Here is a 42,421-nt window from a genome sequence, read left to right on the forward strand (position 1 = left end):
AAGAGCCCTGCTAGGTAGGGGAGGGTCTTCTTGTAGTTGAAGGAGAAGAGTACTCGGGCGACCCACTGCACTACCGAGCCAAAGAAGAAGGCAATGGCTACGGAGAGGAAGATAGCGATGATGACCTGAAGTGCCTTGGAGGTATTGAGCATCTCCAGCATGTTGAGACTAGGGTCATGGAAGCTCTTGAGCATCGACATACAGAAGGCTGCCCCTAGGAGCTCGAAGACCATCGAGACCGTCGTAGAGGTGGGGAGACCTAAGGTGTTGAAGATGTTGATCAGGATGATGTCCGTGACGACAGCTGTGAGACAGATCGTCATCACCTCTTGGAAGGTGAAGTAGGCGGGATTGTAGATCCCATTGCGGGCAACATCCATCATCCCATTGCTCAGTGATGCACCGAGGAAGATCCCTACGGCTGCAACACCGAGGATGACCTTGAAGGGCGCTACCTTAGCACCGATAGCGGAGTTCAGGAAGTTGACAGCATCATTACTCACCCCAGAGACTAGGTCAAAGCAGGCCAAGATGAGTAAGAAGCCCAGAATACAGAGGAAGATAATGTCCATTACTGATAACTGATGGTGTAGTCGAGAACTGGAATGTGCAAGTGAAGGTTAAGAAATAGCTTCTTCATCGGGGAAGAGGCTCGTAGGTACTGAGGGCAGTGAAGCTACTTCGCCCTCGCCGATAAGGGCGAGGAAGTCAGCTTCGGAGAGGATCTGGATACCCAAGTCGGTAGCCTTAGCAAGCTTGCTGGGTCCCATGTTTTCTCCGGCTAAGACATAGCTTGTCTTGCTGGATATCGAGGACCCCACCTTCCCACCGAGGGATTCGATGAGAGTCTTGTACTCTTCTCTAGAGTGCTGGTCGAAAACCCCACTAATGACAAATGTCTTCCCTGCGATGGCAGCGTGCTCATTTACGGGGCGAGGCTCTTCTTCTGGCAAGCGCTTTAGCGGAAGACCGAGGGCTTGTAGATCAGAGAGTAGTTGACGATTGGCTTCTGTAGCGAAGTAGTCTAGGATACTCTGAGCGATCACTTCTCCTATGTCTGGGATGCTCGTCAGTTCTTCTAGGCTAGCTCGCCCAAGCAAATCAATGTCAGCATAGCGCTGAACAAGCGTCTTAGCTACAGTCTCTCCCACAAAGCGGATGCCGAGCCCGAAGAGCAGGGCTCGGAAGGGACGCTCTTTTGAGGCTTGGATGCTTTCGTAGAGCTTGGTGGCACTACGCTCCTTGAAGCCTGGGAGAGTCAGAAGATCTTCTACTTGGAGCCGGTAGAGGTCTGCGATATTATGAACGAGCCCTCGGGAGAAGAGGAGCTCAATAGTCTCGGATCCCAAGCGAATATCAGCAGCTTTGCGTCCACAGAAGTGCTCAAGACGAGCCGTTTGCTGAGGGGGACAGCTCGCTGCATTGGTGCAGTAATAGGCGGCTTCGCCCTCACTTCGATGAAGTGCTGATCCGCAAGCGGGACAGTGGGTAGGGAAGGTGACGGGCATCGTCTCCTGAGGTCGCTCTTCTTTAGCTACACCTACGATCTTGGGGATAATCTCCCCTCCCTTCTCGACGAAGACTTGGTCGAGGAGATGAAGGTCGAGGGACTCAATGAAGTCTGCATTATGCAGGGATGCTCGGCGCACAGTTGTCCCAGAGAGTGCCACTGCATCAAGGTTAGCCACAGGGGTAACAGCTCCCGTTCTTCCGACTTGGAAGTCTACGGAGCGTAGTGTCGTCTTGGCTTGCTCTGCTTGGAATTTGTAGGCGATGGCCCAGCGTGGAGTCTTAGCTGTATAGCCCAGCTCTTCTTGCTCCCTGATTGAGTCCACCTTGAGGACAACACCATCTGTCGCTACCGGAGCTTCATGGCGAGCCGTATCCCAGTACTCCAAGAAGGCAAAGACCTCCTCTAGAGAATGACAGCGCTTGATGGCATCGGATACCTTTAGACCCCAGCTTTTGCATAGCTGGAGCCGATCATAGTGACTGTCAGGCATCTGAGTTTGCCCTGGTACATAGTAGAGGAAGGCATCTAGATGACGCTCCGCTACGATCGAAGGATCAAGCTGCTTAAGTGTCCCACTTGCGGCATTTCTAGGGTTAGCAAAGAGGGGTAGTGCAGCCCGATGACGCTCAGCATTGAGGCGATCAAATTCCTCGAAGGGGAGGAGAATTTCTCCCCGTACTTCTAGCTCCTCGGGATAGTCATCCCCACGCAGCCGAAGCGGGATGGAGCGTATTGTACGGACATTAGCCGTGACATCATCGCCCATCTGCCCATCGCCACGGGTAACAGCTCTGGTGAGTCGTCCTTGCTCGTAGAGGAGCGAAATAGATAGCCCGTCATACTTCAGCTCGGCGACGATCGTGAAGCCTTCATGCCCAAGATCCTTGGCTACTCTCTGGTAGAACTCCCTTACCTCATCGTAGCTATAGGTATTAGCTAGTGAGAGCATCGGGTAGCGGTGTGCCACTTGTGCAAAGCCTTCCGTACGATCCTTTCCTACACGTTGTGTTGGGGAATCCGAAGTGATCAGATCTGGATGTTCTTGTTCTAGTTGCTCTAGCTTTTTGAGCAACTGGTCGAAGTCATAGTCTGAGATCGTGGGGGAGGAGAGGATATAGTAGGCATAGTTATGTGCCTCGATCTCTTCCCGTAGCTGTTGTATCTGCTCGGCTATTCGTTCCATTTCTGATAGTAGTATAGATCCTCATATCTGGAGTCCCACCAATGCCAGCGAGGCAGGGTGGCTGTATGGCAGAAGCCAAGAGAAGAGAGCATCTGCTGCGAATGGCTATTGTAGGCTAGTACCTCTGCATAGACTTGGTCACAACGAAGCTTCTCAAATGCATAGCGTATAGCAAGACTAATCGCTTCGGAGCCAAACCCATGTCTTCGATGAAGGCTGTCTACATAGACACCTACGGCGATGCGACGATGGATCGGGGAGTAGTTATAGAGCTCCAGATGACCAACAGACTCCTTGCTGCCCAGTTTCTCAATGATGAGGCTCATGTTACCTGTCTCGAGTATATGATGTGTAGAGGCAGAGATATAGCTCTGGATGAAGTCCTTGGAGAGCGGGTTGATCGTACCATTGGATAGCCAACCTTCGGGATCATTCTCCCAGCGATGTAGGAGCGGAAGATCCTCTTGCCCCAGAGCTCTGAGGCAAACTTGCTGACCGGTAAAGCCAATGATAGGAGTCTGCATGGGATTAGAAGTTCAAGGACTGATCAAAGTCCGTGCGGGTGAGGATAGATCGACCGAGCGTGACCTCATCGGCATACTCGATCTCATCACCGATGGCAACACCTCGTGCGATGACGGAGAGACGTACATCTAGCCCAGAGAGGCTACGATAGATGAAGAAGTTGGTGGTATCTCCTTCCATTGTAGCCCCCAGAGCTAAGATAACCTCTTGCACAGCTCCAGACTTCACTCGCTCTACGAGCTCCGTGATCTTGAGATCTTCTGGACCGATGCCATCAATAGGAGAGATGACCCCCCCTAGTACATGATAGACTCCTCGATATTGTCCTGTATTCTCAATAGCGAGTACATCTCCCACATGCTGTACGACACAGACGATGGAGGCATCACGCTTCGGGTTGGAACATATAGGGCATAGCTCTGTGTCACTGATATTGTGGCACTGCTTACAGTAGACGATGCCATCACGCATCTCTACCAGAGCATGGGCAAAGGTATGTGTGTCTATCTGAGGCCGAGCGAGCAGATGCAGGGCTAAGCGCAGAGCAGTCTTGCGCCCTACCCCCGGTAGGGTAGAGAGCTGCTCCACGGCACGCTCTACAAGCTTGGACGGATAGGAGGTCATAGGGTAGATCTAGCTCTCAGAGGAAGATACAAAGCCCGTAGATGACGCTCATCAAGATTGAGGAGAGAGCTATCATCTATGGGCTTTGTCTTAAGCTTATTCTTCTAGGGCCTCGAGTTCGTTGCCTTCCTTGTCTACGAACTTGTAGTCGAGGAAGCCGAGGCTCTGATTAGGTGTCACACGGATCCCACGTGCTATCTGTAGCTTCCAGCGGCGAGCAATAGATAGCAAGAGACCCTTAGTGAGGTAGGCTGCCACGTAGGGGTGTACGTGGACATTGATGTAGGAAATACCTAGTCGCTGGACTAGGTCGCGTAGCTTTTCTTCTAGCTGATCCGTAAAGAGGATGGAAGACTTCATCTTCCCCGTGCCTAGACATGTGGGACAAGTCTCATCTGTATTGATCTGAGTCGCAGGACGTACACGCTGGCGGGTGATCTGCATCACTCCGAACTTACTTAGCGGTAAGATATTGTGTCGCGTACGATCGCCTTCCATTAGCTTGACCATATGCTCATAGAGGAGCTGACGATTCTTCTGGTCATGCATGTCGATGAAGTCCACGACGATGATCCCCCCCATATCTCTGAGGCGTAGCTGACGAGCTAGCTCTTCTGCTGCTATGAGGTTGACATCAATGGCGGTGCCTTCTTGTTCGGTGCTCTTACGTGATCTATTCCCGCTGTTTACGTCGACGACGTACATGGCTTCGGTTTGCTCGATGATCAGGTAGGCACCACTCTTACAAGTGACAGTCCTCCCGAAGGAAGCCTTGATCTGCTTGGTGACGTTCTTCTCATCGAAGATGGGAATATTTCCTGTGTAGAGACGGACGACATCTTCTCTGCCGGGAGCTATCTGCTGGACATATTCCTTGATCTCCTCATAGTATGCCTTGTCATTGACATAGATACTCTGGAAGGAGGGGTTGAATGTGTCTCTTAGGATCCCAAGAGCTCGACTAGACTCTTCATATACGATACGAGGAGCCTTCGTGATCTTGGGGAGCTTCTGTACGCTCTCTTCCCAGCGACGAAGTAGTCTGCTGAGTTCTTGGTCGAGCTCCGAGGCTCGCTTCCCTTCGGCAGAAGTGCGGACGATGACGCTGAAGTTCTTGGGCTTCATGCTGAGGATGAGCTGCTTGAGGCGAGCTCGCTCCTCGTGCGATTCGATCTTGACGCTTACGGAGACTTTGTCGGAGAAGGGTACGAGGACGAGGTTTCGTCCTGCGATGGAGATCTCAGCGGAGAGGCGTGGACCTTTAGTTGAGATCGGCTCCTTGACGACTTGTACGAGGACGTTCTGTCCTGCTTTGAGGTAGTCTGCGATCTTCCCGTCCTTGGGTAGGTCTGGGAAGGTAGGGATTTTACTGAGGGCTGGGACAGCTTTAGTCTTCTCGATCTGCTCTAGGAAGCGCTGCTGAGCCTGGTAGATCATCCCCAGATCTAGGTAGTGAAGAAAAGCATCCTTCTTATATCCTACATCGACGAATGCAGCGTTGAGACCAGGCATGACCTTCTTGACTCGTCCGAGGTAAATATCTCCGACGGCGAAGGCCAAGTCTCGACGCTCACGCTGAAGCTCTACTAGTCGTTGGTCTTCGAGTAGAGCCATCGAGATCTCTTTGGCAGAGACATCGACGATGAGTTCACTGTTCACTTAGCGATTCGTTGATAATGGAGTAAATATGAAGGGCGCATAAAAAGCATGCAAGGGGCAAGGTGCCTGTCTTGTGAACCGCCCTTACCCCTTAGTGCATGTTGACATTACTTCTTCTTATGTCGATTCTTCTTGAGTCTTTTCTTACGCTTGTGCGTAGCCATCTTATGGCGCTTTCTTTTCTTTCCGCTTGGCATAGCTGCTTGTTGATTATATGATTACTTACTATAGTTCTTGTCCACTACTTGACCTTCGAAGCGAAGAGCTTAGAGGGCTTGAAGGCAGGGATGCGGCGCTTGGGGATGATGATCGTAGTCTTCTTAGAGATGTTACGAGCTGTCTTCTCCGCACGCTCCTTGATGATGAAGCTCCCGAAGCCACGCAGATAGACGTTTTCCCCTCGGACTAGAGAGTCCTTGACAGACTCCATGAACGCCTCTACCACAGCTAAAGTGGTCTCCTTATCGACCCCTGTGGTCTTGGCGATGTCGCTCACCACTTCTGCTTTCGTCATAGTTGATGAAATATTTTAATTGTATGAATATCATTCTTTTGCCCTGCAAATATACGGTAAATCTTTGAATATACAAGGAGAAAGAGCCCCCTACAGCACTGTGCTATAGGGGGCTCTAAGTTTATCTGGGAGCGTATCTATTTCTTATCAGTGATCGCCTTGAAGTATGAGTCAAGCAGACGCTGAGCCCCGACGAAGGAGGAGAGCTTGTCTGAGAGGATCTCTCCCTCGATGATTGGGCGGAGGGCCTGTACTTCAGGGTTTTGGTAGAAGGAGTTCTTCAGAGCTTCGTTGATGCTCTCATACATCCACCACTTTGTCTGACGCTGTCGCTTCTCCTCGAAGTAACCAGAGTCAAGGGCGAAGTGTCGGTACTCGTCGATCATATCCCAGATCTCCTTGATGCCAAGCCCATAGAAGCCCGAGTAAGTCAGCACTTTGGGTCGCCAGCCGGACTCTGTAGGGGGGAATAGGTGGAGGGCATTGCGGAAGTGAGAGGCTGCTAGATTAGCCTTGTCAATGTTGTCTCCATCCGCCTTGTTGATGACGATCGCATCGGCCATCTCCATGATCCCACGTTTGATACCCTGAAGTTCATCTCCAGTCCCTGCAAGCTGGATGAGTAGGAAGAAGTCGACCATCGAATGCACGGCTGTTTCGCTCTGTCCGACCCCTACGGTCTCGACAAAGATCGTATCAAAGCCTGCAGCTTCGCAGAGAATAATCGTCTCTCTGGTCTTGCGTGCTACTCCACCGAGAGAGCCTGCCGTAGGACTAGGACGAATGAAGGCACTCTTCTCTCTAGAGAGCTGCTCCATACGGGTTTTATCCCCGAGGATACTCCCACCAGAGCGTTCGCTACTAGGGTCGATGGCCAAGACGGCTAGTCGTCTTCCTTGCTTGACGAGGTGCATCCCGAAGGTGTCGATTGATGTGCTCTTACCCGCGCCTGGTACCCCCGTGATACCTACACGCATGGACTTCCCTGAGTAAGGGAGGCAGCGCTCGATGATCTGCTGGGCGATGGCTTGATGGTCGGGACGATTACTCTCTACGAGCGTGACTGCCTGGCTCAAGCAGGTGATATCGGAGCGGAGGATCCCTTCGACGAATTCGTCTACCGTATAGTTGCGACGTGCTATGCGTCTCAGGTTGGGATTGACCATGGGCTGAGCCCCCACTCCTTGATTGACCTTCAGTCCTAGATAAGCAGGATCGTTCTCTGGGTGGTGTAGGCGTTCTTCGTTGATGTCCATATCGCTTGCTTGTGTCTTGTTCGTGAGTTGTTAGGTGAGGGAGCAAACCTATGGTTTCCCCGCTACACACTCAAAGGTACATAATTTCACGTCTATCGGGGCACCCTAGTCAGATTCCTTAGCTTGGGTGGTGCATGCTAGTGCTTTGAGAACTTCATGATGTAGGGGCTCACCTTGTCGATGATCTTCTGGAAGATGACAGCGACCACTAGTGCGGAGATGATATATATAAGAAGTCCTGTGTATGCCCCTAGGTCATACTTGTCATTGAGATTCATGCAGACCTTTCGCACAAGGGGGTGACTGACGAAGAGAGCTGCTGATATTCCCCCGATCCAAGCAAAAGGTTTGCTGAGCCAAGCTGGGAACAGCTTTATAAGCGACAGTCCAAACACACAGACGAAAAGTGGGGTCCATAGCCAAGATTGGAACCACAGCCCCGTGAACCAGATAAGCAAGGCAGAGATCACGCAGATCACAGTATAGTTGCTCTTGGAGAGTTCTCGCCCATAACGAGCGTAGAGTATGCCTAGGCCAAAGGTGAAGATATGCCCAAGGCTATTGATCTTGAGATAGTATAGGGTCTGTCCCATAGGATCACATACTGTCTGGACGAGCCAGCTCAGTAACATGAAGCCTACACATATAGCCCAGGGCTTCCTAAACAGTAGAAGGCGATATAGGACATAGAGCTGTAATGTGAGACCAAAGTACCAGTATGGACCTAGGAACTGGGGACTAAATATGTCACTAGTGATATTGCTCACCATAGTGATTTGGCTTAGCGCATCCAAGATAAAGCCCCAAGAAAAATCAAACATGTAGATCCTCAAGTTGAGCAGGATAAATCCGATATACCCAACCAGAAGCATGGATAGAAGCTTCAGATAGTGATTCCAGATAAAGGGTAGAGCGGGGACCTTGCTAGAGCTCTGCCCATATTTCTTCTCAAGCCCATAGGCGCTGAGGAAAACGAAGAGTACAACCCCATAGTGCCCAAGAAAAGAAAAGAACTGCATCGGTAGGTAGCCATCTGGATGGCTTAGGTAGCGTAGGGCTGCATCTGCATGCTTCTGAGAGTAGTTGAACTCATTCTCTAGGACAGCACCTTTGAGCCAGTGGCAGTAATTATGGAGCGCAATAGCAGAGATAGCCACACCACGGAGGACTGCTCCGTTAAGGCTTGCACTACCAGCTTGGGATGTTGGGGACTCTATTCTTGTCGCCATGAGAATTACTTGAGGTGGGGGTAATAATTGAAGAGTTAGAGGCTATCCTTAGTATAGGAAGCCGAAGAGCCAGACAGGGACGGTCTTTTCGCGGGAGAGATCGCCCTGCTCAAGGATGTAATAGCGGTCGCTACGGTAGCGGCCAGTGAGCTCTTCCTCGATCTGTACGGGGTACTTCCCGTCGATCTCAAAGAGCGCAAGTGATGAGCGAGTGCTCAGGCGGGCATCATGCCCCTTGCTGAGCTGGTTGAAGACAAAGGTCCTCAGGAGCTCAGATCGATCGCAGGCCTCTTGACCAAGGAGATGGTAGAGGTTGGGATTACCTAAGTAGGCGATCGCAGGCTTACCCGATTCGGTGTCTTCGGCTCGGTAGATAGAGCGCAGGACACGAGCGTCGGAGAGATAGCGGATATAGTTCATCACAGTGCTTCGAGAGGTCTCTATCTCCGAAGAGAGCTGTGAGACATTGAGCATCTGTAGGGCTGGTCGCTGGGCAAGGATGAAGATGAGCTTACGGAGCTTATGCAGGAGGCGCTGCTCGAGCTGCTTGATGAAGAGGAGGTCTACCTCAAGTGTCATGTTGAGCGTCTTGAGGAGGTTCTCCGAATAGAGCCGAGGCTCTAGGTGGAAGGGGTAGTAGCCGTACTCTAGATAGCGATCCATCCATAGGACGGGATTGATCGAAGAGAAGATGTCGCCAAGGACTTCATCCGTATGCTCCATGATGTCCTCGAGTGAGAGGGCGGGCAGTATCAAGCCATTGTCCAGCTGCATGAACTCTCGGAGCGAGAAGCCAGCTAGGTGATAGATCGAGGCGAGGGAGGCAAGTTCGGGATCCTCCTCCTCTAGGTTCATCACGGCCGAGGCGGTGAAGACGATGCGAAGCTCAGGGTACTTGTGGTAGCACTCCTTGAACTCCGCCATCCAGTTCGGGTACTTGAAGACTTGATCCAAGAGGAGCGTACGTCCCCCTTGTCGCACAAACTCTCCTGCGAAGTCAGCTAGACGAGTGACCGTGAAGCTGAATTGGTTCAGGTTGATGTAGAGGCATTCGGGTGCATTCGGAGCGTAGTAGCGACGGGCATAGTCTAAGAGGAAAGTAGTCTTGCCGACCCCTCGAGATCCTCGGATCCCGATGATGCGATCGTTCCAGTCAATTTCCTCCATGAGTGCTCGCTGCAGACCTGGCTTCCCCTGCATGATGAGGGCACTATGAGTGCGGTGTAAATAGTCCACTAAGTCTTAACTACTTCTTCTTTGATCGAAATGATGAGGAGGATGTCTCAGTCGGTAACCACCTCCTATTATATAATGTATAGGTTGGGCAAGATTAGCCTAAGATACCTGTATAATTCTTCTTTGGGTACTTCTGTAAAGGGCTTAAAATCAGTCGCTCCCCCGTAGCCTAGAGCTAGCATCCTCAGTGCTGCTTTCGTGGCGGAGGGTGCTCCGCTCTACTCTGGAGATGCAATTAGCCCCAGCAAAAGTACTTAAACTTTTCGGAGCAGGGCTTGGTCACCTGCCTCGATGCGGGCGAGTCGCACACCTAGAGATCTAGGCGAATATGGGCTTTCCTTCAAGGCTTCTGACTGGCGGATAGGAGCACCTCAGGGACACCGTCTAGGTGACCTACGGTAGGTCGCATCGACGACCTACCGTGGATCGGTAAGGCGACCTACCGTAGGTTTTGAAGACGACCTACGGTAGGTCGTTTTTTTGCCTTGTGCTAGGCCTGTGAAAATGCCCTCTGTGGATGGCTATCTCTTCTGCCCCGCTATCGGGCTCTTCGTAGTGTAGCATAGGGATTCGTCTCCATCGGGGGGCTTACTTGGACAAAATGCTGCAAAATGCTGATAAGTGCTCATTATTACGTACTTTTGTATGCAATTCACAGGTAATGTATTAAACAGCTAAGATTACTCAGTACTATGACGATTGATCAGTTCAATTTCGCTGGTAAGAAGGCTTTCGTTCGTGTGGACTTCAATGTCCCCCTCGATGCAGACTTCCATATCACCGATGACACGCGTATCCGCGCAGCACTGCCTACCCTGAAGAAGATCCTTGCCGATGGGGGCTCGGTCATCATCGGTTCGCACCTAGGTCGCCCTAAGAAGGTCGAAGACAAGTTCTCCCTTCGCCATATCCTCGCACACGTATCCCAGCTGCTGGGTGTAGAGGTGAAGTTCGCTCCCGACTGCATCGGTGACGAAGCTCGTGAGCTCGCTCAGAGCCTCAAGCCAGGGGAAGCTCTCCTGCTGGAGAACCTCCGCTTCTACGCAGAAGAGGAAGGTAAGCCCCGTGGTCTAGCTGAGGATGCTTCCGAAGAAGAGAAGGCTGCAGCTAAGAAGGCAGTCAAGGAGAGCCAGAAGGAATTCACGAAGAAGCTTGCTGCTCTAGCTGATGTCTACGTCAATGATGCCTTCGGTACGGCTCACCGTGCGCACGCTTCTACGGCACTCATCGCTGCTTACTTCGATGCAGATCACAAGCTCTTTGGCTACCTCATGGGTAAGGAAGTCGATGCTGTGAACAAGGTCATGCAGGATATCCGTCGCCCCTTCACTGCTATCATGGGTGGGTCTAAGGTCTCCTCGAAGATCGATATCATCGAGAACCTCCTCGGTAAGGTAGACAACCTCATCCTCACCGGTGCTATGACTTATACCTTCGCTAAGGCTGCTGGTGGCAACATCGGTAACTCCCTCTGCGAAGATGATAAGCTCGACCTAGCTCGTGAGATCGTAGCTAAGGCTAAGGCCAATGGTGTGAACCTCGTGCTCTCTACCGACTCGAAGATCGCCGATGCCTTCAGCAACGATGCTAAGACCGACTTCGCTCAGAACGATAACATCCCTGCGGGCTGGATCGGTATGGACATTGGCCCCGACAGCATCCGTGCTTATCGTGAGGTGATCCTTGGCTCTAAGACGATCCTCTGGAATGGTCCTACGGGTGTCTTCGAGATGGACAACTTCGCCGATGGCTCTCGTGCTGTCGCCGAAGCTATTGCCGAAGCTACGGCTAATGGAGCCTTCTCCCTCGTCGGTGGTGGTGACAGCGTAGCTTGTGTGAACAAGTTCGGCTACGCAGACAAGGTCTCCTACGTCTCCACGGGTGGTGGTGCTCTCCTCGAAGCGATCGAGGGCAAGAAGCTCCCAGGTATCGCTGCTATCGAAGCTTAAGCGAAGGCATAGCTCCCGCTACATTCTTTCATCGGCGCTCCCCGCATTCGGCTCTCCAAGCTGGATGCGGGGAGCGCTCTTTTTGTCTAAAAGGCTCAGGATGACTATGCTTCGAAGGGGGGAGAAAAGGGCTTTTGGGGGAAGCTCCTCAGCTTCTTTGGGGAGGTGCTGTTGCCTCAGAGGAATGTACGAATATATAAGGCGATTTCGCAGCGTATATGCGAAAGTTTATCGGCGTATATGCGGAGGAAAATTTCCGTATATGCAGAAATATTTTTCCGTATATACGGAAATTTTTTTTCGCATATGCAGAAATTTATTTTCGCATATACGGAAATTTCCCTGCCTATATACCGCGCTCTTCCCAGGGGGTAGCACGGCCTGAGCGGAGGAGCAATCTATTCCCTTCTTGCGAGGGAAGGTGGTCGCTTTGTGGTGGGAGTGCGTAGATCGGACGGTGGCATCGCTCGGCGAAGCGGACGGTATGCATCGTGCCACTCTTTGCCCCGCATTCGATGACGAGAAGGGTCGCTCCGAGGGCAGCTTGCAGGCGGTCACGGGCGATCAAGCGCTGCTTGCTCACGGGAGTGCCCAGAGGATATTCGGATAGGAGAAGACCGCCTTGATCCACGAGCTCGGCTTGGAGCGCACGATGTGCCTCGGGATGCACCTTGTCAAGCCCCGTAGCAAGGACGGCGATCGTCCTGCCCCCAGCCTCTAGGGCTCCTCGGTGAGCCGCTGCATCACAGCCTAGGGCCAGACCACTGATGATCGTCTCGCCCTTTGTCGCTCGCTGGTAAGCTAGCTTATAGGCCGCCCTTTCTCCCTCGGGGCTGGGGCTACGTGTCCCCACGATGGTGATGCGTTCGGCAGTGTCAAGGAGCTCAAGCCTGCCCAGAGCATAGAGGAGGACGGGGCGAGAGCGTCCGAGTGTCTCGAGAGCCTTCGGGTAGGAGGGGGAGAAGAAGGGGAGGATGCTGATCCCCGCTTGACGACAAAGAGCGAGCTCTTCCTCTGCCTGAGGAAGGGCTCGCTCTATCTCGTCGCTGTAGCAGTCTAAGCCCGTCGGAAGCCCTAAGGGAAGCTCGAGCGGATGCTCCTCTCTAGGGGCAAAGAGCTCCAAGAGCTTGCGGGGAGCTATGCCTACGGACCGTAGAGCAAGGAGCTCTAAGAGCTTCCGCTCCTCGGCTGGGTCAAGGTAGGTAGCACCCATCTTCGTTCGTGGGGTTACTCTTCTTCGTTCTCCTCGCTTGCGTCGCTGAGCACGAAGATCGAGAAGTTCACCGACCCGTAGATGCGGTGCTCGCTGAAGTAGGGAAGCTCGGAGAAGTCATAGTTAGCAGGATGCTCTACGACGAGGACACCCTCCTCCTTCAGTAACCCAGAGGAGAGGATGAGCTCGGGAAGCTCTGCGATCTCCTTGAGCTTGTAGGGAGGATCGGCGAAGATGAAGTCAAAAAGCGGCTTCCCCCCCTTGGAGGAGGTAAGGTAGCGAAAGACATCTGCCTGCAGTACCTGTAGACTCTGCTCCTCCTTGAGCTCACGAGCTACGGAGCGGATGAAGAGTGCATGCTCCCTTCGCTGCTCTAGGGCGAGCACTCGCTGACAGCCACGAGAGAGGAGCTCCACGGCGATACTTCCCGTTCCGCTGAAGAGGTCCAGCGCCGAGCAGTCCTCTAGGTCAATGTAGTGCTGGAGGACATTGAAGAGGTTCTCCTTAGCAAAGTCCGTCGTCGGGCGAGCATTGAAGCTCTTCGGGACATCGAAGCGACGACGCTTGTACTTACCACCAATGATACGCATGGGCTCTAGACTGCTGTGGGGTTGGGAACTTCGGGAGCCTGAGGAAGGCTCCGATAGCTAAGCTGGGTGATCTGGGCGATGTAGGGCGAGAGGAGCTCTCCCGTTTCATGGGCTGCTGCCTTGAGGAGACGAGTCGATGCCTCCCTCCCTTCCTCGGGATAGCCGATGGTGACCCGATCAGCACTTCCCTCGAGGGCAAAGTGTCGCCAGAAGCTGAAGGCGTAGAAGACCGCTTCGCCTGCCAGGACCTTAGCCTCGTGACTTGATACGATAGCGAAGCTGTTGTAGCCTAGAAGTTCGCCCTCGGAGAGGAGGAAGAGATCGATCGCCCCCTCACGTAGGAGTAGGAGGAGCTCACGACCATGCTCCGATCGCCCCCTATCTCTACGCTCCTCTAGGGTGGGAGCAAAGTAGGGAAGAGGCTCGATGATCAGGAGTGTGCGGCGGAGGAACTGGAGGGCCTCCCTCGACCACGAGAGGACGAAGGTCTTCGTCTCATCGGGTAGGGCATAGCGTTGGTAGCTCTTGGCTGGAGCGCCCGATGAGTTACTCTGATGCTCCTCCGAGTGGGGGGAGATCCAGAGTTCGTCCTGACCGTCTAGGAGGAGTTCCGAAGGTGCAAGCGTTGCCTCCTCGGGCTCATAGTAGAGGGTGACACGGCGGAAGGGGTAGCTGAGGAATTCATGCTCATAGTAGAGCTCCTGCAGCATCGCATAGACCGACGAACTTCCAGCTGAGGCTTCTAGTAGACCTTGGCGAAGGATGTGGGGCGAAGGTCCCTCGCTGTAGATACAAAAAGCAAGTCCACCCGAAAGCGTTCGGATGGACAAGCTGTAGGATGCAGCCGTAGCTGCAGTGAGTGGGATAGATGGAGCCATTACTCCCAGTTACCGTTCGTCTTAGCTTCGGTGAGCGAACCCACACGAAGGCCAGGGTAAGCGTTGGTCTTAGCACGAGCAGCTTCGACCTTCTCACGGACACGACGTGGGTTGTTCAGAGGATTGAGGTAGCTTTCGTAGGAAGCAGAAGCCTGGAAGACGGGCATCTGGATCTTCGTCTCACCAACTTCCTGCTCGATCGAGCTAGCTACTACCTGAATAGAGGAGTCGGGGTTGTTGGGGATGATGAAGAGCTTAGCCAGGTCGGTCCCATCGTTGAGGAGGGTATCCTTAGCAGCGACCCAGATGGTGTCACGACGGATCAGACCACGACGAGCTGCATCTTCTTCGCTCAGTCCTTGATCACGCATGGCGCTGGTGTAGTCGCCCTCTGCACGGATGTAGAATACACGACCATTCTGTACGAAGTCGATCAGCTCCTCCTTGTTGGCGTACTTGTCGTAGACGCTCTTGTAGGCTTCTTCAAGGCTTGCGATCTTCTTGAGCTGCTTCTGGAGCTCTGCCTCAATCTTCTTCTGCTTCTTGTCGAAGGTTACTGGTGCCAGCACGCTCTGGATCGTGATGTAGGCAAGTGCCACTACGGCCAAGGCTACTAATGCGAGGATAACTTTTTTCATCGTTGATCTATGTAGTATTTTGCAGTTAGACGTGTCTTATGGTGAAGCTCCGAGAGTACATCTCTATACAGGCTAAAATCAGTAACTTCACATGGACAAAGATAGAAATTATTATTACATGCCGTATACCGCCCTCATCAGCAACCTCCGTGCACTCCCTCAAGAGACCCTCACGAGTGACCAGCGGGAAGCCCTCCTTAGCCTCCTTGATTACCTCGAAGAGCCCTCACCCTATGCCCTCTATCTCCTTACTGGCTATGCAGGTACGGGGAAGACCTACCTCCTTCGCTCCATCACGGAGGCGGCTACCAAGGCGGGACTACATGTAGAGCTCATGGCCTCTACGGGGCGAGCTGCTAAGGTGCTTACGGGAGCGACGGGTCGTCAGGCTTCGACCATCCATCGTACTATATATAGGGCTTCGACTCAGCTGCAGGAGGAGGGCGGGAGCTTCCAGCTAGGGCGAGCTTCGGGAGGGCGACCTACACTCTTCATCGTGGACGAAGCATCGATGATCTCGGGCGATACGGGAGAAGTAACCCCTTTTGGTTCGGGCAATCTCCTGGATGATCTCCTTGCCTATGTGTGGTCAGCAGATGAGAGTAAGCTGATCCTCGTAGGGGATACCGCTCAGCTCCCTCCCGTAGGGACTCCGCTGAGTGATGCCCTAAATGCCGAGGTGCTCACCTCTCGCTACGGGCTCGGGGTCTATGGCACGGAGCTACGTGAGGTCGTGCGTCAGAAGAAGGGAGGCATCCTACACAATGCGACCCAACTCCGTGAACTCCTCGAGGACTCAGCCGACCTTGATCCCGAGGAGCTTCTCCCGATCCATCTTGAGACCGAAGGATGGCGTGGGATCTTCGCCGTAGATCCTGGCGAGTTTATCAATACCATAGATGAGGCCTATCGGCGCTATGGGATGGAGGAGTGCCTAGTCATCTGCCCCTCCAACAAGAAGGCACTGGAGTGCAACCATGCCATCCGATCTGCTGTCCTCTACTACGAAGAGGAGGCGGTAGTACGTGGGGAGCGACTCATCGTAGCCCGCAACAACTATCACTATACCAAGCGACGAGATCACTCCGACTTCATCGCCAATGGGGAGACGATCGAGGTGCAGCGACTTGGGCGACACTATTATGAGTATGGGCTCCACTTCGCAGATGCTACGATCTACCTACCTGATCGGGATGAAGAGCTGGAGGTGCGTCTCCTGCTCTCCTGCCTTGAGGAGCCCACACCACAGCGCACGCAGGAGCAGCGTCAGCAGCTCTTCGAGCAGATAGCAGCCGACTACGCAGACATCCCTTCGCTCACCGACCGCAGACGGGCGATCCGCCGAGATCCCTTCTGGGGGGCACTTGAGGTCAAGTATGGTTATGCGGTCACAGCCCACAAGGCGCAAGGGGGGCAGTGGTCTTGTGTCTTCGTTGACCTTAGCCTAGTCGGGTACCTCCCCGAGGATAGGAATATGGTGCGCTGGATCTATACCGCCCTTACCCGAGCTACGAAGCGTGTCTATCTGGTGGCCTTTCCCCCAGAGCTGGTGGACTGATCCGCTATACCTATACCTTCCGTAAGTTTATACTCCTCTGTAGGGGGCTCCCATGGCATAAAAATAGACCCCATTCATAGGTGACAAAGGCGACCCATGCATGGGTCGCCTTTGTCACCTATGAATGGGGCCCTCGAGGGACCCATGAATGGGTAGTCCTACTGACTCAAGGCTTGGGAGAAGGAGTAGGGTCGAGCGTCACGCTGTGTCCCCCAGCGTGAGGGCTGGTCTCCGAGCTTGAAGGAGAGCGTCCCCCCCTTTAGTAGCTCCGTGTAGTCAAGATAGGTTTTATCCCAGCTCTTGCCATTGAAATGAAGCGATTGGATATAGGGATGCTTCGTTTCGGAGGCCTTAATGAGAAGCTCTCGCCCCTCGGAGAGTCGTAGCCGTACCTCACGGAAGTAGGGCGTGCCGATGGCATATTGTCCCAGAGCTGGGGTGACGGGGTAGAAGCCCAGAGCAGAGAAGACATACCAAGCAGAGGTCTGCCCATTGTCCTCGTCACCACAGTAGCCATCAGGACGATCCGAGTAGAGCTTATCCATAACTCGACGTACCCAGTGCTGGGTCTTCCACGGCTCTGCAGCATAGTTATAGAGGTAGATCATGTGCTGGATGGGCTGATTGCCGTGGGCATAGTTGCCCATATCCATGATCTGCATCTCTCGGATCTCATGGATGACGAAGCCGTAGTAGCTATCATCGAAGACGGGAGGGAGCGTGAAGATGCTATCTAGCTTCTGAGTGAAGGTCTTGTCTCCCCCCATCAGGTCGATGAGCCCTTGGATATCATGGAAGACGGACCAACTGTAGTGTAGCGAATTACCTTCGGTGAAGGCATCCCCCCACTTGAAGACCGAGAAGGGGCTCTGGAAGCTCCCATCCTTCTTGCGCCCACGCATCCAGCCTAGGCTGGGGTCGTAGAGTTTCTGATAGTTGAGTGCTCGCTGGCGATAGAGAGCTAGGTCAGCTTCTCTTGCTCCAGCCTTCTTCAGGGCTTGGAGGATGCACCAGTCGTCATAGGCATATTCGAGGCTGCGTGCAGCATGCTCATTGATCCCGACATCTGAGGGGATGTAGCCCAGAGCATTGTAGTACTTGTAGCCGAGTCTACCTGTGGAGCGGATCGTCGGATGCTCATTGTTCGCTCCATGGAGGAGGGCTTGGATGAGTTCCTTGGGATCGATCTTCCCCAGCCCCTTGAGATAAGCATCGGTGATGACGGAGGCCGAATTGTTCCCCACCATGCAGTCACGGTGTCCAGGGCTTGCCCATTCGGGGAAGAAGCCACTTTCCCGATAAGCATTCATCAGCCCTTCTGCCATCTTCGCTCCCTCCTCAGGATAGACGAGGTGGATGAGGGGCATGAGGGCACGGAAGGTATCCCAATAGCCCGTGTCCGTATAGAGATAGCCTGCACGTACCTCCCCGCTGTAGGGGCTGTAGTGGAGTACCTCGCCCTTGGGGCTGATCTCATAGAAGCGACGAGGGAAGAGCAGAGAGCGATAGAGACAGCTGTAGAAGGTCTTCATGCGCTCCTCGGAGTCGGTGACAGAGATGCGACTCAGCTCCTTCTCCCACACGGCTCTCCCCTCGGCTCGTACCTCGGCATAGGAGCGATGATTGACTTCCTGAAGGTTGGTCATCGCCTGCTCGGGACTGATGAATGAAGAGGCGATGTAGAAGGTCGTCGTGGGCTCCTTGCTCTCGCTGAGATTGACAGCTAGGAGGGCATGTCTCCCTCCCTTGCCTGTCCTTTGCTCTCGGAGCACCGAGCGGATAGGCTGGGTGAAGCGTACGACGAAGTAATTGGCGAAGCCTCGAGGCACACCTCCACTATTCTTACGACTGATGCCTACGAGGGTATGGGGATCCTTCTGCTGGAGCTCCGAGCCCGAATCAAAGGCATCGATGAGGATCCATCGCTCCTCAGCAGACGCTTGCTTAGAGAACTCGACCTCGAAGACTGCAGCACGCTCCGTCGGGGCGAAGCGTACACGTGTGTCGTAGTCCGCTAGATAGACTTCATAGGCATAGGGTCGTGCCTCTTCGGCCTTGTGGCTGAACCATGAGGCTCGCTTCTCTTCATCGAAGAGGGGCTTCTTCCCCGTTTGGGGGAGGAGGGAGAACTGCCCATAGTCGTTGATCCAAGGGCTAGGCTGGTGGGTCTGCTTGAAGCCTCGGATCTTCGTCGCTTGATAGCTATACTGCCAGCCATCCCCCATCTTGCCCGTCTGAGGGGTCCAGCTATTCATCCCCCAGGGGCGGGAGATGATGGGGTAGGTATTCCCCGAGCTTAGGGTGAAGTCACTCTGCGTGCCGACAAGCGGACTGACGAGATCTACGTAAAAGGTGGATGGTGCTTGCTGGGCGCTTAGTCCAAGATAAGCCGAGAGGCTAAGGGCTAAGCCAAGGTGTCGGAGGTATTTCTTCATAGGGCCTGTGGAGCTAGAGATAGCAGTGCTGTCTCGTAGAGGTGGTATGTGTGTGGAGCTACTAGTTGCTTCGGCTCTGGTAGTTGTGGTAGCGTGCTATGACCTGCTGGACATAGCCTGCTACGCCCTTGCCTCTGAGGTAACCAGCACGGCAGACGGGATCATTGTAGTACTTAGCTTCGCTCTTGAGTCGGAGAGCGGTCTCGATACCTCCTTCCCATTTGTCAGAGGCATAGCCGTACTTCTGAGCTAGACGTATGGCATCTTGTAGGTGTGCAGGACCAGCGTTGTAGGCGGCAAGGGTGACCTTGATGCGCTCCTCTCGATTGGTGATCTGGTTGATGAAGAGCGCATCGATGGAGCGGAGACAGTCTACGGCGACACGTACCGATACAGCAGGGTCGAGGAGCTGTTTGGTGTTCGCCCCATAGATCTTACCCGTGCGAGGCATGATGCCCATGAGCCCTCTTGCCCCAGACCAGCCGACGACCTCTGGACGGAAGTTTGACTCTTGATAAGCGATGGAGGCGAGTACCTGCCAAGGCCAACCGATACGCTGCGCTTCTCGCTCGAAGAGTTTGTCGAAGGATGAGATCCCGTAGCTCCCTTGGGGGAAGCTTCCATGGGTGTGGGTGGCTGGGGACTCTGTGGGGGAGGAAGGTTGCTTCCCACGTCCTCGCTCTGAGCGTCCTTGTTTAGGAGAGGGGGCTGGTAGCTCCTCTTCGGGTGCCACCTTGCTGAGCTCAAAGTAGCGCTTATAGATCTGGCGGAAGCTCTCATCCTCTGGGATGTCTTTAGCCCATTGGTCTAGCGCTTCAGCTAGCCCAATAGCCTCCGAGGAGGTGAACCAGCGTAGTCGCTGGGCAAAGCCCACTTCCAGCGAGATGTCGATCCCTGGATAGTAGGTCTTGGTGAGCTTAGCTAGGTCTTCGTCAGCGATGGTATAGTTGATCTCTCGGGAGGCAACTTGAGCGATGAGGTCCTCGGTATTGACCGTATCTGCGTCGATGACTCGCAGGCGGATCTTACCCCCAAGTTGCTCCTCAAGGCGCTCCATACGCCCTTCGGCACGAGAGCCCGAGAGGACAGTCACCTCCTGACCAAGTAGCCCCGTCACATCCCTCAGATAGGGGACACTATCCCCTGCTGTCTCTCGACGCTGTACGAGGACTAGTCCCGAGAGGCTCTCTGGTCCAGCGAAGCGGAAGCGCTCCTTAGCAGAGTGCGTCACCGCATGGGGTGTGATACAGAGATCGACTCGCCCTCGCTCGACCATCTCCTCTGCTTCCTCCATGCTGTGGGTGACATAGAGCTTCATCGGCAGGCGACGGCTACGTGCGAAGAGCTGGATGAGCTCATACTGATAGCCCATGGGCTCATCTCGGTAGGTGAAGAAGGTCGTAGCACCCGAGAGCGTCACGACACGAAGGGTGTCGGGTAGGCGCATACGTTGAGCTTCGAGCTCCTGCTCAGTGGCCTGCCGAGTGCGGAGTCTAAGGAGATAGCCAGTCCCCAGAGCTACAGCTATCTCTAAGGCCAAGAAGAGGGTCGGACGAGGAAGTCTGGATAGGAATCTTTGGATCATAGGATAGCCGTAGATGAAGGGTGAGGGGCTAGAGACGAACGAGCTGTACTACGTTCTCTATATGATGCGTGTGGGGGAACATGTCCACCGCACGAGACTTCGTCACCTGATACATCCCTGAGGCGGTCAGGAGCTGTAGGTCACGAGCTTGAGTCGCAGGATTGCAGCTGACATAGACGATACGTCGTGGCGCAGCCCTGAGGATCGTCGTGATGACATCTTCGTGCATCCCTGCACGAGGCGGGTCGGTGATGATGACATCGGGTGCTCCGTGCTGAGCGATGAAGTCTTCGGTCAGAATATCCTTCATGTCGCCTGCATAGAAGAGCGTGTTGTCGATCTGATTGACCGTGCTATTGATTCGGGCATCTTCGATCGCCTCGGGTACGTATTCGATCCCGACGACCGAGCTACACTGGCGAGCGACGAAGTTGGCGATCGTCCCCGTCCCCGTATAGAGGTCATAGACACGCTCTGAGCCTGTAAGTTCGGCGAACTCCCGAGCTACCTTGTAGAGCTCATAGGCCTGAAGGCTATTGGTCTGGTAGAAGGACTTGGGGCCGATACGGAAGCGTAGTCCCTCCATCTCCTCCTCGATATAGTCTCGCCCATAGAAGCAATGGATCTCTTGGTCGCCGATCGTATCATTGCACTTGCCGTTGATGACATAGAGCAGGGAGGTGATCTCAGGGAAGCGCTTTTGGATCGCTGTAAGTAGAGCCGTACGAGCCTCTTCATCCTCACGGAAGAAGACTACTACGACCATCGTCTCACCCGTGGAGGTGGTGCGTAGCATCAGGGTACGCATGAGCCCCTCCTGCTTACGTAGATCGAAGTAAGGATAGGCTTCGGGTCGGGCTAGGCAGTAGTCACGAACGAAGAGGCGGATCTCATCCATGATCGTAGCGCCCAGATGACAGATGTCGATATCTAGCACCTTGTCGAACATCCCAGGGAGGTGATACCCAAGTCCCGATAGCTCACTCGCAGAGGGAGGTGTGGGAAGCGCATGAATACGATCCATCTCCTCGGGGAAGAGCCAACGCTTGTGACTGAAGGTGAACTCCAGCTTGTTGCGGTAGCGCTCCGTTTGCTTCGAGCCTAGGATGGGGAGATATTCACCGACGGGTACCTTCCCGATGCGCTCTAGGGCATCACGGACGACTTGAGCCTTACTCTCCAGCTGAAGAGAGTAGGGGAGGTGCTGCCACTTACATCCCCCACAGACGGTGAAGTGGGAGCAGATGGGAGTGATGCGCTGGGGGGATGGAGTCGTGAGACGTGCGATCTTACCCTCCATGAAGCTGTTCTTCTTCTTCGTGATCTGGATGTCACAGATGTCACCAGGTGCAGCAAAGGGTACAAAGAGGACCTTGCCCTCGACATGCGTCAGGGCTTTCCCTTCACTTGCAAGACCTGTGATGGATACTCTCTCTAGGAGAGGAAGCTCTTTCTTCTTTCGTGCCAATGAATATGATAAACCGTTTGTTGTGGTAGGAAATGATGCGTCTTGATCCTCGTAGGTGGAGCTGAGGACTAGTCATTTCAGTCCTGCCTTTGCTCAAGATGATCAAGTAAGTATGGAGACTGCTCCATAGATCGGTGCCCCATCTAAGAGCTGGGGGCATCTCTAAAGTAGAGAGCCCAAAGCCTCAAGAGGGGAGAGCTGGTTTCTGATAGCTCGCATCCCTATGGGGGCTTTGGGCTTCGATCTCTTAGTCGAGATAAGAGAGGAGGGTAGCCTTGAATTCGTCGGCTAGAGCCTGAGCTTCCTCAGTAGAGGGAGCTTCGGTGTAGATACGGATGATGGGCTCTGTATTACTTCTGCGTACATGCACCCACTGAGTAGGTAGGTCGATCTTCACCCCATCGATGAGGTTGATCGTACCCTTGTCTTGATATTCTTGGGCAAGACGGGTGAGTAGAGCTTCTGTATCGACACCTGCTGGTAGATCGACACGCTGCTTGCTCATGTAGTAGTCTGGGTAGCTAGCTCGGAGCTCACTGACCTTCTTCCCGCTCTTAGCTAGGAGTGAGAGGAAGAGAGCGATGCCTACGAGGGCATCACGACCATAGTGAAGCTCAGGGTAGATCACTCCACCATTCCCTTCTCCTCCGATAAGGGCTCCGGTCTCCTTCATCTTAGTGACGACATTGACCTCACCGACGGCTGCTGCTGTGTAGGAGCCTCCATGACGCTCTGTCACATCTCTTAGGGCACGGGTCGAGCTGAGGTTTGATACCGTATTCCCTCCGCCATTGAGTGAGAGAAGGTAGTCTGCTACCGCTACGAGGGTATATTCCTCTCCGAAGAACGTACCCCGCTCATCGATGATCGCTAGACGGTCTACATCAGGGTCGACTACGAAGCCTACATCTACTTGGCTCGTCCCGATGGCGGAGCAGATATCGACGAGGTGCTCGGGTAGAGGCTCGGGGTTATGTGCGAAGTGTCCCGTAGGCTCTGCATTGAGTGCTGTGACATGATCAACACCCAAAGCCTTGAAGAGTGCAGGGAGAGCGATCCCTCCCACAGAGTTGACGCTATCGAAGGCTACACGGAAGTTCGCTCTACGGATAGCTTCGACATCGACTGCGGGTAGGGCTAGGACAGCTTGGATATGATCATCAAGGTAGCTCTCTTCGCTCAGGAGCGTACCGATCTCATCGACCTCAGCGAAGTCAAAGTCCTGATGCTCTGCTAGACGGAGGATCTCCTTACCGTCAGCATCGCTGAGGAACACTCCTCGTCCGTTGAGTAGCTTCAGCGCATTCCACTGCTTGGGGTTGTGGCTCGCCGTGAGGATGATCCCTCCATCGGCCTCTTTCCCCGTGACAGCCATCTCAGTCGTCGGTGTCGTAGCTAGACCAATATCGATGACATCGCAGCCCATACCGATGAGCGTGCCTGTGACGATACGGTTGACCATGATGCCAGAGATACGGGCATCTCTACCTACTACGATCAGGGGACGTGACTTCCCCGTGTGCTTCCTGATAAACTCAGCATAGGCGGCAGTGAACTGAGCCGTGCTGACGGGATTGAGCCCATCGGACACGTGCCCCCCTATGGTGCCTCGGATGCCTGAGATGGATTTGATGAGTGTCATATATATGGATTATTGCTTAGGCTTTTCGTAGAAGACGTACGAAGCTCTCTGTACGTAGATGCTATTCCCTGCGGTATAGTTCTGTGATGGACCGAGTTCGAAGGGGATGATGAGCTCTACTACAGCTCCGTTACCAAGGAGGGACATAGGGAAGGCTACACCTTCACAGATAAGGTTGTCGTAGGCTGTACTTAGTCCTCCATCGTGGATCGGGCTGTAGTGCACCGTCCCATCGCTACTGTACTGGGAGATATAGCGGAAGAGAAGAGGACGAACCCCTGCTTCGCTTATGTTGTCGAACTCTGCACCCTTCGCCTGCGAGTCATTGAAGAAGTAGCCTTTGATCTCTACTGCTACGACGGTCTTACCGACCTCGGGGCGTGCGCCACCCTTGTCGATGACACGGAGGTAGAGCCCATTGGAGAGCTTGTAGAAGACATTGGGGTCAATAGTCTCGGGGAGGGTCTCATCACCTCGGTTGACGATTCTGAATGAGGATTCCTTGATCAGACGATCTATGGCACGTCGCTGCTCCTTCTTGAGCTGTGAGAGGGGCTTGACGGTACGATTCTTCTTGCAGCTACCTAGAGCGAGTAGTGGGATGAGTAGCAAGAGGACGAGGGTGATACGATGAGAGAAGAGTCTATTCATTGTGATTATGGAGTATGCTACTTGATGATGAGGCTATCTTATCTTAGGAGTGTTTGCTCTCCTTGGAGGAGTTAAATCTCCCTAGCTGGCAAAGATAGATATTTTTGGCCTCTTCTATTGTGCCTTGATGCTCAGCACCTGCGGCGTTGAGGTGTCCACCACCTCCGAAGCCTTCGCTGGCGATACGATTGGCAGGGAAGTCTCCCGTAGATCGGAAGGAGAGCTTGATCTGGGTCTTGTCTTCTCGGATGAAGCAACAGCAGTCGATGCCTTCGATCGTGAGCGGGATATTGACCAGCCCTTCGGTATCGCCCTTGGATGCCCCGAAGCGACGGAGCTCCTCTTGGGTCAGCGTGATGCAGGCGGCTCGTAGCTCGGGGTAGAGCTCCAGCTTTTGGTCTAGGACATAGCCCTGAAGACGTATCTGTACCTCGGGATTGTGGTAGGAGAGGCGGTCGATCACGTGGGGGTAGTCCGCATGTAGAGCAAGTAGATCAGAAGTGGCTATGAAGAGCTCGGGGGAGAGATGGCTATACATGAAGCGCCCCGTATCGGTGATAATCCCAGTGAGTAGGAGGGTAGCTAGATCGGGGGTGATAGCAGATCTCCAGCCGAGAGCCAGTGCGAGTGCATGTATGAGCTCGCTGGTGGCAGAGGCATTAGGATAGCTGAAGATTAGATCGAAGCCCTCCTCTGGATCGAGATGATGGTCGATGAGTACACGATGAGCCTGAGTGCTGGTAGCAGCTTCGACGAGGCGAGGGTAGCGCAGACGACTGATCTGATTGTGGTCTAGATGGAAGATGAGGTTTGCCTCTGCGATGAGCTGGAGGCTACGCTCTTCCTCTTGGGGGAAGATGACAAGCTCGTTAAGGGAAGGGAGCCAAGCGAGGTAGTTCTCTATGGGATCGGGGCTGATGACATGCACCGAAGCCTCGGGGTGAGCCGTTCGTAGGAGTCCAGCCCAAGCTAGAGTACTACCGAGGGCATCTCCATCGGGTCCCGTGTGGGGGAAGATGACGATCTTGTCCTGCTCTAGGATGAGCTGTTTTAGTTTGGCTAGATCTTCGTCACTCCAGATATATTTACTCATAGGTTTATGAAGGAGACCCATGTCGGTAGGATGAGGATCCCACGACATGGGTCTTGGTGGTACAATGATAGGTCCTTAGTGCTATGGCTTAGCGTCTGTCGAGGTAGCTTCCGATCTCATTGGCACGTACCTCACGGGTCGAGCTCTTTTTCTTTGTTGCAGGGGTAGAGGTAGAAGTACTTCTACTCTGGGTGGAGCTACCACCTTGGTAGTACTGGAGGGCTGTAGGTAGATAGGCCTCGATTGCCTTGATGCGGTTCGCATCGCTGGGGTGGGTACTTAGGAGCTCATTGGTCTGGCTCCCACCCTTGGACTGAGCCATCTTCTGCCAGAAGCTTACTGCATAGCGAGGGTCGTATCCAGCCATAGCCATTAGGACGAGACCCATCTTGTCCGCTTCGTACTCCTGCTTGCGTCCGAAGGGGAGCATGACTCCGACTTGAGCTCCGATGCCATAGGCTTGGTTGATGAGCGAGCCAAGCATCTGGGAGCGTGATCCTACGGCAGCTCCTAGGATCTGACCTCCAGCTTGGACGAGCATCTGGTTGCTGATACGTTCGTTGGCATGCTTAGCTAGGGCATGACTTAGCTCGTGTCCCATGACGGCAGCGAGTTCATCATCCGAATGGGCACCATTGCCTACGAGGTTGAGTAGCCCTGTATAGACGACGATCTTCCCTCCAGGCATACAGAAGGCATTGACTTGCTTACTATCGACGACGTTGAACTCCCAGCTGAGCGAGGAGAGCATTGACTCATAGCCGTTCTGCTTGAGGAAGGCATTGGTTGCTGCTGCAAGTCGGCGACCCACCTGTGTAACCTTAGCATTGTAGGTACCGTTGTTGCTGAGCTGAGACTTGCTTATGAACTGACGATATTGTGTAGCACTCGCAGCTAAGATCTCCCCATCGGACACGAGGTTGAGCTGACGACGACCTGTGATGGGGACCGTCCCACAGCTAGAGAGGAGGAGTAGTCCTGAGGTGAAGAGGGTAGCTAGGCGAAGAGTGAATCTATTCATAGGATAAGTGGAATAAAATCAGTGAAGAGAGAAGGGGATGGAGTCGAGACCTAGGGTGCTAAGGTGATCGAGCGATAGTATCGCTGGAGTGCCTGCAGGTCAACTGCCTCCCGATGGGCTAGGTCCACATAGCTCGAGTCGGATAGCTGTATGGGGCGAAGGCGATAGATAGCCTCTCCCTTGGGGCTACGCTTCTCGACGAAGACATACTGATAGTGGGGGAGGGTCGTCCAGCTACCCTTGGCTCTGTCTCGTATGAGGTCTAGGGAGAGGAGCATCCCACCACGGGTCCCAGGAGGAGTGATCTGGTTGCTGATGAAGTTCCCCATCGAATAAACAACGAATGTGGAGTCCTGTTGGGTATTTCGCCTCTTGAGGAAGGCACTCTCCTGGACTACATGCGGATGGCTCCCGATGATGGCATGTACCCCTTGGTCGGTGAGCCACTGAGCCAGATCCATCTGCCTCTTATTGGGCAGGCGCTCATACTCATTGCCCCAGTGTATCTGTACGATCTTGTAGTCGGCACCGAGGCTGTCTGCTCTCTGGAGGTCACGGGCGATCTGATCTCGGCTGATCGTATCGACAAGTGCAGGATGAGGGATGGGTAGCCCATTGGTGCCGTAGGTGTAGGCTAGGATGGCTAGCTTCACTCCCTTGACTGTCACGAGGAGTGGAGTGCGACTCGTGCGCTCTTCTTTCGTGCGGTAGCTCCCCGTGGTAGCTATCCCTAGGCTGTCAAGGACATCAATAGTATTGATTACTCCGAAGCGTCCTCGGTCGCAGCTGTGATTATTGGCCGTCGTCAGCACATCGAAGCCAGCCTCCCGCAGTGCAGTACCGAAAGCCTCGGGGGAGGAGAACATAGGGTAGCCACTGTAGGGCTTCCCCCCAAACGTCGTCTCGAGGTTGCCTATCGCTAGGTCTGCCTGCTCTATGAGGGGTTTGACGAGGGTGAAGGAGGGGGTGAAGTCATATTGACCCTCTTTGCCGAGGGCTGCACGTATCTGCGGGCCATGGGTCATGATGTCGCCCGCAAAGACAAGGTGGAGCGTGTCATTCGCTCTATCTTCTTGGATGAGGGCACTATCTCTACGCTCCTGAGCATAGGCCTTTCCCCTGCCTCGGCAAGCCAGGCTGGGAAGGACAGAGAGTACACCGAGCAGGCATACTACTAGATGTTTCGATCGGGGGAGCTTCACAGCGTATCTGTTACTTGTATTCGGGCCGATATTTGCCACCCTCCTTATCCTCTAGGATACCGAGGTAGCTGACATAGCGAGAGGGGGCGATGCGCCCTTCGTCTACGGCCTCTCGTACCGCACAGCCCGGCTCGTGGGTATGGGTGCAGTTGCCGAAGCGACATGCCTTGCTGATCTCGAAGAGCTCGGGGAAGTAGTGGGATACCTCGGCCTCATCCATCTCTAGCATCCCAAAGCCCTTGATCCCAGGGGTGTCTATGAGATAGCCACCCTCTGCATAGGGGAGAGGGATCATCTGTGAGAAGGTGGTGGTGTGCATCCCCTTGAAGTGAGCCAGTGAGATCGCTCCCGTACGGAGCTCCACTCCAGGGATGAGCTGGTTGATCAGCGTGCTCTTCCCGACACCCGAGTGACCACTGAAGAGGGTGATCTTCCCCTTGAGGTGATCGATCAAGTCTCCTACACCTTCGCCCGTAGTCGCTGAGACTCGGTGGCAAGGGTAGCCGATACTCGTGTAGAGCTGGATGAGCTCCTCCATGTACTCGGTAGCCTCGGGAGGATAGAGGTCGATCTTGTTGAAGACAAGCTCCGTCGGTACACGATAGGCCTCTGCTGTGGCAAGGAAACGATCAATGAAGGTCGTACTCGTCTCTGGGGCTGCTACCGTGCAGATGAGGAGCGAGGCATCGATGTTGGCTGCTAGGATATGGGACTCCTTGGAGAGGTTGGCTGCACGACGGATGATATAGTTCTTACGGGGAAGGATATCACGGATGTAGTGCGCCTCCTCCTCGCCCTTCCCTTCGCTGAGGGTGACCTCTACGTGGTCTCCTACGACGATGGGGTTGGTGGAGCGAAAGCCTCTCAGACGGAGATTGCCTTTGGCTAGACACGAGCGCTCTACACCATCCTCAGTGAGGACGATGTAGTGGCTACCCGTGTTCTTGATGACTAAGCCGGTCAAGGATGCTATAGCTTAATGATTGTAGTCAAGTAGAGGCGGAGACTAGACAGTCATGATCTCCTTCTCCTTGGCAGAGAAGAGTTCGTCGATCTTCTTGATGTATCGGTCGTGGAGCTTCTGCACCTCGGCTTCTGCATCCTTGGCTACATCCTCGGGGGTGTTGTCCGTCTTGATGCTCTTCTTGATCGCATCGTTGGTATCACGGCGAGCATTGCGGACGCTGACCTTAGCGGTCTCAGCATCGGCCTTGACCTGCTTGACGAGTTCACGACGACGGTCTTCCGTCAGAGGGGGGATGCCGAGGCGGATAAGCTCCCCGTTGTTCTCGGGAGTAATGCCGAGAGGGGAGTTGATGATCGCACGCTCGATGTCTCGGATGATCCCCTTTTCCCATGGGGTGATGACGATGCTCTTGGCATCAGGGATCGTGACGGTACCCACCTGAGTCAGGGGAACTAAGCTCCCGTAGTACTCGACCATGATCCCATCTAGGATCTTTACATTGGCCTTGCCCGCACGTACTCGTGCTAAGGCTTCTTCGAGATGCTCAACGGTCTTTTCCATTTGGGCACCAGCCTCAGCGATCAGCCCTTTTAGTTCACTCATAGAGAATTGTTGTCTATTATATTTTAGGTTGGGATTGTTTGTGCTTGGATGCTCTAGAAGCCCACGTAGGTGCCGATCGACTCTCCTCGAAGGACTTTGATGAGGTTGCCTGGAGTATCCATGTCGAAGACGATGATCGGGAGGTTGTTCTCACGGCACATCGTGGTAGCCGTCAGGTCCATGACCTTCAGTCCTCGGTGGTAGATCTCATCATAAGTAATGCGGTCGAACTTAGTGGCCGTGGGGTCCTTCTCGGGGTCAGCGGTATAGATACCATCGACGCGTGTCCCCTTGAGCATCACATCGGCTTCGATTTCGATCCCACGCAGGGATGAGCCCGTGTCGGTCGTGAAGAAGGGGTTCCCCGTACCTCCAGAGAGGATGACGACCTCCCCTGCCTCGAGGGCATCGACTGCCCGACGCTTGGAGTAGAATTCGCCGATGGGCTCCATGCGGATAGCAGTGAGGACACGGTTCTTCACCCCTAGCGAGGTGAGGCGAGAGCCTAGGGCAAGGCTATTGATGACGGTAGCAAGCATCCCCATCTGGTCGCCCTGTACTCGGTCGAAGCCATCGGCTGCACCACTGAGGCCACGGAAGATATTACCTCCTCCGATGACGATAGCGACTTGGATACCCATCTCTACAGCTGCCTGGATATCTCGAGCATAGTCGGATAGCCGATCTGTATCAATACCATACTGCTTAGCCCCCATGAGCGACTCGCCACTGAGCTTGAGTAGGACACGTTTGAAGTGATTCATTGAGTTCTTCTTATGATGACTATTGTTTATTAGTACAAAGAAACGACTTTTACGCCTAATACGCTCTTATCCGCTGACCATCTGCCCATGATCGAGGTCTAAAGGGACCCATTCATGGGTCGCTCGGGTGACCCATGATGGGTAACCACGATGACCCATGATGGGTCGCATGGACGACCTATAGTGGGTAGTCAAGTCTCCTCTACGTTCCTTCGATTTGCTTGCTCCGATGGCTCCCTATTCTGGAGCTTGACGACCTTCGGCTAAATGGTGAGTGAGAGGAATTCGCTAACTTTACGCACCTAAATCCAAGGGAACTTAGTTCATGCAACAAAGAATACAACAGCTGACGACCGAGCTGCAGGCGCTCACCGCACGCACCGAGCAAGAGGTCGAAGATCTCCGTATCAAGTATATCAGTAAGAAGGGGCTCGTCTCTCAGCTCTTCGATGAGTTCAAGTCTGTCCCCAACGAAGAGAAGCGACAGGTAGGCCAACTTCTCAATGCACTCAAGACCTTAGCTACGGATAAGATCAACGAGCTACGTGCTTCGCTCTCCGCCGGTGGTGATTCATCCGAAGAGGGGATCGACTGGTCACGTACGGTCTATCCTGCCCCTCTGGGTACACGTCATCCGCTGACGATCGTCCAGCAGGAGATCTGCTCGATCTTCGCTCGTCTAGGCTTCTCTATCGCCGAAGGTCCAGAGATCGAGGATGACTGGCATGTCTTCTCATCGCTCAACTTCGCCGAAGACCATCCCGCACGTGATATGCAGGATACCTTCTTCGTGAAGAATGTCCCAGGTACACTCCTTCGCACACATACCTCTTCGGTACAGACGCGTACGATGCTCGCCTCTGAGCCTCCGATCCGCATCATCTGCCCAGGACGAGTCTATCGCAATGAGGCGATCTCCTACCGTGCACACTGCTTCTTCCATCAGGTAGAGGCACTCTATGTGGATCAGAATGTGTCGTTCGCTGATCTGAAGCAGGTACTTCTGTACTTCGCCCAAGAGATGTTCGGCTCCGATACCAAGATCCGTCTACGTCCCTCGTATTTCCCCTTCACAGAGCCTTCTGCTGAGATGGATATCTCTTGTAATATCTGTGGCGGTAAGGGCTGTAACTTCTGTAAGCATACAGGCTGGGTAGAGATCCTCGGCTGCGGTATGGTCGATCCGAATGTCCTAGAGAATTGCGGGATCGATAGCCGTAAGTACAGTGGCTATGCCCTCGGTATGGGCGTAGAGCGCATCACGAACCTCAAGTATCGAGTCAGTGACCTACGTCTCTTCTCGGAGAATGACGTTCGTTTCCTTGAGCAGTTCAAGGCTGCACACTAAGCCCTAGGATCGTGACCCGCAAAGAGCGCTACGAAGGGGTGATCGCATGGTTCGAGGAACACATGCCTGTGGCCGAGACCGAGCTAGACTATACCACCCCCTTTGAACTCCTTGTTGCGGTCATCCTCTCTGCTCAGTGCACGGACAAGAGGGTCAATATGATCACGCCCCGTCTCTTCCGTCAGTATCCGACGGCAGAGATCATGGCACGAGCCGAGGTAGATGATATCTTCGAGCTGATACGTAGTGTGAGCTACCCACGCTCCAAGGCAGGCTACCTCGTCGCTACCTCTCAGAAGCTCGTCGAAGACCACCAAGGGGAGGTGCCTGAGGAGCGTGAAGCTCTGATGAAGCTCCCTGGTGTGGGACGCAAGACAGCTAATGTCATCGCTTCGGTCATCTACCACCGTCCTACGATGGCGGTCGATACCCATGTCTTCCGTGTCTCCAATAGGATCGGTCTCACGACGAACTCTAAGACTCCGCTTCAGACCGAACTTACCCTCATCAAGTACATCCCTGAGTCGCTTATCCCCAAGGCGCATCATTGGCTGATCCTCCACGGTCGCTATGTCTGCACGGCTCGCCGACCTCATTGCTCGGAGTGTGGCCTAAGCTCCTATTGCCGCTACTATACAAGGTTGGAGCAGAAGAAATCAAAATCTAAAGACTAGATATGAAAAGAAGAAAGCACCGGACTAGCCTATGGCTCGGTCTAGGTCTCGCCCTCATTGCTGGGGCACTCTTCCTCTCCGAAGCTTGTGCCAAGAAGGGGAAGGCTGCTTCCTCCGATAAGACAAGACTCTCCATCGGTGTGATGCCCTCTGTTGATTACCTCCCGATAGCCATAGCAGAGCAGCAGGGCTTCTTCTCTATGCCCATAGAGATCGTACGCTTTGCCTCTCCTATGGAGCGTGATGCCGCCCTTCAGACAGGTGCAGTGGATGCTTCGGTCACGGACTACATGGGGGCCATGCTCCTGCACTCCAAGGGGCTGGAGGTCTCCCTACCTATCGCATGTCAGGGGAGCTTCCGCCTCGTCTTTGGGCGGGACGAGGATCTTGATCAGGTCTCTGATCTGCGGGGCAAGCGTGTGGGGCTCTCATCGAATACCCTCATCGACTATGCTACGGAGCGTAGCCTAGTGGATGCTCATAGTAAGCCCTTTGCCTATACTCGTGTCGAGGTGCAGAAGATACCCATCCGTCTGGAGATGCTTCGCTCGGGAGAACTAGATGCTGCCATCCTCCCCGAGCCCTTTGCGAGCATCGGTGAGTCTAAGGGGCTTCTAGCGATCGATGTGCCTCGAGCTCTTACGGTCGGGATCACGGGCCTCCTCTTCCAGCGATCGGCGCTCACCTCTAAGGAGGAAGCTGTCCGCTCCTTCGTCTCGGGCTACAACCAAGCTATTGACTACATGCAGTCGCATCCTCGCTCCTCATGGGCGGGTGCTCTGGAGCAGCTCCTCGGAGTACCTAAGGAGCTAGCCATGCGCATCCCTCTCCCCACCTACACTAAGGTAACGACTCCTCAGACTGAGGATCTAATGCCTATCCTCGAGTGGATGAAGGAGAAGGAGCTCGTCCCATCTACCTATATGGCAGAAGGGCTTATCTCCGCTCTACCTACCCAATAGCTGGAGCTAACCGCTCCCCAGTGACGGATGACAGAGCCCCATCTCCTTCAGGTCTCACAGCTCTCTGTAAGCTATACTCATCGGCGCCGATCTACCGAAGCGCTGGTGGGTATTACTTTTTCTATGGGGAGGGAGATCGTCACGATCACAGGACCTTCGGGGAGTGGTAAGTCTACGCTCCTACACTGTCTCTCGGGTATCGTCACCCCGACAAGTGGCCATCTCCTCCTCGATGATCTACCCATCAACCCACGGATGCATCAGATCGCTCTCGTACCTCAGCAGTATGGGCTCTTCCCCTGGAAGAGGGTAGGGAGCAATATCCTCCTTCCCGCAGCTCTGGGTAAGCGGAGTGTCTCTCCCGAGCTCCAGCATGAGATCTTGGAGACTTTGGGACTCCTTGACCTCCTTGATCGCTACCCGCACCAGCTGAGCGGTGGTCAGCGCCAGCGTGTCGCCCTCGCTCGAGCCTTCATCATGCAGCCAGACCTACTGCTTCTCGATGAAGCTTTCTCGGCGCTCGATGTGGCGACTGCAGAGCGTTCGCGTCAGCTATTCCTAGAGCTCTGGGCTCGCTATCCCGTCCCAACCCTCTGTGTTACACACAGCCCCGAGGAAGCTACGACCCTCGCCCAGCGTACCCTTCTCCTTGGGGGAACACCCGGCACCCTTATCGGAGACTATCGAGGTGCCTCGAGGCAGGATTTAGAGGCTAAGTTACGTACCCTTGATGAAGCCCTTTAGTCGTCATCTCATACAGCTCCTCCTCGGAGCCATCATCCTCCATGTCCTTTGGCTGGGAGGCTATTACATGATCGCCTCCGAGGTGCTACCTGCACCTTGGACAGTATATGCGCATCTACTTCGGATGGATGGCTCTAGTCTGCTCACTCATGCCGTAGTGAGCCTACAGCGTATCGGGTGGGGGATCTTGATCGCTACGCTCCTTGCCTCGGTGATCGCTCTGGTGATGATGCTCTACCCTCGTGTAGGACGGGTGCTCTCTACCTTCATCTATTTCTCCTACCCGATCCCTAAGCTCGCCCTCCTTCCCGTCGTCATGCTCCTCGGGGGACTCGGTGAGGTCACCAAGGTCGTGATGATCGTCCTCATCATCCTCTTCCAGCTCTCGGTATCCATGCGTGATGCGCTCCTAGGTATCCCTCGGGAGCACTTCGCTGTCACCCGCTCTCTGGGTACTGGGACGCTGGGCCTTCTGCGTCATCTCCTCCTCCCAGCTGCTTTGCCTGCAGCCCTCTCCGCTCTGCGTATCGCTATCGGTACGGCTATCTCGGTACTCTTTGTGACAGAGACTTATGGCACGACCGAGGGGCTAGGCTACTACATCTCGGATGCTTGGATGCGTATCAATTATCTAGATATGTATGGGGGCATTGTGCTCTTGAGTTTGCTTGGGGTGGGGCTCTTCATCCTCATTGACTCTGCTGAGGCATTGCTCTGTCCTTGGGAGGCAGAGAGTGAGTGATGCTATACGCTTTGGGATGATCGGAACGTTGTCCTAGTGTAGGCTCTCTCTGTGGATGTCCCTACGCATGGTATCACTTCTCTAAGCAATCATCCCCGATGGTCAAGCGATTATCTACCTTTTGTCTACTCCTCCTTCTCAGCATCTTCTCTTCCTCTACGGGCTTCGCACAGAAGACCAAGCGTGCCTCTGCACACAAGAGTAGCGTATCCCGAAAGCAATCAGTCACAGCGGAGACGACACTCCATCGCTTCTATATGGAGTATATCCGCTCCTTTGACCGCATGTATGAGCCCGAGCAGGTGGATTCGCTTATCCTTGCTCATGTGACTCCAGAGGCTAAGGCAAAGCTAGAGCGAGTGCGTGCTATGACGGACCTTGATCCGATCCTTCGCTCTCAAGATATTGCCTCTGGGGTGGAGCATACGCTCAAGATCCGTAGCCTAGGCCAAGACTGGTATCAAGTATCCTTCGGAGAAGGGGAGGGCTACCAAGCGATCCCCCTTCGGGTGAAGAAGGTAGGGACGAAGTACCTCATTGACTTCATCACCCCCCCTTGGCATGAGACGGCCTATGGAGATCGCCTCCTAAGTAATCCCTTTGCTTCTGTTGATCGGGTCGACGAATCAAGCCCTTCTGCCTTCGTCCTCTCCTTCTATAAGCGCTATATCTCTGCTTATCTAGCCATGAAGCCGACCCTCAAGGAGGAACTCAAGGCTCTACGTGATCGCTACTGCACCCCGCAGACGATCCAGCTCTACTACGACCGACTAGCTTCTACGGGTGAGGTGGAGAGTGGCTACTTCGATGTCCTCATTGACAATACGGACTTTGACCCCACGTGGTGCTCTTCGCTCTCTGTCCGTCCCAGCTCGTCCTCCGATCTGCTGGAAGTCCTCTATAATCCAAGTTCGAACCATCGCACACTCCCCCGTAAGCTCCTTGTGCGTGCCATACGGCTCGCTACGGGAGGCTATCGTCTGGATCTACAGCCTTAGATATAGCGCTTCCCAACGGCCTATATCTGGGGTGATTATGCTATTTATGGCTATCTTTGTGCTACGATTTAAGTAATAAGCCGAAGAAGATAATGAATAGTCGCCTCGCCGAGCAGATCTCCTACCTCCTCCTGCGCCACCAATATGTGGTGGTCCCCCAGCTAGGAGGGTTCATCAGAGAGAAGCTCCCTGCTAACTATGATCCTACTAAGCGACTCGCTTATCCTCCCTCTGCAGAGCTCCACTTCAACCAAGCTCTAGGACACAGTGATGGCCTCTTGGAGGGTCGCTATGCCGAGCTCTTAGGGCTCTCTCTTAGACGTGCTCGTCTCATCCTAGAGGAGGAAGTGCGTCAGCTCCGTCTGAGTCTGATCAAGCAGGGGCACTATGAACTCTCGGGTATCGGCGAGCTCATCCTCTCTCAGGAGGGACAGCTTAGCTTCGTGCCTAGTGCTCACGCTCTAGCTACCCAGTCGGCTTCTTACGGCTATGCCCCCCTCTCTCTCCCCGAACTTCCCTCCCAAGCAAAGACAACTAAGAGTGTACGTCGCTCTCGCTCGGAGCGTGATGGGCGCTATATCTCTCTGCGCCTCTCCAAGCGTGCTCTAGGCTATGCAGCCGTAGTGATTTTCACGATCCTTGCGCTACTTCCTTGGGGTAATCGGGTCGAGACGACTGCACACTATCAAGCTGGATTTACTCCCTCCATTGAGGCGGCACGTCAGCTCTTCGGAGAGCAGGAAGTCATTGCTGAGCCTCGTGCAGAGGAGCAGACCAAGGGCGGACTCAGCTGGTCCACAGAGCAGGATGGTCGCTACTATATCGTCCTAGCTACCGAGCGTACAGAGGAGCGCATACAAGGCTACCTCACTGGGGTGCAGGAAGCCTTCCCAGAGGCTAACTTAGTGGCACTCCACTCCCCTCATGGGCGCACGATCCGTCTGTGCCTTACTTCCTTCCCTTCGTCAGCAGAGGCTTATGCCTACCTAAATACGCTGGTGAAGGAGCATCCCTCCTATCGCTCTTCGTGGGTCTTCCGCAATAGTTAGGCTAGGAGCTCTCCTAGATCCGAAGCGTCCATCCCATTGGAGCAACATCCCCTACACGACATCGTGACTGAGATCAAAGCCGAGGCTTACCGCCTCGGCTTCTCTGCTTGTGGGATAGCCGAAGCTGGGGCTGTACCCGAGGAGATCATGCAGGAATATGATCACTGGGTAGACACAGGCTATCATGGGGATATGGATTACCTCGCTCGTAATAGAGAGCTTCGTTCAGATCCTCGGCTACTGCTCCCTGGGACGAAGTCGCTCATCCTCGTGGCGATGAACTACTATCCAGAGACGAAGCAAGATCCTGAGGCTCCACAGTTCGCTTACTACGCCTACGGGCGAGACTATCATAAGGTGGTCAAGAAGCGCCTCGACAGCCTCCTTAGCTATATGCGGGAGGAGCTAGGCCTCAAGGTCGAGGGACGAGCCTTCTCGGACTCCGCTCCGATCATGGAGCGTTACTGGGCGGAGCAGGCAGGGCTAGGCTGGCGAGGGAAGAATAGCCTGCTGATCATCCCACGAGCAGGGAGTTACTTCTTCCTCGGCGAACTGCTGGTAGATATAGAGCTCCCCTACGATACTCCGATGCGTAATCTCTGCGGGCGGTGTGAGCGCTGTCAGCAGGCTTGTCCTACGGAGGCCTTCCTTGCCCCAGGGAAGTTGGACGCTCGGCGCTGCATCAGTTACCTGACCATTGAGCAGAAGGGGGAGATCCCCGAAGAGCTACGAGAGCGCATGGGACGGCGGGTCTATGGCTGTGATGCCTGCCAGCAATGTTGCCCGTGGAATCGCTATGCTCGCCCGACGAAGGTCGCTGACTATACCCCTCGGGAAGCACTTCTTTCTCTCTCCCCAGAGCAACTGGAGAGTATGACCGAAGAGGAGTATCTAGCCCTCTTCGCCGGCACAGCTGTCAAGCGGGCAGGGCTCTCGGGGCTCCAGCGGACGATCCGAGACCTTCGGGCGAACTTCTCTACTCCCATCCCTTCCACGGAAGCCTCATCGGTGCGTCGCTTCGTTCGCCCTACTACTCCCGAGTCCATCGACTCATCTGAGTGACAGCTCGCCCCTCCTTCTCCTGCGGAAAGGTGCAGTCAGATACGCTCCTGCCTTGAGCCTCTATGGTGTGAGAAGTGTACCCATGTATAGTACCGTATATAGACCCATACATGGGTCACCCGATCGACCCATTCATGGGGTCCTCGACCGACCCATGAATGGGTACCTAAACCTCAAGATGGGGCAAGTAAGGAGTAGTGTGCTTAGCCGAGCTCGCCCTTATTTGTTGTAATTTTGCTCTCTATAATCAATCAAGCAATACAAGACTTTTGAACGAATATAATTCCCACGCTAAAGGGCTCTCCTTCGTCGTCATAGGTATGAACGATGAGAAGAGCCCCCTCTTCCCCGAAGAAGTACAGAGACTGATCTCGGAGCATCGCATCTTCTCTGGAGGCCGTCGCCATAGAGAGCTTGTCGGGGAGCTCCTACCCGAGGGAGCCGTATGGATCGATATTGTTGTCCCGCTGAGCGATGTATATGCGCAGTATCGACACTATGATGAGCCTGTCCTCGTCTTCGCTTCGGGGGACCCGCTCTTCTTCGGGTTCACGACGACGCTGATGCGTGAGTTCGAGGGAAGAGTCACGAAGACCTTCCCCTCCTTCAGTTCGCTACAGATGCTGGCGCACGCCCTTCGCTTGCCGTACCATGATATGCGTGTTGTTTCGCTGACGGGACGACCTTGGCATGAGTTCGACCGAGCCTTGATCGAGCGGGCGCACAAGGTAGGGGTGCTGACAGATCGGAAGAATACGCCTGCTACCATCGCTAAGCGTATGCTTGACTACGGCTATACTGCCTATCAGATGCACGTGGGGGTACGCCTCGGAGGTGAGCGGGAAGAGACTTATTCGCTTCCCCTTGAGGAAGTCATCACGAAGGACTTCCCTCATCCCAATTGCCTGATCATCGAAGCGGTAGAGCCTCAGCCCTATGATGCTCCTATCGGGCTCAAGGAACTGGACTTCTTCCCTCTGAATGGACGGGTGAATATGATCACGAAGATGCCTATCCGCCTCGTGAGCCTTAGCCTGCTGGAGCTGGAGCAAAGACGGAGCTTCTGGGATGTCGGCTTCTGCACGGGCTCTGTCTCCATCGAGGCTAAGCTCCGCTATCCTCATCTCACGGTGACGGCTTTTGAAGTACGGGAAGAGGGCTCAGAGCTCATGGAGACGAATAGCCGGCGCTTCCATGCTCCAGGGATCGACTACCATATTGGGGACTTCCTCTCCCAGCCTTTAGAAAGCCTTCCTCGTCCAGAGGCCGCCTTCATCGGGGGGCATGGGGGGAGGCTACCTGAGTTCGTCGCACGCCTTGCCGAACTGATGGGCGAAGACGGGATCATCGTCTTCAATTCCGTCTCCGAGGAGACGCTCCAGCTCTTCCGTGACTCTATAGCCGAGATCGGCTGGGCTATTACCTACGAGACTCGCCTAGCCGTCGACAGCCACAATCCGATCACGATCCTGCAGGCCAAGGGGCGCAGAGACTAGGGTATCTGAGCATAGAGAGATGGCACGTTATACCTACGGACTGATAGGGCGACCGCTGGAGCATTCTTTTTCTCCGAGCTACTTCCGTGCGTTCTTTGAGCGCGAAGGGATCGATGCTTCGTATGAGCTCTATGAGCTGGAGCGGATCGAAGAGCTCCCCCAGCTGCTCGAAGCGAACCCCGATCTCAGAGGGCTCAATGTCACCCTGCCCTACAAGCGGGAGGTGCTTCGCTACGTCGGAGACTGCTCGGATGAGGTGAAGCTCCTTGGGGCGGCGAACGTCCTCTCCGTGCGACGCACCCCCGAAGGGAAGCCCATCCTCAAGGCGCACAATACCGATGTCGAGGGCTTCCGTCGGTCGCTTGCTCAGCTTCTTCGGGGGGAGCACCCCGAAGCTTGGGTCTTCGGGACGGGTGGGGCAGCCTCGGCCGTCCTTCGTGGGCTGGACCTGCTGGGGATCAGCTACCGTCAGGTGAGCCGTACACCACGCTCGGGACAGATGAGCTACGGGGACTTGACCCTCGAGGAGGCTCGGCGGACAAAGCTCTGGATCAATGCTACCCCCGTGGGACTTCGGCTGGGTGACTCGCTTCCCTTGCCCTACGAAGCGCTGGGGGCGGAACATATCTGCTACGATCTCATCTACAACCCTTCGCCTACGACCTTCCTAAGCCGAGCCTCCGAGCGGGGTGCACGGACGAAGGACGGGCTCGAGATGCTACATATCCAAGCCGATGAAGCTTGGAAGATTTGGACTACGAATGAAGAAGACTAGAAGTGCGCTTATACTGGGGGGGCTCCTCCTCCTAGCCTCCTGCTCGACGACGAGGCACGTGGAGCCGGGGAGCTATCTCCTCTCCAAGGTGTCTATCCGTGTGGACTCGCTCCCGCCCGCCGAGCTGGAGCAACTTGGGGACCTAACCACCTTCCTGCCCCAGCAGCCGAATACGAAGCTCCTCGGGCTCTTCGACTGGACGCTCTTCGTCTATAACCTCAGCAACCCGAAGAGCAATAGCTTCGTGAGCCGACAGCTACGTAAGTGGGGCGACCCGCCCGTGCTGTACAATGCAGAGGAAGCGGAGTTCGGGCGAGCGAACCTCTCCGCCGCTATGTACAACCTCGGCTACCTTAAGGCCAAGACCGAGCTCCAAGTAGATACTACCCGCTCCAAGCGTGCCCGTCTGACCTACGTCATCACGCCAGGCAGTCGGCTCAAGGTAGGGCACTTCGAGGAAGCGCTTAGCGACACGACGCTCCGTCCGCTGCTTCATCCGCAGGACACGCTTCGGGAGAAGCGCCTCTTCCGTGGCGAACGCTACCGCTCCTATCTGCATTCGGGAGCGATCCTCTCGCCCCGAGCCATGCAGCTGGAGCAGGAGCGTATCTCGCAGATCTTCCGAAACCGAGGCTACTACACCTTCACGGCGGACAGCGTGCACTTCGAGCTGGATACGCTCGTGGCTTCGGACGTGTGGGTACGCAGTGTGATCTCCGCTCCCAACGAGGTCTATCGCATCGGTCGGGTGCAGATGAAGCAACGGCCCCATCGGGAGGGAAGCCTTCCTAGCTACGAGGCCGAGCGGGCGGGGATTAGCTTCGGCCTCGACCCCGATCATTACATTCGTCCGAGTGAGTTGGCACGTCGCATCTGGATCCGCCCAGGGCAGCTCTATTCGTCGCAGCATACTTCGTCGACCTACGCAGCGCTGAGCGAACTGTCTTCGCTTCAGGGCGTATCGATCCAGTACCACGTGGACACGCTCTCGGGCGACTCGACGCTTCTGGACTGCGACATCAGCGCTACCTCGGCGAAGACGAAGAGCATCGGGGGCGACATCGTCGGGACAAATTCCTCGGGAAGCCTCGGTGTAAGTTCGTCCTTGAACTTCCAGAACGCTAACCTCTTCCACGGAGGAGAAGTCCTACGTCTGCAGCTGCGTGGGGGCTACGAGAGCCTGAGGAGTCGGCGCAACGAGCATCTGAACTACGGGGCGGAAGTGGGCTTGACCTTCCCCAAGCTCCTCTTCCCGCTTGTGGGCTCGAAGGGGCCTTCGACGATCCAGTCGACGACGAACCTGCAGATGAGCTACGATCATCACCGTCGCCCAGAATTCAGTCGTGATGTCTTCTCACTGGAATGGGGCTATAGCTGGCACAGTCACTACACGCCTGCCTACCGCCACCACCTCAAGGTCATCGACATCAACTTCCTGCACTTCGGCTACATCAACGAGGACTTCCGTCGGTCGATGCCTTTGATCACGCAGATCCTCAACTACCGAGACCAGTTCGTCCTCGGTGCTTCCTACCTCTTCCGCTACAATTCGCTGAACGATTACCGCAGGGCCACTTCGCCGTGGGTGCACAACCTCCGCCTCTTCTTCCAGTCCTCGGGGAACTTGCTCTACGGGCTCTCGTCGGCGCTGGGCCGTCAGCGGGACGAATACGGTGCGTACCGCCTTTTCGGGACGAACTTCGCACAGTTCGTCAAGGCCGAAGCCGACTACAGCGGTCTGCGCAAGCTCGGCGAAGGGAATGCCTTCGCCTATCACCTTGGCTTGGCGGTGGCTTATCCCTACGGCAATAGCCAGTACGTGCCCGTCGACCTGCGCTACTTCGCCGGCGGGGCCAATAGCCTTCGAGGTTGGGCTGCCCGCACGCTGGGCCCGGGGAGCATGCCCCGCTCTGCCAGCCGTTCGATCTTCGACCAAGTGGGGGATATCAAGGTCGAGCTCAATGCCGAGTATCGGATGAAGGTCCTTGGCTCGCTGCAGCTGGCGCTCTTCGCAGACGCGGGGAACATCTGGACGATGCGCCCCTACGAGAATCAGCCTCAAGGCGACTTCCAGTGGGAGCGTTTCTACAAAGAGATCGCCTTGTCGTCGGGGCTGGGTTTGCGTTGGGACTTTGATTACTTCGTGCTGCGCTTCGACGTTGGGGCGAAGGTCTACGATCCGCAGGTCGAGAACGGCCGTCCGTGGGTGATCTCCTACCAAGAGCCGAAGCAACTGCTGGCCTTCAACTTCGCCATCGGCTATCCCTTCTAGGGCGAAGTTTAGGAGGAAGGTCGGTCGTCCCGCTCTCTCTCTTTCCGCCTCCAATTGATCCGCCTTGCCCGGAGCGAATGACCGCTCGGGGCAAGGCGGAAGATTTTTGTGCGCACGGAAATAAATTTCCGTACGTAAGAAAAAATATTTTCGTACGTACAGAAATAAATTTTCTTACGTACGAAAATTTCACTGCTTCCGCAGGGCAATTTTTCCCTTTCCGCAAGGCGATAAATTTCCTTCCGCAGGGAAATAAATTTTCTTCCGCAAGGAAATAAATTTTCTTCCGCAAGGAAATAAATT

Annotated in this window: 37 protein-coding genes; 13 read left to right on the forward strand and 24 right to left on the reverse strand. The window is 54.6% G+C overall.

Features of this window, described 5'->3' with window-relative positions:
• The 9 genes from Q0336_RS01150 to Q0336_RS01190 form a co-directional block, all read right to left on the reverse strand.
• Window positions 1–572 (reverse strand): inorganic phosphate transporter (locus Q0336_RS01150; RefSeq protein WP_298524561.1); only part of this gene is annotated, 572 nt, incomplete at its 3' end.
• A 48-nt stretch (window positions 573–620) separates the two neighbouring features.
• The gene (gene ligA, locus Q0336_RS01155; protein ID WP_298524564.1) at window positions 621–2,696 is read right to left on the reverse strand and encodes an NAD-dependent DNA ligase LigA; all 2,076 of its coding nucleotides are present in this window, start codon (window positions 2,694–2,696) and stop codon (window positions 621–623) included.
• Window positions 2,684–3,220, reverse strand: a complete 537-nt coding sequence (locus Q0336_RS01160; RefSeq protein WP_298524567.1) for a GNAT family N-acetyltransferase — start codon at window positions 3,218–3,220, stop codon at window positions 2,684–2,686. The genes ligA and Q0336_RS01160 overlap by 13 nt, the downstream gene beginning before the upstream one ends.
• Window positions 3,221–3,224: 4 nt before the next feature.
• Window positions 3,225–3,845, reverse strand: coding sequence for a recombination mediator RecR (recR, locus tag Q0336_RS01165; RefSeq protein WP_298524570.1), 621 nt, complete (start codon window positions 3,843–3,845; stop codon window positions 3,225–3,227).
• 96 nt (window positions 3,846–3,941) lie between these two features.
• On the reverse strand, window positions 3,942–5,504 hold the full coding sequence (locus Q0336_RS01170) for an Rne/Rng family ribonuclease (protein WP_298524573.1): 1,563 nt from the start codon (window positions 5,502–5,504) through the stop codon (window positions 3,942–3,944).
• A 241-nt stretch (window positions 5,505–5,745) separates the two neighbouring features.
• Window positions 5,746–6,018 (reverse strand): HU family DNA-binding protein, encoded by a 273-nt coding sequence (locus tag Q0336_RS01175; RefSeq protein ID WP_296957565.1) that lies wholly within the window; start codon window positions 6,016–6,018, stop codon window positions 5,746–5,748.
• Window positions 6,019–6,155: 137 nt separating this feature from the next.
• Window positions 6,156–7,274 carry a methylmalonyl Co-A mutase-associated GTPase MeaB gene (gene meaB, locus Q0336_RS01180; RefSeq protein WP_298524576.1) on the reverse strand — a complete coding sequence of 373 codons (1,119 nt, stop codon included), beginning with the start codon at window positions 7,272–7,274 and terminating at the stop codon, window positions 6,156–6,158.
• Window positions 7,275–7,411: 137 nt separating this feature from the next.
• Window positions 7,412–8,503: an acyltransferase family protein gene (locus Q0336_RS01185; RefSeq protein ID WP_298524578.1), complete on the reverse strand. Its 1,092-nt coding sequence runs from the start codon at window positions 8,501–8,503 to the stop codon at window positions 7,412–7,414.
• A gap of 48 nt (window positions 8,504–8,551) precedes the next feature.
• A complete protein-coding gene (locus Q0336_RS01190) occupies window positions 8,552–9,739 on the reverse strand; it encodes an AAA family ATPase (protein ID WP_298524581.1) in 1,188 nt (395 codons plus the stop codon).
• A gap of 692 nt (window positions 9,740–10,431) precedes the next feature.
• Between Q0336_RS01190 and Q0336_RS01195 the strand changes: the two genes are divergently transcribed.
• Window positions 10,432–11,688, forward strand: a complete 1,257-nt coding sequence (locus tag Q0336_RS01195; RefSeq protein ID WP_298524584.1) for a phosphoglycerate kinase — start codon at window positions 10,432–10,434, stop codon at window positions 11,686–11,688.
• Window positions 11,689–12,034: 346 nt separating this feature from the next.
• Here Q0336_RS01195 and Q0336_RS01200 read toward each other — a convergent pair whose 3' ends face one another.
• Genes Q0336_RS01200 through Q0336_RS01215 form a run of 4 tightly spaced genes read right to left on the reverse strand, consistent with a single transcriptional unit; the run spans window position 12,035 to window position 15,007 of the window.
• Entirely contained in the window at window positions 12,035–12,901 is an 867-nt protein-coding gene (locus tag Q0336_RS01200; protein WP_298524586.1) for a DNA-processing protein DprA, read from the reverse strand.
• Window positions 12,902–12,915: 14 nt separating this feature from the next.
• Window positions 12,916–13,491 carry a 16S rRNA (guanine(966)-N(2))-methyltransferase RsmD gene (rsmD, locus tag Q0336_RS01205; protein WP_298524588.1) on the reverse strand — a complete coding sequence of 192 codons (576 nt, stop codon included), beginning with the start codon at window positions 13,489–13,491 and terminating at the stop codon, window positions 12,916–12,918.
• A gap of 5 nt (window positions 13,492–13,496) precedes the next feature.
• Complete coding sequence (locus Q0336_RS01210; protein ID WP_298524591.1) at window positions 13,497–14,369, reverse strand: DUF3822 family protein; 873 nt, start codon at window positions 14,367–14,369, stop codon at window positions 13,497–13,499.
• Window positions 14,369–15,007, reverse strand: a complete 639-nt coding sequence (locus Q0336_RS01215) for a hypothetical protein (protein ID WP_298524594.1) — start codon at window positions 15,005–15,007, stop codon at window positions 14,369–14,371. The genes Q0336_RS01210 and Q0336_RS01215 overlap by 1 nt, the downstream gene beginning before the upstream one ends.
• Window positions 15,008–15,098: 91 nt before the next feature.
• Here Q0336_RS01215 and Q0336_RS01220 point away from each other — a divergent pair, with 91 nt between their 5' ends.
• Complete coding sequence (locus tag Q0336_RS01220) at window positions 15,099–16,565, forward strand: AAA family ATPase (protein WP_298524596.1); 1,467 nt, start codon at window positions 15,099–15,101, stop codon at window positions 16,563–16,565.
• Window positions 16,566–16,723: 158 nt separating this feature from the next.
• On the opposite strand, the gene Q0336_RS01225 is transcribed toward Q0336_RS01220, so the two are convergent.
• From Q0336_RS01225 to pyrH, 11 genes are all read right to left on the reverse strand, one after another.
• Window positions 16,724–19,000 carry a GH92 family glycosyl hydrolase gene (locus Q0336_RS01225; protein ID WP_298524599.1) on the reverse strand — a complete coding sequence of 759 codons (2,277 nt, stop codon included), beginning with the start codon at window positions 18,998–19,000 and terminating at the stop codon, window positions 16,724–16,726.
• Window positions 19,001–19,061: 61 nt separating this feature from the next.
• A complete protein-coding gene (locus Q0336_RS01230; protein WP_298524602.1) occupies window positions 19,062–20,585 on the reverse strand; it encodes a transglycosylase SLT domain-containing protein in 1,524 nt (507 codons plus the stop codon).
• A 28-nt stretch (window positions 20,586–20,613) separates the two neighbouring features.
• Complete coding sequence (gene rlmD, locus Q0336_RS01235; protein WP_298524605.1) at window positions 20,614–22,053, reverse strand: 23S rRNA (uracil(1939)-C(5))-methyltransferase RlmD; 1,440 nt, start codon at window positions 22,051–22,053, stop codon at window positions 20,614–20,616.
• Window positions 22,054–22,300: 247 nt separating this feature from the next.
• Entirely contained in the window at window positions 22,301–23,695 is a 1,395-nt protein-coding gene (gene glmM, locus Q0336_RS01240; protein ID WP_298524607.1) for a phosphoglucosamine mutase, read from the reverse strand.
• A gap of 9 nt (window positions 23,696–23,704) precedes the next feature.
• Window positions 23,705–24,346, reverse strand: a complete 642-nt coding sequence (locus Q0336_RS01245; RefSeq protein WP_298524610.1) for a DUF4827 family protein — start codon at window positions 24,344–24,346, stop codon at window positions 23,705–23,707.
• A 43-nt stretch (window positions 24,347–24,389) separates the two neighbouring features.
• Window positions 24,390–25,439 (reverse strand): bifunctional oligoribonuclease/PAP phosphatase NrnA, encoded by a 1,050-nt coding sequence (locus tag Q0336_RS01250; protein ID WP_298524613.1) that lies wholly within the window; start codon window positions 25,437–25,439, stop codon window positions 24,390–24,392.
• An 88-nt stretch (window positions 25,440–25,527) separates the two neighbouring features.
• A complete protein-coding gene (locus Q0336_RS01255; RefSeq protein ID WP_298524616.1) occupies window positions 25,528–26,460 on the reverse strand; it encodes a M48 family metallopeptidase in 933 nt (310 codons plus the stop codon).
• A gap of 50 nt (window positions 26,461–26,510) precedes the next feature.
• The gene (locus Q0336_RS01260; RefSeq protein WP_298524619.1) at window positions 26,511–27,662 is read right to left on the reverse strand and encodes a CapA family protein; all 1,152 of its coding nucleotides are present in this window, start codon (window positions 27,660–27,662) and stop codon (window positions 26,511–26,513) included.
• A 10-nt stretch (window positions 27,663–27,672) separates the two neighbouring features.
• Window positions 27,673–28,626: a ribosome small subunit-dependent GTPase A gene (gene rsgA, locus Q0336_RS01265; protein WP_298524622.1), complete on the reverse strand. Its 954-nt coding sequence runs from the start codon at window positions 28,624–28,626 to the stop codon at window positions 27,673–27,675.
• Window positions 28,627–28,668: 42 nt separating this feature from the next.
• Window positions 28,669–29,232 carry a ribosome recycling factor gene (gene frr, locus Q0336_RS01270; protein ID WP_298524625.1) on the reverse strand — a complete coding sequence of 188 codons (564 nt, stop codon included), beginning with the start codon at window positions 29,230–29,232 and terminating at the stop codon, window positions 28,669–28,671.
• 53 nt (window positions 29,233–29,285) lie between these two features.
• Window positions 29,286–29,996, reverse strand: coding sequence for a UMP kinase (gene pyrH / locus Q0336_RS01275; RefSeq protein WP_298524628.1), 711 nt, complete (start codon window positions 29,994–29,996; stop codon window positions 29,286–29,288).
• 325 nt (window positions 29,997–30,321) lie between these two features.
• Here pyrH and pheS point away from each other — a divergent pair, with 325 nt between their 5' ends.
• From pheS to Q0336_RS01330, 11 genes are all read left to right on the forward strand, one after another.
• Window positions 30,322–31,344 carry a phenylalanine--tRNA ligase subunit alpha gene (gene pheS / locus Q0336_RS01280; protein WP_298524631.1) on the forward strand — a complete coding sequence of 341 codons (1,023 nt, stop codon included), beginning with the start codon at window positions 30,322–30,324 and terminating at the stop codon, window positions 31,342–31,344.
• An 11-nt stretch (window positions 31,345–31,355) separates the two neighbouring features.
• On the forward strand, window positions 31,356–32,018 hold the full coding sequence (nth, locus tag Q0336_RS01285; protein ID WP_298524634.1) for an endonuclease III: 663 nt from the start codon (window positions 31,356–31,358) through the stop codon (window positions 32,016–32,018).
• 2 nt (window positions 32,019–32,020) lie between these two features.
• Window positions 32,021–32,980, forward strand: coding sequence for an ABC transporter substrate-binding protein (locus tag Q0336_RS01290; RefSeq protein WP_298524637.1), 960 nt, complete (start codon window positions 32,021–32,023; stop codon window positions 32,978–32,980).
• A 27-nt stretch (window positions 32,981–33,007) separates the two neighbouring features.
• A complete protein-coding gene (locus Q0336_RS01295; protein ID WP_298524640.1) occupies window positions 33,008–33,724 on the forward strand; it encodes an ATP-binding cassette domain-containing protein in 717 nt (238 codons plus the stop codon).
• Window positions 33,711–34,466 carry an ABC transporter permease subunit gene (locus Q0336_RS01300; RefSeq protein WP_298524643.1) on the forward strand — a complete coding sequence of 252 codons (756 nt, stop codon included), beginning with the start codon at window positions 33,711–33,713 and terminating at the stop codon, window positions 34,464–34,466. Before Q0336_RS01295 ends, Q0336_RS01300 begins: the two co-directional genes overlap by 14 nt.
• A 98-nt stretch (window positions 34,467–34,564) precedes the next feature.
• Window positions 34,565–35,464, forward strand: a complete 900-nt coding sequence (locus Q0336_RS01305; RefSeq protein ID WP_298524646.1) for a DUF3828 domain-containing protein — start codon at window positions 34,565–34,567, stop codon at window positions 35,462–35,464.
• Window positions 35,465–35,556: 92 nt separating this feature from the next.
• The gene (locus Q0336_RS01310; protein WP_298524649.1) at window positions 35,557–36,513 is read left to right on the forward strand and encodes a hypothetical protein; all 957 of its coding nucleotides are present in this window, start codon (window positions 35,557–35,559) and stop codon (window positions 36,511–36,513) included.
• A 63-nt stretch (window positions 36,514–36,576) separates the two neighbouring features.
• On the forward strand, window positions 36,577–37,575 hold the full coding sequence (gene queG, locus Q0336_RS01315) for a tRNA epoxyqueuosine(34) reductase QueG (RefSeq protein ID WP_366139512.1): 999 nt from the start codon (window positions 36,577–36,579) through the stop codon (window positions 37,573–37,575).
• A 320-nt stretch (window positions 37,576–37,895) separates the two neighbouring features.
• Entirely contained in the window at window positions 37,896–39,071 is a 1,176-nt protein-coding gene (cbiE, locus tag Q0336_RS01320; protein ID WP_298524659.1) for a precorrin-6y C5,15-methyltransferase (decarboxylating) subunit CbiE, read from the forward strand.
• Between the two features lie 19 nt (window positions 39,072–39,090).
• Window positions 39,091–39,846 (forward strand): shikimate dehydrogenase, encoded by a 756-nt coding sequence (locus Q0336_RS01325; protein ID WP_298524651.1) that lies wholly within the window; start codon window positions 39,091–39,093, stop codon window positions 39,844–39,846.
• A complete protein-coding gene (locus tag Q0336_RS01330) occupies window positions 39,833–42,118 on the forward strand; it encodes a BamA/TamA family outer membrane protein (RefSeq protein WP_298524654.1) in 2,286 nt (761 codons plus the stop codon). The genes Q0336_RS01325 and Q0336_RS01330 overlap by 14 nt, the downstream gene beginning before the upstream one ends.
• Window positions 42,119–42,421: the final 303 nt, after the last annotated feature.

It is taken from the genome of uncultured Porphyromonas sp. (genome assembly GCF_938039215.1).
Taxonomy (GTDB): domain Bacteria; phylum Bacteroidota; class Bacteroidia; order Bacteroidales; family Porphyromonadaceae; genus Porphyromonas.

Bases quoted from the DNA above. Each gene is read 5' to 3' on its own strand.
- Q0336_RS01230 (WP_298524602.1), bottom strand. From the start codon at position 20,585: ATGATCCAAAGATTCCTATCCAGACTTCCTCGTCCGACCCTCTTCTTG.
- Q0336_RS01220 (WP_298524596.1), top strand. From the start codon at position 15,099: ATGGACAAAGATAGAAATTATTATTACATGCCGTATACCGCCCTCATC.
- Q0336_RS01325 (WP_298524651.1), top strand. From the start codon at position 39,091: ATGGCACGTTATACCTACGGACTGATAGGGCGACCGCTGGAGCATTCT.
- Q0336_RS01295 (WP_298524640.1), top strand. From the start codon at position 33,008: ATGACAGAGCCCCATCTCCTTCAGGTCTCACAGCTCTCTGTAAGCTAT.
- Q0336_RS01210 (WP_298524591.1), bottom strand. From the start codon at position 14,369: ATGGCTCCATCTATCCCACTCACTGCAGCTACGGCTGCATCCTACAGC.
- Q0336_RS01225 (WP_298524599.1), bottom strand. From the start codon at position 19,000: ATGAAGAAATACCTCCGACACCTTGGCTTAGCCCTTAGCCTCTCGGCT.
- glmM (WP_298524607.1), bottom strand. From the start codon at position 23,695: ATGACACTCATCAAATCCATCTCAGGCATCCGAGGCACCATAGGGGGG.
- cbiE (WP_298524659.1), top strand. From the start codon at position 37,896: ATGAACGATGAGAAGAGCCCCCTCTTCCCCGAAGAAGTACAGAGACTG.
- Q0336_RS01245 (WP_298524610.1), bottom strand. From the start codon at position 24,346: ATGAATAGACTCTTCTCTCATCGTATCACCCTCGTCCTCTTGCTACTC.
- Q0336_RS01195 (WP_298524584.1), top strand. From the start codon at position 10,432: ATGACGATTGATCAGTTCAATTTCGCTGGTAAGAAGGCTTTCGTTCGT.
- recR (WP_298524570.1), bottom strand. From the start codon at position 3,845: ATGACCTCCTATCCGTCCAAGCTTGTAGAGCGTGCCGTGGAGCAGCTC.
- Q0336_RS01305 (WP_298524646.1), top strand. From the start codon at position 34,565: ATGGTCAAGCGATTATCTACCTTTTGTCTACTCCTCCTTCTCAGCATC.
- Q0336_RS01330 (WP_298524654.1), top strand. From the start codon at position 39,833: ATGAAGAAGACTAGAAGTGCGCTTATACTGGGGGGGCTCCTCCTCCTA.
- Q0336_RS01160 (WP_298524567.1), bottom strand. From the start codon at position 3,220: ATGCAGACTCCTATCATTGGCTTTACCGGTCAGCAAGTTTGCCTCAGA.
- Q0336_RS01290 (WP_298524637.1), top strand. From the start codon at position 32,021: ATGAAAAGAAGAAAGCACCGGACTAGCCTATGGCTCGGTCTAGGTCTC.
- Q0336_RS01300 (WP_298524643.1), top strand. From the start codon at position 33,711: ATGAAGCCCTTTAGTCGTCATCTCATACAGCTCCTCCTCGGAGCCATC.
- Q0336_RS01175 (WP_296957565.1), bottom strand. From the start codon at position 6,018: ATGACGAAAGCAGAAGTGGTGAGCGACATCGCCAAGACCACAGGGGTC.
- pheS (WP_298524631.1), top strand. From the start codon at position 30,322: ATGCAACAAAGAATACAACAGCTGACGACCGAGCTGCAGGCGCTCACC.
- Q0336_RS01215 (WP_298524594.1), bottom strand. From the start codon at position 15,007: ATGAAAAAAGTTATCCTCGCATTAGTAGCCTTGGCCGTAGTGGCACTT.
- frr (WP_298524625.1), bottom strand. From the start codon at position 29,232: ATGAGTGAACTAAAAGGGCTGATCGCTGAGGCTGGTGCCCAAATGGAA.
- rsmD (WP_298524588.1), bottom strand. From the start codon at position 13,491: ATGCGTATCATTGGTGGTAAGTACAAGCGTCGTCGCTTCGATGTCCCG.
- ligA (WP_298524564.1), bottom strand. From the start codon at position 2,696: ATGGAACGAATAGCCGAGCAGATACAACAGCTACGGGAAGAGATCGAG.
- meaB (WP_298524576.1), bottom strand. From the start codon at position 7,274: ATGGACATCAACGAAGAACGCCTACACCACCCAGAGAACGATCCTGCT.
- Q0336_RS01200 (WP_298524586.1), bottom strand. From the start codon at position 12,901: ATGGGTGCTACCTACCTTGACCCAGCCGAGGAGCGGAAGCTCTTAGAG.
- Q0336_RS01250 (WP_298524613.1), bottom strand. From the start codon at position 25,439: ATGAGTAAATATATCTGGAGTGACGAAGATCTAGCCAAACTAAAACAG.
- Q0336_RS01185 (WP_298524578.1), bottom strand. From the start codon at position 8,503: ATGGCGACAAGAATAGAGTCCCCAACATCCCAAGCTGGTAGTGCAAGC.
- pyrH (WP_298524628.1), bottom strand. From the start codon at position 29,996: ATGAATCACTTCAAACGTGTCCTACTCAAGCTCAGTGGCGAGTCGCTC.
- Q0336_RS01310 (WP_298524649.1), top strand. From the start codon at position 35,557: ATGAATAGTCGCCTCGCCGAGCAGATCTCCTACCTCCTCCTGCGCCAC.
- Q0336_RS01255 (WP_298524616.1), bottom strand. From the start codon at position 26,460: ATGAATAGATTCACTCTTCGCCTAGCTACCCTCTTCACCTCAGGACTA.